Annotated in this window: 51 protein-coding genes and 2 pseudogenes (2 of these 53 cut by a window edge); 25 read left to right on the top strand and 28 right to left on the bottom strand. The window is 71.0% G+C overall.

The features are described 5' to 3' along the window. The 3 genes in view from narH to ET989_RS03260 are tightly spaced (at most 30 nt apart) and all read right to left on the bottom strand, a layout consistent with a single transcriptional unit that may run on beyond the window. Positions 1–1,235: the 5' portion of a nitrate reductase subunit beta gene (gene narH, locus ET989_RS03270; protein ID WP_131167131.1), read on the bottom strand. 487 nt of this gene lie to the left of the window's left edge; only the first 1,235 of its 1,722 coding nucleotides appear in the window; its start codon is at positions 1,233–1,235; the stop codon falls past the left edge of the window. A 30-nt stretch (positions 1,236–1,265) separates the two neighbouring features. After that, a complete protein-coding gene (locus ET989_RS03265; RefSeq protein WP_131167130.1) occupies positions 1,266–4,991 on the bottom strand; it encodes a nitrate reductase subunit alpha in 3,726 nt (1,241 codons plus the stop codon). Continuing rightward, entirely contained in the window at positions 4,988–5,755 is a 768-nt protein-coding gene (locus tag ET989_RS03260; RefSeq protein ID WP_131167129.1) for a helix-turn-helix transcriptional regulator, read from the bottom strand. Before ET989_RS03260 ends, ET989_RS03265 begins: the two co-directional genes overlap by 4 nt. 226 nt (positions 5,756–5,981) lie before the next feature. On the opposite strand from ET989_RS03260, the gene ET989_RS03255 reads away from it, so the two are divergent. The 3 genes from ET989_RS03255 to ET989_RS03245 all read left to right on the top strand — a co-directional run bounded on the left by ET989_RS03255 (position 5,982) and on the right by ET989_RS03245 (position 11,038). After that, on the top strand, positions 5,982–7,343 hold the full coding sequence (locus tag ET989_RS03255; protein ID WP_131167128.1) for an MFS transporter: 1,362 nt from the start codon (positions 5,982–5,984) through the stop codon (positions 7,341–7,343). Beyond that, on the top strand, positions 7,340–8,743 hold the full coding sequence (locus ET989_RS03250; RefSeq protein ID WP_131167127.1) for an MFS transporter: 1,404 nt from the start codon (positions 7,340–7,342) through the stop codon (positions 8,741–8,743). The genes ET989_RS03255 and ET989_RS03250 overlap by 4 nt, the downstream gene beginning before the upstream one ends. A 486-nt stretch (positions 8,744–9,229) precedes the next feature. After that, positions 9,230–11,038, top strand: coding sequence for an ABC-F family ATP-binding cassette domain-containing protein (locus tag ET989_RS03245; RefSeq protein ID WP_131167126.1), 1,809 nt, complete (start codon positions 9,230–9,232; stop codon positions 11,036–11,038). A gap of 78 nt (positions 11,039–11,116) precedes the next feature. On the opposite strand, the gene ET989_RS03240 is transcribed toward ET989_RS03245, so the two are convergent. From ET989_RS03240 to ET989_RS03215, 6 genes are all read right to left on the bottom strand, one after another. Then, complete coding sequence (locus ET989_RS03240) at positions 11,117–11,881, bottom strand: DUF4191 domain-containing protein (protein ID WP_131167125.1); 765 nt, start codon at positions 11,879–11,881, stop codon at positions 11,117–11,119. A gap of 3 nt (positions 11,882–11,884) precedes the next feature. After that, positions 11,885–12,832 (bottom strand): lipoyl synthase, encoded by a 948-nt coding sequence (gene lipA / locus ET989_RS03235; RefSeq protein WP_131167124.1) that lies wholly within the window; start codon positions 12,830–12,832, stop codon positions 11,885–11,887. Between the two features lie 9 nt (positions 12,833–12,841). Beyond that, positions 12,842–15,049, bottom strand: a complete 2,208-nt coding sequence (locus ET989_RS03230; protein ID WP_131167123.1) for a 6-phosphofructokinase — start codon at positions 15,047–15,049, stop codon at positions 12,842–12,844. Positions 15,050–15,067: 18 nt separating this feature from the next. After that, complete coding sequence (lipB, locus tag ET989_RS03225) at positions 15,068–15,760, bottom strand: lipoyl(octanoyl) transferase LipB (protein ID WP_241656183.1); 693 nt, start codon at positions 15,758–15,760, stop codon at positions 15,068–15,070. A gap of 92 nt (positions 15,761–15,852) precedes the next feature. After that, complete coding sequence (sucB, locus tag ET989_RS03220) at positions 15,853–17,673, bottom strand: 2-oxoglutarate dehydrogenase, E2 component, dihydrolipoamide succinyltransferase (RefSeq protein WP_131167121.1); 1,821 nt, start codon at positions 17,671–17,673, stop codon at positions 15,853–15,855. A 95-nt stretch (positions 17,674–17,768) separates the two neighbouring features. Continuing rightward, positions 17,769–19,352, bottom strand: coding sequence for a leucyl aminopeptidase (locus tag ET989_RS03215; protein ID WP_131167120.1), 1,584 nt, complete (start codon positions 19,350–19,352; stop codon positions 17,769–17,771). Between ET989_RS03215 and gcvT the strand changes: the two genes are divergently transcribed. Beyond that, positions 19,351–20,448, top strand: coding sequence for a glycine cleavage system aminomethyltransferase GcvT (gene gcvT / locus ET989_RS03210; protein ID WP_131167119.1), 1,098 nt, complete (start codon positions 19,351–19,353; stop codon positions 20,446–20,448). The genes ET989_RS03215 and gcvT overlap by 2 nt on opposite strands. Beyond that, the gene (locus ET989_RS03205) at positions 20,445–20,762 is read left to right on the top strand and encodes a hypothetical protein (protein ID WP_131167118.1); all 318 of its coding nucleotides are present in this window, start codon (positions 20,445–20,447) and stop codon (positions 20,760–20,762) included. The genes gcvT and ET989_RS03205 overlap by 4 nt, the downstream gene beginning before the upstream one ends. Here the strand turns inward: ET989_RS03205 and ET989_RS03200 are convergent. Both ET989_RS03200 and ET989_RS03195 read right to left on the bottom strand, forming a co-directional pair. Beyond that, complete coding sequence (locus ET989_RS03200) at positions 20,707–20,907, bottom strand: hypothetical protein (protein WP_131167117.1); 201 nt, start codon at positions 20,905–20,907, stop codon at positions 20,707–20,709. The genes ET989_RS03205 and ET989_RS03200 overlap by 56 nt on opposite strands. After that, positions 20,907–21,458 (bottom strand): DUF3043 domain-containing protein, encoded by a 552-nt coding sequence (locus ET989_RS03195; protein ID WP_165490003.1) that lies wholly within the window; start codon positions 21,456–21,458, stop codon positions 20,907–20,909. Before ET989_RS03195 ends, ET989_RS03200 begins: the two co-directional genes overlap by 1 nt. A gap of 163 nt (positions 21,459–21,621) precedes the next feature. Between ET989_RS03195 and ET989_RS03190 the strand changes: the two genes are divergently transcribed. From ET989_RS03190 to ET989_RS03160, 7 genes are all read left to right on the top strand, one after another. Further along, positions 21,622–22,452: a PspA/IM30 family protein gene (locus tag ET989_RS03190; protein ID WP_131167115.1), complete on the top strand. Its 831-nt coding sequence runs from the start codon at positions 21,622–21,624 to the stop codon at positions 22,450–22,452. Positions 22,453–22,458: 6 nt separating this feature from the next. Continuing rightward, positions 22,459–22,746 carry a PspA-associated protein PspAA gene (gene pspAA, locus ET989_RS03185; RefSeq protein ID WP_131167114.1) on the top strand — a complete coding sequence of 96 codons (288 nt, stop codon included), beginning with the start codon at positions 22,459–22,461 and terminating at the stop codon, positions 22,744–22,746. After that, entirely contained in the window at positions 22,746–23,771 is a 1,026-nt protein-coding gene (locus ET989_RS03180; RefSeq protein ID WP_165490002.1) for a glycerate kinase, read from the top strand. The genes pspAA and ET989_RS03180 overlap by 1 nt, the downstream gene beginning before the upstream one ends. Before the next feature lie 112 nt (positions 23,772–23,883). Next, the gene (locus ET989_RS03175; RefSeq protein ID WP_131167112.1) at positions 23,884–24,240 is read left to right on the top strand and encodes a HesB/IscA family protein; all 357 of its coding nucleotides are present in this window, start codon (positions 23,884–23,886) and stop codon (positions 24,238–24,240) included. Positions 24,241–24,422: 182 nt separating this feature from the next. After that, positions 24,423–25,271 (top strand): aa3-type cytochrome oxidase subunit II, encoded by an 849-nt coding sequence (gene ctaC, locus ET989_RS03170; protein WP_277751338.1) that lies wholly within the window; start codon positions 24,423–24,425, stop codon positions 25,269–25,271. Between the two features lie 4 nt (positions 25,272–25,275). After that, positions 25,276–26,997, top strand: coding sequence for an aa3-type cytochrome oxidase subunit I (gene ctaD / locus ET989_RS03165; RefSeq protein WP_131167111.1), 1,722 nt, complete (start codon positions 25,276–25,278; stop codon positions 26,995–26,997). Continuing rightward, a complete protein-coding gene (locus tag ET989_RS03160) occupies positions 26,994–27,410 on the top strand; it encodes a cytochrome c oxidase subunit 4 (protein WP_131167110.1) in 417 nt (138 codons plus the stop codon). Before ctaD ends, ET989_RS03160 begins: the two co-directional genes overlap by 4 nt. A gap of 244 nt (positions 27,411–27,654) precedes the next feature. On the opposite strand, the gene ET989_RS03155 is transcribed toward ET989_RS03160, so the two are convergent. The 5 genes from ET989_RS03155 to ctaE all read right to left on the bottom strand — a co-directional run bounded on the left by ET989_RS03155 (position 27,655) and on the right by ctaE (position 33,501). Next, positions 27,655–29,112, bottom strand: coding sequence for a GuaB1 family IMP dehydrogenase-related protein (locus ET989_RS03155; RefSeq protein ID WP_131167109.1), 1,458 nt, complete (start codon positions 29,110–29,112; stop codon positions 27,655–27,657). A gap of 71 nt (positions 29,113–29,183) precedes the next feature. Beyond that, a complete protein-coding gene (gene qcrB / locus ET989_RS03150; RefSeq protein ID WP_131167108.1) occupies positions 29,184–30,863 on the bottom strand; it encodes a cytochrome bc1 complex cytochrome b subunit in 1,680 nt (559 codons plus the stop codon). Beyond that, positions 30,863–31,936, bottom strand: a complete 1,074-nt coding sequence (qcrA, locus tag ET989_RS03145) for a cytochrome bc1 complex Rieske iron-sulfur subunit (RefSeq protein ID WP_131167107.1) — start codon at positions 31,934–31,936, stop codon at positions 30,863–30,865. The genes qcrB and qcrA overlap by 1 nt, the downstream gene beginning before the upstream one ends. After that, the gene (gene qcrC / locus ET989_RS03140) at positions 31,933–32,733 is read right to left on the bottom strand and encodes a cytochrome bc1 complex diheme cytochrome c subunit (protein ID WP_131167106.1); all 801 of its coding nucleotides are present in this window, start codon (positions 32,731–32,733) and stop codon (positions 31,933–31,935) included. Before qcrC ends, qcrA begins: the two co-directional genes overlap by 4 nt. Before the next feature lie 30 nt (positions 32,734–32,763). After that, positions 32,764–33,501, bottom strand: coding sequence for an aa3-type cytochrome oxidase subunit III (gene ctaE / locus ET989_RS03135; RefSeq protein ID WP_180320752.1), 738 nt, complete (start codon positions 33,499–33,501; stop codon positions 32,764–32,766). A gap of 173 nt (positions 33,502–33,674) precedes the next feature. Here ctaE and ET989_RS03130 point away from each other — a divergent pair, with 173 nt between their 5' ends. Then, a complete protein-coding gene (locus ET989_RS03130) occupies positions 33,675–34,100 on the top strand; it encodes a DNA-binding transcriptional response regulator (RefSeq protein WP_131167105.1) in 426 nt (141 codons plus the stop codon). Further along, positions 34,097–35,143: an anthranilate phosphoribosyltransferase gene (gene trpD / locus ET989_RS03125; protein ID WP_131167104.1), complete on the top strand. Its 1,047-nt coding sequence runs from the start codon at positions 34,097–34,099 to the stop codon at positions 35,141–35,143. The genes ET989_RS03130 and trpD overlap by 4 nt, the downstream gene beginning before the upstream one ends. Here the strand turns inward: trpD and ET989_RS03120 are convergent. From ET989_RS03120 to ET989_RS16090, 3 genes and pseudogenes are all read right to left on the bottom strand, one after another. Further along, positions 35,121–35,813, bottom strand: a complete 693-nt coding sequence (locus ET989_RS03120; protein ID WP_131167103.1) for a prepilin peptidase — start codon at positions 35,811–35,813, stop codon at positions 35,121–35,123. The two genes, trpD and ET989_RS03120, sit on opposite strands and share 23 nt — an antisense overlap. Before the next feature lie 9 nt (positions 35,814–35,822). Then, positions 35,823–36,299, bottom strand: a complete 477-nt coding sequence (locus ET989_RS03115) for a hypothetical protein (protein WP_131167102.1) — start codon at positions 36,297–36,299, stop codon at positions 35,823–35,825. A 266-nt stretch (positions 36,300–36,565) separates the two neighbouring features. Further along, a pseudogene (locus ET989_RS16090) lies at positions 36,566–36,730 on the bottom strand (sunset domain-containing protein); the annotation flags it as partial. Between the two features lie 906 nt (positions 36,731–37,636). Between ET989_RS16090 and ET989_RS03105 the strand changes: the two are divergent. Further along, the gene (locus ET989_RS03105; RefSeq protein ID WP_131167100.1) at positions 37,637–38,155 is read left to right on the top strand and encodes a peptidylprolyl isomerase; all 519 of its coding nucleotides are present in this window, start codon (positions 37,637–37,639) and stop codon (positions 38,153–38,155) included. 114 nt (positions 38,156–38,269) lie between these two features. Here the strand turns inward: ET989_RS03105 and ET989_RS03100 are convergent, their stop codons facing one another. Together ET989_RS03100 and ET989_RS03095 are read right to left on the bottom strand one after the other, a co-directional pair. Beyond that, positions 38,270–38,545, bottom strand: coding sequence for an Lrp/AsnC family transcriptional regulator (locus ET989_RS03100; RefSeq protein WP_131167099.1), 276 nt, complete (start codon positions 38,543–38,545; stop codon positions 38,270–38,272). Beyond that, positions 38,542–40,254, bottom strand: a complete 1,713-nt coding sequence (locus ET989_RS03095) for a DEDD exonuclease domain-containing protein (RefSeq protein ID WP_131167098.1) — start codon at positions 40,252–40,254, stop codon at positions 38,542–38,544. The genes ET989_RS03100 and ET989_RS03095 overlap by 4 nt, the downstream gene beginning before the upstream one ends. A 102-nt stretch (positions 40,255–40,356) precedes the next feature. On the opposite strand from ET989_RS03095, the gene ET989_RS03090 reads away from it, so the two are divergent. Continuing rightward, a complete protein-coding gene (locus ET989_RS03090; RefSeq protein ID WP_338324510.1) occupies positions 40,357–40,593 on the top strand; it encodes a hypothetical protein in 237 nt (78 codons plus the stop codon). Here the strand turns inward: ET989_RS03090 and ET989_RS03085 are convergent. Beyond that, complete coding sequence (locus ET989_RS03085; RefSeq protein WP_131167097.1) at positions 40,590–41,345, bottom strand: alpha/beta hydrolase; 756 nt, start codon at positions 41,343–41,345, stop codon at positions 40,590–40,592. The two genes, ET989_RS03090 and ET989_RS03085, sit on opposite strands and share 4 nt — an antisense overlap. A gap of 54 nt (positions 41,346–41,399) precedes the next feature. Here ET989_RS03085 and ET989_RS03080 point away from each other — a divergent pair, with 54 nt between their 5' ends. The 3 genes from ET989_RS03080 to ET989_RS03070 all read left to right on the top strand — a co-directional run bounded on the left by ET989_RS03080 (position 41,400) and on the right by ET989_RS03070 (position 44,637). Beyond that, positions 41,400–42,158 (top strand): lysophospholipid acyltransferase family protein, encoded by a 759-nt coding sequence (locus ET989_RS03080; RefSeq protein WP_131167096.1) that lies wholly within the window; start codon positions 41,400–41,402, stop codon positions 42,156–42,158. 71 nt (positions 42,159–42,229) lie between these two features. Beyond that, the gene (locus ET989_RS03075; protein WP_131167095.1) at positions 42,230–43,621 is read left to right on the top strand and encodes a class II 3-deoxy-7-phosphoheptulonate synthase; all 1,392 of its coding nucleotides are present in this window, start codon (positions 42,230–42,232) and stop codon (positions 43,619–43,621) included. Then, the gene (locus tag ET989_RS03070) at positions 43,621–44,637 is read left to right on the top strand and encodes a threonine aldolase family protein (protein WP_131167094.1); all 1,017 of its coding nucleotides are present in this window, start codon (positions 43,621–43,623) and stop codon (positions 44,635–44,637) included. Before ET989_RS03075 ends, ET989_RS03070 begins: the two co-directional genes overlap by 1 nt. On the opposite strand, the gene ET989_RS03065 is transcribed toward ET989_RS03070, so the two are convergent. Then, positions 44,638–44,958: a thioredoxin family protein gene (locus ET989_RS03065; protein ID WP_131167093.1), complete on the bottom strand. Its 321-nt coding sequence runs from the start codon at positions 44,956–44,958 to the stop codon at positions 44,638–44,640. Positions 44,959–44,980: 22 nt separating this feature from the next. On the opposite strand from ET989_RS03065, the gene ET989_RS03060 reads away from it, so the two are divergent. Together ET989_RS03060 and argE are read left to right on the top strand one after the other, a co-directional pair. Further along, positions 44,981–45,628, top strand: coding sequence for an MBL fold metallo-hydrolase (locus tag ET989_RS03060; protein ID WP_131167092.1), 648 nt, complete (start codon positions 44,981–44,983; stop codon positions 45,626–45,628). Positions 45,629–45,754: 126 nt separating this feature from the next. Then, positions 45,755–46,927, top strand: coding sequence for an acetylornithine deacetylase (gene argE / locus ET989_RS03055; protein ID WP_131167091.1), 1,173 nt, complete (start codon positions 45,755–45,757; stop codon positions 46,925–46,927). A 130-nt stretch (positions 46,928–47,057) separates the two neighbouring features. Here argE and pknB read toward each other — a convergent pair whose 3' ends face one another. Further along, a complete protein-coding gene (gene pknB, locus ET989_RS03050; RefSeq protein WP_165490001.1) occupies positions 47,058–49,085 on the bottom strand; it encodes a Stk1 family PASTA domain-containing Ser/Thr kinase in 2,028 nt (675 codons plus the stop codon). A 141-nt stretch (positions 49,086–49,226) separates the two neighbouring features. Here pknB and ET989_RS03045 point away from each other — a divergent pair, with 141 nt between their 5' ends. Next, positions 49,227–49,967 carry a thiamine phosphate synthase gene (locus tag ET989_RS03045; RefSeq protein ID WP_165490000.1) on the top strand — a complete coding sequence of 247 codons (741 nt, stop codon included), beginning with the start codon at positions 49,227–49,229 and terminating at the stop codon, positions 49,965–49,967. A gap of 8 nt (positions 49,968–49,975) precedes the next feature. On the opposite strand, the gene ET989_RS03040 is transcribed toward ET989_RS03045, so the two are convergent. Further along, positions 49,976–51,091, bottom strand: coding sequence for a polyprenyl synthetase family protein (locus ET989_RS03040; RefSeq protein WP_131167088.1), 1,116 nt, complete (start codon positions 51,089–51,091; stop codon positions 49,976–49,978). Between the two features lie 51 nt (positions 51,092–51,142). Here ET989_RS03040 and ET989_RS03035 point away from each other — a divergent pair, with 51 nt between their 5' ends. Further along, positions 51,143–52,030, top strand: a complete 888-nt coding sequence (locus ET989_RS03035; RefSeq protein ID WP_131167087.1) for a methylenetetrahydrofolate reductase — start codon at positions 51,143–51,145, stop codon at positions 52,028–52,030. A gap of 40 nt (positions 52,031–52,070) precedes the next feature. On the opposite strand, the gene ET989_RS03030 is transcribed toward ET989_RS03035, so the two are convergent. The 3 genes and pseudogenes from ET989_RS03030 to ET989_RS03020 all read right to left on the bottom strand — a co-directional run bounded on the left by ET989_RS03030 (position 52,071) and on the right by ET989_RS03020 (position 55,878). Continuing rightward, entirely contained in the window at positions 52,071–54,266 is a 2,196-nt protein-coding gene (locus tag ET989_RS03030) for a HelD family protein (protein ID WP_131167086.1), read from the bottom strand. Between the two features lie 66 nt (positions 54,267–54,332). After that, positions 54,333–54,464: pseudogene (locus tag ET989_RS15930) on the bottom strand (carotenoid dehydrogenase); the annotation flags it as partial. 814 nt (positions 54,465–55,278) lie between these two features. Then, the gene (locus tag ET989_RS03020; protein WP_131167084.1) at positions 55,279–55,878 is read right to left on the bottom strand and encodes a DUF4126 domain-containing protein; all 600 of its coding nucleotides are present in this window, start codon (positions 55,876–55,878) and stop codon (positions 55,279–55,281) included. 77 nt (positions 55,879–55,955) lie between these two features. Between ET989_RS03020 and ET989_RS03015 the strand changes: the two genes are divergently transcribed. After that, positions 55,956–56,162 (top strand): hypothetical protein, encoded by a 207-nt coding sequence (locus ET989_RS03015; protein WP_131167083.1) that lies wholly within the window; start codon positions 55,956–55,958, stop codon positions 56,160–56,162. Continuing rightward, positions 56,159–56,569 carry the start of a polysaccharide deacetylase family protein gene (locus ET989_RS03010; RefSeq protein ID WP_131167082.1) on the top strand. Its footprint extends 1,014 nt past the window's final position, so 411 of the gene's 1,425 nt are visible here — the first part of the coding sequence; its start codon is at positions 56,159–56,161; the stop codon falls past the right edge of the window. The genes ET989_RS03015 and ET989_RS03010 overlap by 4 nt, the downstream gene beginning before the upstream one ends.

Below are 56,569 nucleotides of genomic sequence, written 5' to 3'. Positions count from 1 at the left end.
GCGGCCAGCTTGTCGAGCACCTGGCGGACCGGTTCGACGTCACCGGCGGTGAACAGGTTGGCCAGGTACTCCAGCGGGATCCGCAGGGCGTCGATGGCGCCGAACAGGTTGCCGGCCTCCTCGGCGTCGTGCCCGGTTTCGCGCACGGCGTCCACGATCGGGGACAGCGGGGGGATGTACCAGACCATCGGCATCGTGCGGTACTCGGGGTGCAGCGGCAGGGCGACCTTGTAGTCGTTGATCAGCCGCAGCACCGGCGACTTCTTCGCCGCGTCGATCCAGTCCAGTGGGATGCCCTGGCGCTCGGCCTCGCGGGCCACCGCCGGGTCGCGCGGGTCGAGGAAGACGCCCCGCTGCGCCTCGTAGAGGTCACGGTCGTCCTTCACCGAGGCCGCGGCCGTGACGGCCTCGGCGTCGTACAGCATGAGTCCGATGTAGCGCAGGCGACCCACGCAGGTCTCCGAACACACCGTCGGGATGCCCACCTCTATGCGCGGGTAGCAGAAGGTGCACTTCTCGGCCTTGCCGGTGGAGTGGTTGAAGTAGATCTTCTTGTACGGGCAGCCCGAGATGCACATGCGCCAGCCGCGGCAGCGGTTCTGATCGACGAGGACGATGCCGTCCTCCTCGCGCTTGTAGATCGCGCCCGAGGGGCACGACGCCGCGCAGGTGGGGTTGAGGCAGTGTTCGCAGATGCGCGGCAGGTAGAACATGAAGGACTTGTCGAACTCGAAGGTGACCTTCTCCTCGATGCCCTTCAGCATCGGGTCGTCGTGGCCGGTCTTGTAGGTGCCGCCCAGGTCGTCGTCCCAGTTGGCGCCCCACTGCGGGTTCATCGGGCGGCCGTCCAGCAGCGAGTGCGGGCGGGCGACCGGGAACGTCTTGGAGGCCGGCGCGTTCAGCAGGTTCTCGTAGTCGTACGTCCAGGGCTCGTAGTAGTCCTCGATCTCGGGCAGCTTGGGGTTGCTGAAGATCGTGGCGAGCTTGGCCAGGCGGCCGCCGCCCTTGAGCTTGAGCCGGCCGTTGCGGCCGAGCTCCCAGCCTCCCTTCCAGGTCTCCTGGTCCTCGTACCGCCGGGGGTAACCCAGGCCGGGCCGCGTCTCGACGTTGTTGAACCAGACGTACTCCAGGCCGGTGCGGTTGGTCCAGGCCTGCTTGCAGGTCACCGAGCACGTGTGGCACCCGATGCACTTGTCGAGGTTCATCACCATCGCCATCTGGGCCATGATGCGCATGTTCTTCGTCTCCTTGGCTCGTGGGATGGGTCAGTACTCGAGGGGGGCGGTGCGCTTGCGCAGCATCGTCACCTCGTCGCGGTTGTTGCCGGTGGGGCCGAGGTAATTGAAGGCGAACGCCAGCTGGGCGTAGCCGCCGATGATGTGGCTCGGCTTGATCAGGATGCGGGTCATCGAGTTGTGGATGCCGCCGCGGCGCCCGTTGGTCTCGGTGAGGGGCACATCGATGAGGCGGTCCTGGGAGTGGTACATGTACACCGTGCCCTCGGGCATGCGGTGCGACACGATCGCGCGGGCGGCGACGACGCCGTTGCGGTTGACCAGTTCGATCCAGTCGTTGTCGTCGATGCCCACCTTCTCGGCGTCCTGCACGCTCATCCACACCTGCTGCCCACCGCGGGACAGGTTCTGCATGAACCAGTTGTCCTGGTACTGGCTGTGGATCGCCCACTTGAAGTGCGGGGTCAGGTAGCGGACGGACACGCCCAGCTCGTTCTGCTCACCCAGCGGCGTCTCGCCGAAGAGTTGGGTCATGTTGAGCGGGCCGCGGTAGATGGGCAGCATCTCGCCCAGGGCGGCCATCCAGTCGTGGTCGAGGTAGAAGTGCTGGCGTCCCGTCAGGGTGTGCCAGGGCTTCAGCCGCTCCACGTTGATGGTGAACGGGGAGTAGCGGCGTCCGCCGGACTCGCTGCCCGACCACTCCGGCGACGTGATCACCGGCGTCGGCTGTCCGACGATCTCACTGAACGTGATGATCTTGCCCTCGTGCTCGGCGGCCAGGTCGTGGAGCAGTGTGCCAGTGCGCTTCTCCAGGGTCTTGAAGCCCTGCACGGCCAGGTGGCCGTTGGTGGTGCCGGCGAGCGCCATGATCGACTCGGCCACGTGGATGCCGTGGTCCAGCTTCGGACGCCCTGCGGCCACCCCGTCGCCCGTCCGGACGCCGTTCTTGCCCTTGAGGTAGGTGATCGCCGAGTTCACGTCGACCGTCACGGCCTTGGTGGTGGTACCGAGCTTGTCCAGCAGCGGGCCGATGGCGCCGTACTTCTCGCCGACCAGGGTGTAGTCGCGCTCGACCAGCACCAGCTTGGGCATCGTCACGCCGGGGATCGGTTCGACCTCGCCCGTCTTCCAGTCGGCCACGATGCCGTGCGGGGTCGCCATCGCGTCCGGCGAGTCGTGCAGCAGCGGGACGGCCACCACGTCGGTGCGCGTGCCCAGATGCGTCCGGGCCAGTTCGGAGAACTTGTCCGCGATCAGTCCGAAGCTGTCCCAGTCGGTCTTCGCCTGCCACGGCGGGTTGATCGCCGGGGTGAACGGGTGCACGAACGGGTGCATGTCGGTGGTGTTGATGTCGTGCTTCTCGTACCAGGTCGCCGCCGGCAGGATGACATCCGACATCAGCGTCGAACTCGTCATGCGGAAGTCCAGCGTCAGGACCAGGTCGAGCTTGCCCTGGGGCGCCTCCTCCCGCCACAGGATGTCCTTCGGGCGGAGGTGCTCGGGGCTCTCCTCTGCGCTGACCGCGTGATCGGTGCCGAGCAGGTGCTTGAGGAAGTATTCGTCTCCCTTGGCCGAGTTGCCGAACAGGTTGGCGCGCCACAACATCAGGACGCGCGGCCAGTTCTCCTCGGCATCCGGGTCCTCGACGGCGAACTTCAGCTCGCCCGACTTCAGCGCATCGACCACGTAGGGGCCGACCTCCCGGCCGGACGCCCTGACCGCGTCACCCAGCTCGAGCGGGTTCCGGTCGAACGTCGGGTAGGACGGCATCCAACCCGACCGCGCCGACTGCGCGTAGAGGTCCGCGGTGACCTTGCCCTTGAACAGCCCGTTGCCGGCCTCGCCCGCACCCAGCTCGTCCGCGGTGAACGTGTCGTAGCGCCACTGGTCGGTGTTGATGTACCAGTAACCGGTCTGGATCATCTGGCGCGGCGGACGGCTCCAGTCCAGCCCGAAGGCCATCTGGGCCCACCCGGTGATCGGGCGTGCCTTCTCCTGGCCGACGTAGTGCGCCCAGCCGCCACCGTTGCGGCCCTGGCAACCGGTGATGGTCGTGAGCATGAGCATCGTGCGGTAGATCAGGTCGGAGTGGTACCAGTGGTTGGTGCCCGCACCCATCAGGATCATCGAGCGGCCCTGGGTGTCCTCGGCGTTCTGCGCGAACTCGCGGGCGACGCGCTCGACCTGCGCGGCCGGCACGTTGGTGATCATCTCCTGCCAGGCAGGGGTGTAGGCCCCCGTCTCGTCGTCGTACCCGGCCGGCCACTGGCCGGGCAGGCCGGGACGCGCGACACCGTACTGGGCCAGCATGAGGTCGAACACCGTGGTGACCAGCCGGTCGCCGACCCGGCGCACCGGGACGCCGCGGCGCACGGTGGTGGGCCTGCCGTCGGGGGAGTCGAACAGGGGGAGCTCGACCTCGACGGCCTCCTCCCCGAGCAGGGTGAGCTCGGGGCGGAGGTCGCCGAGATCGAGGTTCCACTTGCCCTGGCCCTCATCACCGAAGCGGTGGCCCAAGGTGCCGTTGGGGATCGCCGGCGCGCCGGTCGCCGCGTCCCACAGCGCCGGCTTGAACATCGCGTTCTCGCTGCCGGACTCGTCGTTCTCGAAGTCGCCGGCGACGAGGTTCTTGCCCGGGCGGAAGACCACGGCCCCGTCGGGTCCGGTGGCCACGGCGTCGAGCGTCACCAGGAACGGCAGGTCGGTGTACGCGCGGGTGTAGTTCTCGAAGTAGGGAACCTGTCGGTCGACGAAGAACTCCTTGAGCACCACGTGGCCCATCGCCATGCCGAGCGCGGCGTCGGTGCCGGGGGCGACCGGCAGCCACTCGTCGGCGAATTTGACGTTCTCGGCGTAGTCGGGCGCCATCACCACGACCTTCTGGCCGCGGTAGCGGGCCTCGGTCATCCAATGGGCGTCCGGGGTGCGGGTCAGCGGGACGTTCGAGCCCCACATGATCAGGTAGCCCGCGTCCCACCAGTCGCCGGACTCGGGGACGTCGGTCTGGTCGCCGAACACCTGCGGGCTGGCGACCGGCAGGTCCGCGTACCAGTCGTAGAAGCTCAGCATCGAGCCGCCGATGAGGCTGGTGTACCGGGCGCCCGAGGCGTGGGAGACCATCGACATGGCGGGGATGGGGGAGAAGCCCGCGATGCGGTCCGGGCCCCAGCGCTTGATCGTGTAGACCTGCGCGGCGGCGATCAGTTCGACCGCCTCGTCCCAGCTGGCCCGCACCAGCCCGCCCTTGCCCCGGGCGCTCTTGTAGCGCTTGGCCTTGACCGGGTCCTGCACGATGGACGCCCACGCCACGACCGGGTCGCCGTGCTCGCGCTTGGCCTCGCGGAACATCTCCAGCAGCACGCCGCGCAGGTAGGGGTACCGGACGCGGGTGGGAGAGTAGGTGTACCAGGAGAACGCAGCGCCGCGCGGGCAGCCGCGGGGTTCGTACTCGGGCTTGTCCGGGCCGGCCGACGGGTAGTCGGTCTGCTGGGCCTCCCAAGTGATGATGCCGTCCTTGACGTACACCTTCCACGAGCACGACCCGGTGCAGTTCACGCCATGCGTCGAGCGGACGACCTTGTCGTAGGCCCAGCGGTCTCGGTAAAACCAGTCACCGCGCCCACCCTCCTTGAACACAGCGCGGTTGTCGGCGGTGACGGGGGCCTTGCTGAAGAAGCGTCCGGCGCCGATCAGGGCGTCGGCCAGGGGGCCGTCGAGGCCTGCGGGCTGGGCGGGCCGGGGCTGCGTGGCGGTCATCGGGTGGGCCTTTCGCTAGGGCTTCGGTCGGAGAAGGAGTTCGCGGTGGTCAGGCTGGCGACGCAGAGGTCGGGTCGGACGAAGGGGGCGAGGCGGACGGTGGCGCCGGACTCGCCGAGCGCCTCGAGGGTGCCCTCGATGACGCCCCGGTGGACGCCGCAGGCGACCGACGGCTGGTCGGCGGCGAGTTCGCGCAGCGGGCAGCGGTGGAGGCACAGGTCGGCGGTGCGCCCGGAGTCGGTCGTCGTGACGGTCGGCTCGTAGCCCCATGTGTCGAGCAGGTCGACCAGGGTGCCGATCTTCGACAGCCAGCGCCCGGGTGTGCGGGCGGGGTCGGTGGAGGCGTGCTCGCCGATGAGCTGGTGGGCGTTCCGCAGGGCCCAGCGGCGACCCGCCTCGGACGCGCTGGGCGCGTCCGAACTCAGGGCGTCGGCGAGCACCTTGGCCAGCAGCTTGTAGGCGCTGGGCGCTTTGACCTCGGTGAGGTGCCCCGGGTGGGCGGTGAAGCGGTGGCGCGGGCGTCCGACGCCGGTGCGCTCGCTGTGCGTCTGCACGAGGTCGGCGTGCACGAGGCGGTCGAGGTGGTGCCGGACGGTGGTGACGTGGAGATTGAGCCGCTCGGCCAGCTCGGCCGCGGTGAGCCCGGTGCTGCGGTTGGGGGCGTCCGCCGACGCGAGGGCGGGGAGGTTGGCCAGCGTGTCGAGGATGGTCCGGCGCACGGGGGAGCCCAGCGCGTCCAGCGGCTGGACCGGCACCTCGGTCATCTTCGTCCCTCGGGTTGGCGGCTTGCGGATAATTTGGAGGAAGGTGGTCCCGAGTGTAGCCACACGGAGAGTGTCGCGTACAATCTTGGGTGAATTCGCGTTCAAATGGTCACTGACTAGGCGTTTTGCGCAACTACGGGAAGTAGTTGACGGCGTCGGATCGCCTGTGGTTTGATCGCGGTGACTTCATTTAAAGGATCCAAGTCCAACTATCGGAGGAGCCCCCATGCCCGAGGGTCCGCAGCGCCACGAAGCGCCCGGTTCCGGTCGCGTCCTCGCGATGTCCACCATCGCCTTCACGATGATGTTCGCCGTCTGGTTGATGTTCGGCATCCTCGGCAAGCCCATCCAGGCGGAGTTCGGGCTGACCGACGTCGAGCTCAGCTGGATCAGCGCGGTGGCCGTCCTCAACGGCTCGATGTGGCGCCTGCCGGCCGGCATGCTGGCCGACCGCATCGGTGGCAAGAAGGTCATGCTGTTCCTGCTGGTGTCCGGGGCGGTGGCGTCGTTCGCGGTCTCGTTCGCCAACAGCTACCCCATGCTGCTCGTGCTGGCCTTCCTGGTCGGCTTCGTCGGCAACAGCTTCAGCGTCGGTGTCGCGTGGAACAACGCGTGGTTCACCGACCGCCGCAAGGGCTTCGCCCTGGGCCTGTTCGGCGCCGGCAACGTGGGTGCCTCGGTGACCAAGTTCATCGGCCCTGCGATCATCGCGGCCACCGCGGGGGCCACGTACGGCCTCGGTGTCGTGGGCGGCTGGCGACTCATCCCGGTCATCTACGGCGTGCTGCTGCTGGCCATCGCCGTCACCCTGTTCTTCGTCACCCCGCACGCCGACCGGATGCCCGGCGCGACCAAGAGCGTCGCGGCGATGCTGGAGCCCCTCAAGGACATCCGGGTCTGGCGGTTCTCGCTGTACTACGTCGTCGTGTTCGGCGCCTACGTCGCGCTGTCGGCGACCCTGCCGGCCTACTACGTCGACAACTTCGGGGTCGACCTCACGACCGCTGGCCTGCTCACGGCGACCTTCATCTTCCCGGCCTCCCTGCTGCGGCCGGTCGGTGGCTGGTTCAGCGACCGCTGGGGCGCCCGCAAGGCCATGTACGGCACCTTCTTCGTCATGCTCGCAGCCTCCGGCGTCCTGATGATGCCCAACGGGCACATCGTGCTCTACCAGCCCGACGGCGGCCGCAGCGAGGTCATGCACTACGCGATCAACCTGTGGCTCTTCGTGGCGCTGGTCTTCGTGATCGGCTGCGCGATGGGCATCGGCAAGGCCGCCGTCTACAAGCACATCCCGACGTACTTCCCCGAGAACGTCGGCTCGGTCGGCGGTCTGGTCGGCATGCTCGGCGGCCTGGGCGGCTTCTTCCTGCCGCCGATGTTCGCCTACTCCAAAGCCTTCACGGGCATGGCCAACTCCACGTTCGCGATCCTGTTCGCCGTCACGGCCGTCTCCCTGCTGTGGATGCACCTCACGATCCACCGCATGTTGCACACGCAGTCCCCGCATCTCGGCGATGATGTCGAGGTGCCCGCCACCATGGCCGACGCCCGGGCGTCCGGCACCCGAGAGGAGATCCACGCATGAGCAGTGCAACCGAACCGGTCCGGTCGGGTAGCGAGTGGTTGACGAACTGGGATCCGGAGAACGAGGCCACGTGGGACAAGTCCCTGGCCTGGCGCACCCTGTGGATCACCACGTTCTGCCTGACGATGTGCTTCGTCGCCTGGTTCCTCCCCAGCGCGATCATCCCGAAGCTGAACGCGATCGGGTACGACTTCACCAAGGAGCAGTTGTACTGGCTCGCGGCGACCCCTGGCCTGTCGGCCGGCCTCCTGCGCCTGGTCTGGATGGTGCTGCCCCCGATCATGGGCACCCGCAAGATGGTGGCGCTGACCACGCTGCTGCTGTTCTTCCCGGTGCTCGGCTGGGGCGTGCGCACCATGCTGCCGGGCACGGCGCCCTACTGGGAACTGCTTGTACTGGCCTTCCTCGCTGGCATCGGCGGCGGCGCGTTCTCGGGCTTCATGCCCTCGACGTCCTACTTCTTCCCCAAGCGCATGCAGGGCACCGCGCTGGGCCTGCAGGCCGGCATCGGCAACTTCGGTGTCTCGCTGGTGCAGCTGCTCACGCCGTGGATCATCGGCTTCGGCATGTTCTGGTGGATGGGCATCAGCCAGGAGATGAAGATCCCCGGCAAGGCCGCCCAGACCGTCTGGTACCAGGCCGCCTCGTTTGTATGGCTGCCGTTCATCCTCATCGGTGCCTACCTGGCGTGGACGTATCTCAGATCGGTGCCCATCAAGGCCAACATCAAGCAGCAGTTCGACATCTTCTCCAACCAGGACACCTGGTGGATGACGATCCTCTACATCATGACCTTCGGCACGTTCTCCGGCCTCTCGGCCCAGTTCGGCCTGCTCATGAACAACCTGTACGGCTCCGGCAACGCCGCCATCGTCGAGGGCGCCGGCGCCACCGCCCGCGTGCTCGTCGAGGGCTATGCGATACCCGACCCGGCCGCGTACGTGTTCCTCGGTCCGCTGGTCGGCGCCGGCGCACGGGTCCTGTTCAGCCCGCTGACCGACAAGATGGGCGGCGCCATCTGGACGCTCATCTCGGGCATCGGGCTCATCGGCTCCATCTGGTGGACCATCGGCGGTCTCACGCCCGACACCTCGTCGGCCGCGGCGCTGCAGGGCGGCTTCAACCAGTTCCTGTGGGGGATGCTGCTGATCTTCCTGTTCTCGGGCATCGGCAACGCGTCCACCTTCAAGCAGATGCCGATGATCTTCGAGCGCCGCCAAGCTGGCGGCGTCATCGGCTGGACGGCCGCCATCGCCGCCTTCGGCCCGTTCCTGTTCGGCATCGGCCTCACCACGCTCGGTGCGGTGCCGTTCTACTGGATCGGCGTCGCCTGGGCCGTCATGTGCGTCGCGATCACCTGGTGGCGCTACGCCCGCCCGGGAGCCCCGAAGCCCAGCTGACCTTTCGCCGAGGGCTTGCCTCCAATCCGCCGAGGGCTTGCCTCCAACCCGCCGAGGGCTTGGGTTCAACGCACCAGAGTGCGCTGGACCCAAGCCCTCGGCGGTCCCAACCCAAGCCCTCGGCGGTCCCAACCCAAGCCCTCGGCGGGGGCTGTTGCCGATGGTTGCACGCGCAGGCGGGCGTCCGGCTTGAGTTTTAGTCTCGATGACTATAAGTTGGGAGTGTCCTCGAGGGAGGGCGAAAAAGAGAAAGAAAGAGAAAGGAAGAAGATCATGAAGCTCAACGACATCGTGCAGATCTGGAACAACGTCTCCGAGGAGATGGCTCAGGCGCACCAGCTCTGACCCAATCCGGGGATTCGATCCCCCCGCTTCCCACTCCGGGCGAGCGAAACGACAACCCAAGCCTGGCACCACAAAGCGGTGGTGTCGGGCTTGAACCATGTTCGGGCCGCGGACGTTGCAACCCACTAGTCTGGCCGCGACATGGCACACCTTCTCGGGGCCGAAGGCCTCCACCTCGAATTCCCCACCAAGGTCGTCTTCGACTCCGTCACGCTCGGGGTCAACGAGGGCGACCGCATCGGCATCGTGGGACGCAACGGCGACGGCAAGTCGTCGCTGATGGCCATGCTGGCCGGACGCCTCGAGCCGATCGCAGGCAAGGTCACCACGCGCCGTGGGCTGCGCATCGGCGTCCTCGACCAGGCGGACACGCTCGACCCCACCCTGACTGTCGCGCGCGCCGTCGTGGGCGACGCGCCCGAGCACGAGTGGGCCGGCGACCCGAAGGTGCGCGACGTGATCGCGGGACTGCTCGCCGACGTCCCGTGGGACGGCGTCGTCGTTGACCTCTCGGGCGGCCAGCGCCGCCGCGTGTCACTGGCTGCGCTGCTGGCGGGGGAGTGGGACGTCCTCGCCCTGGACGAGCCCACCAACCACCTCGACGTCGAGGGGATCACGTGGCTCGCGGGCCACCTGAAGCAGCGCTGGGCCCCCAACGCCGGTGGGCTCATGGTCGTCACCCACGACCGGTGGTTCCTCGACGAGGTGTGCACCGCGACCTGGGAGGTGCACGACCGCATCGTCGAGCCCTTCGAGGGCGGGTACGCCGCCTACATCCTCCAGCGCGTCGAGCGCGACCGGCAGGCCGCGGCCATCGAGCAGCGCCGCCAGAATCTGGCCCGCAAGGAGCTCGCGTGGCTCCGCCGCGGCGCGCCCGCGCGTACGTCCAAGCCGAAGTTCCGTATCGACGCCGCCAACGCGCTCATCGCCGACGTGCCGCCGCTGCGCGACACCGTCGGCCTGCAGTCGCTGGCCGTCGCCCGCCTCGGCAAGGACGTCATCGACCTGCACGACGCCTGCGTCTCCTACGGCGACAACGAGGTGCTGCGCGGCGTCGAGTGGCGCCTCGCGCCGGGCGAGCGCACCGGCATCCTGGGCGTGAACGGGGCCGGCAAGTCGACCCTGCTCAAGCTCATCGACGGCTCCCTGGCCCCGACGTCGGGGCGCGTGAAGCGCGGCAAGACCGTCCAGGTCGCCACGCTGAGCCAACAGATGGGTGGGCTGGAGGAGCACCTCGACGAACCCGTCCGGGTGATGGTCGGACGCCTCCGCACCAGCTACACGTTCGGCGCCGGATCCAAGGCGCAGGAGATGACGCCGAGCATGCTGCTGGAGCGGCTGGGCTTCTCGAGCGCGCAGCTGAGCACGCCGATCCGCGACCTGTCCGGCGGGCAGCAGAGGCGCCTGCAGTTGCTGCTCATCCTGCTGGCCCAGCCGAACGTGCTGATCCTGGACGAGCCCACCAACGACCTCGACACGGACATGCTCGCGGCCCTGGAGGACCTGCTCGACTCCTGGCCTGGCACCCTGATCGTGGTCTCGCACGACCGGTACTTCCTGGAGCGTGTCACCGACCAGCAGTACGCGGTGATGGACGCCCACCTGCGCCACCTGCCCGGCGGCGTCGACGAGTACCTGCGCCTGCGGGCGTCCGGCGTCGGCTCGACGTCCGGGAAGCAGCCGGCGTCCGGCCCGGTCAAGGCCGCGCCCCCGGCGTCCGGCCTGGCGGGGGCCGAACTGCGCGCCGCCCAGAAGGAGCTGGCGTCGGTCGAGCGGCGCATCGCCAAGCTGACCGACCAGGTGAACGCGTCGAAGATGGCGCTGGCCGAGCACGACCACACCGACTACACGGGCCTGGCCACGAAGATGGCGGCCATCGGCGAGCTGGAGTCCGAGGTCGAGGAGCTCGAGCTGCGCTGGCTCGATCTGTCGGAGGCCCTCGAGGGCTGAGGGCGAGGCTCCCAACGCGGAAACTCCCTCGCAACGCGGATCGGATCGGCGTTGCGACGGAGTTTCGGCGTTACGAGGTCAGCGGCCCCGCATGGCGCGGTTGATGCCCTTCGGCGTGGGCATCGGGCCCTTGGGCATCGGGGCCTTGGGGCGCACCGCGTCCAGCGCGGCGAGACGGCGGCGCACCTCGGCGGCCTGGTGGGGCTGCAGCACGGTCGGCATCTTGGTGATGCGCTTCTCGAGGTCGCCGAGCTTCACCTGGCCGTCACCGTTGCCGAGGAACAGCTGGGTGACGGGCGTGCCGTAGGCGATCTGCTCGTGCTTGCGGGCCTCGCCCGACAGCAGCGGCTTCACGCGGCCGACGGTGCCCTCGCCGATCAGCACGACGCCGCCGGGGCCGACGACGCGGTGCACGAGGTCGAGCTGACGGGTGGCTGTGATGCCCATGTCGTAGGTGTACTTCTTCTTGTTCAGCAGCTGGAGGGCGACCTCGGCCGAGCCGGGCTGACCCTCGTAGCGCTTCACCATCGCGCCCTTGACGCGGCGGGTGAGGACGATCATCGCGCCGAGCAGGCCGGACACGACCGCCAAAGGCAGCCACGCCCACCAGGCGATGTTGGCGAGCAGGCCGATGATCGCGATGACCGCGACAATGCCGACGCCGACGCCGAGCATCCACCACGTGACCGCGGGGTCGATCTCCGCCGTCCGCTTGTAGGCCTCCCGGAGCTGTCGGACCTGCCCCCAGTCGCGGGGATCGTCGCTGTTCTTCTTGCGCAGCTTCTCGGCCTTGATGGCGGCCTTCTGCTTCGCGGCGAGTTCCTTCGCCTTCTCGCTAGCCATGCTTCACTCCACGTCCTGGTTCTGCGGGGCCTTCTTGCGGGCCTCGATGGCCTGCCGGTAGAGCCGCCCCGCGCGGTACGACGAGCGGACGAGCGGCCCCGAAAGCACTCCTGCATATCCTAGGGCCTTCGCCTCGATCTCCAGCTCACCGAACTCCTCGGGCGTGACCCAGCGGTCGATCGGGTGGTGCTTGGCCGAGGGGCGCAGGTACTGGGTGATGGTCACCAACTCGGTGCCGGCCGAGCGCAGGTCGACCAGCGCCTGACTGATCTCCTCGCGGGTCTCGCCCATGCCGAGGATCAGGTTCGACTTGGTCACCAGCCCGGCGTCGCGGGCCTGCCGCAGGACGCCGAGGGACCGGTCGTAGTCGAACGCCGGCCGGATGCGCTTGAAGATGCGCGGCACGGTCTCGACGTTGTGCGCGAAGACGTCCGGCGCCGCCTCGAACACCGCCTCCAACGCCTGGCGCTCGCCCTTGAAGTCGTCCACGAGCAGCTCCACGCCGCAGCCCGGGTTCAGCTCGCGGATCTGTCGGCAGGTCTCGGCGTACAGCCACGAGGCGCCGTCGGGCAGGTCGTCGCGGGCGACACCGGTCACCGTCGCGTAGCGCAGGCCCATCTCGCGCACCGACTCGGCCACCCGCCTCGGCTCGTCGCGGTCGTACCCGGAGGGGCGCCCCGTCGCGATCTGGCAGAAGTCGCAGCGGCGCGTGCACTGGTCGCCGCCGATGAGGAAGGTGGCCTCCCGGTCCTCCCAGCACTCGAAGATGTTGGGGCACCCGGCCTCCTGGCACACGGTGTGCAGGCCGCCGTCCTTCACGCGGTTCTGCATGTCCCGGTACTCCGGGCCCATGACGGCCTTCGTCTTGATCCACGAGGGCTTGCGTTCGATCGGCGTCTCGGCGTTGCGCGCCTCGATGCGCAGGAGCCGTCGCGGCTGGGTGTCGGTCACCCGGCCATCCTAGGTGTTGGCCACGTCGCTGCCGGGACGGTGTCCGAGCGCCGCCAGCACGGGCTTGAGCACCAGCCACCACTGCTCCAGCGGACGCCGGACCTCCCAGTCGACGAGGTCGTCCAGTTCCTTGACCGGCCGGATGCCGTCCGGGGTGGCGAAGGCCTGGATTCCCTCGCCGGTGGCGAGCTTCTCGTTCATCCAATCGGTCACGGCCGCCGCCAGCCGGACGCCGTTGATGCGGTCGAATGGCGAGGGCGTCCCGCCCTGCTGCACGTGGCCGAGCACCACGCCGCGCACGCTGTACAGCCCGTGACCCTCGGCCTCGAACATCCGGGTGAGCAGGTCAGTGGTGTAGAAGGCGGACGCCTCCTCGTTGCGGATCGCGAGCCAGAAGCTCTGGCCCCCGCTGAACGCTGCAACCATGGCGTCGATGTCGGCCGCGAGGGCGCCGATACTCAGGCCGTCCTCGTTGAGGTAGACGCGCTCGGCGCCGCCGGCCACGCCGGTGGCGAGGGCGAGGAAGCCGCAGTGGCGCCCCATCGTCTCCACGACGAATGCGCGCTTGGCCGCGCTGGCGGACAGCTTGATCCGGTCGACCGCCTGCACCGCCACGTTGAGTGCGGTGTCGGCGCCGATCGCCATCTGCAGGCCGGGCAGGTTGTTGTCGATGGAGGCCGGCAGCACCACGGTCGGGATGTTGAGCGACGGGTAGCGCTTCTTCTCCTCCTGCAGCAGCGTGAGCGCGCGGTAGGCGTTGAAGCCGCCGACGATGACGATGCCGTCGATGCCGAGGGTCTCCACGGAGCGGGCCAGGCCGTAGAGCTCCTCCTCGCCGGGGATCCAGCGGCGCGTGCCCAGGTTGGCCCCGCCCGTCGACGTCCAGCCCTCGACGTCGCCCCAGCGCAGCTCGCGGACGTCGCCGGCGATCAGGCCCGGGAAGCCGCCCTGGACGCCCAGCATCGTGAAGCCGTGGTCGACGCCCAGGCGCACCAGGGCCTTGGCTGCGGCGTTCATGCCGGGGGCGAGCCCGCCCACGTGCATGATGGCGACCCGCTTGTCGGGGTCGGGCGTCTCGACGGCGGTCCGGGCCTCCGACAGGCGCCGGAAGGCGGCGTGCATCTGCACGAACGAGTGCCCGCGCGCCGCCATGGCCTCGTCGAAGCGCTTCTCGGCGATCAAGGTGGCGATGTTCCGGGTGGCGGCCACGGCCTCCACCAACGGCTGCGCGTGCGGGCGGTTGGCGCGCACTCCGACCACTTGGGCCTCGCTGGCGTCGCCGAGCACCTGCTCGACGGCCGCGTGGCCGATCATGGACGCCATCCAGCGGTCGTAGGCGCTCGGCGTCCCGCCGCGCTGGACGTGGCCGAGGATCGTGACCCGGGCGTCCTCGCCCATCTCGTCGGACAGCACCGCGCGCACGTGCTCGGCGGTGATCGGGTTGCCGTCGGCGTCCGCTGCGCCCTCGGCCACGACGACGATCGAGGTGCGACGCCCGGCGTTGCGGGCCCTGCGCAGGACAGAGGCCATGTGGGCGTGCCAGTCGGCGGAGGGAGGCTGCTCGGGGATGAACACGTAGTCGGCGCCGCCCGCGATGGCGGCCATGAGGGCCAGGTAGCCGCAGTGGCGCCCCATGACCTCAACGACGAAGCTGCGCTGGTGGGATGCCGCGGTACTCGCAATGGCGTCGATGGCCTCCACGATGCGGTGCAGCGCCGAGTCGGTGCCGATCGTCATGTCGGTGCCGACCATGTCGTTGTCGATGGAGCCGACCAGTCCGGCGATGACGAGGCTGTGGTGCCGCTCGGCCTGCTCGGGCGTGATGGCACCGGAAGCCAGCAGGGCGGCCACGTGGTCGGGCCACTCGGCGCGCAGGGCGTCCGTACCGGTCAACGAGCCGTCGCCGCCGATGACGATCAGCCGGTCGATGCCCTTCTCGATCAGGTGGGCCACGGCCGTGCGGCGCCCCTCCGCGGTGCGGAACGCGGCGCAGCGGGCGGTGCCGATCACCGTGCCGCCGAGGGCGGTGATGCCGCTGACGTCGTCCCAGCCCAGGGGGCGGATGTAGTCGCCGCCGTCCACGGCGCCCTGCCAGCCCTCGAGGATGCCGTAGACCTCGGCGTCCGCGGCCAGGGCGGTGCGGACCACGGCCCGGACCGCGGCGTTCATGCCCTGGGCGTCCCCACCCGACGTCAACACACCGATGCGAACGGTCATGGGACCACTCTAGGGCGGTTAGGGCCGCGGGGTCAGGGCGAAGCCCAGGTGCTGGGCGAGCAGCGGCTCCAGCTGGGTGGCGATGTCGATGAGGGAGGGGGGCGGGCCGCCCATCTCGTCCTCGATGCTGGTCACGCCCGCGTCGTCGATCCCGCAGGGGACGATGTTGCCGAACGGCCCGCACGACGCCGAGGTCACGTTGAGGGCGAACCCGTGCATCGTGGTCATCCGGGCCACGCGGATGCCGATGGCGCAGATCTTGCGCTCGGGGCGTCCAGCGTCGGCGGGCAGCCAGACGCCGGTGCGCCCGTCCACCCTGGTGCCGTGCACGCCGAGGGGCTCCAGCACCTCGATCACCGCCTGCTCAAGGCGCCGGACGTATTCCAGAGGCCCGATCGCCCGCGTCAGCGTGACGATGGGGTACCCGACGAGTTGGCCGGGGCCGTGGTAGGTGATCTTGCCCCCGCGGTCGACGTCCACGACGGGCGTCCCGTCGAAGGGGCGCTCGGACTCCAGCGTGCGGCGTCCGGCCGTGTAGACGGGCGGGTGCTGCACGTACAGCACCTGCGGGCCGATCTCCTGGGCCACGACGCGGCCGTGCACGGCGCGCTGGAGGTCCCAGGTCTCCTGGTAGTCGCTCGGGGCCAGGTCGGCCCCGTCGTATCCGAGGTAGTCGAACGTGAATCCGTCGCGGTGGGAGGGAAACTGCACGCACGCGACCCTACCCCGGACACGGCACCCGGACGCCGACATGCCCGCCCCCGGGACCGGGGACGGGCAGCCGATTGGTCGTGCTGGGTGGCTCAGGCGCCGAACTCGGCGCCGAAGTCACCCTCCTCGAGGCGGGCCTTGACGAACGACAGGAAGCGGGCGGCGTCCGCACCGTCGACGAGGCGGTGGTCGTAGGACAGCGACAGGTACATCATGTCGCGGATCGCGATGACCTCGCCCAGCTCCGGGTCGTTCAGCACGACCGGGCGCTTCACCAGTGCGCCGGTGCCCAGAATGGCCACCTCCGGCTGGTTCACGATCGGCGTGTCGAACAGGGTGCCGGCCGAGCCGTAGTTCGTGATGGTGAACGTGCCGCCGGACAGCTCGTCCGGGCCCACCTTGTTGGTGCGGGTGCGGGCAGCGATGTCGGCGATCTTCTTGGCCAGGCCGGTGACGTTGAGGTCGCCGGCGTCCTTGACCACAGGAACCAGAAGGCCGCGCTCGGTATCCACGGCGATGCCGACGTGCTCAGCATCGCGGTAGTGGATCTCACCGGCCTCGCTGTCGATCTGCGCATTCAGCTTCGGGAACTGCTTGAGGCCCTCGATCGCCGCCTTCGCGATGAACGGCAGGTAGGACAGCGAGGCACCCTCGCGGGCCTTGAAGGCGTCCTTGACCTTGGCGCGGATCTTGCTGATGTTGGTCAGGTCGACCTCGACCGTGGCCGTGAGCTGCGCGGAGACCTGCAGCGACTCGACCATGCGCGAGGCGATGATCTTGCGCAGGCGCGACATCTTCTCGGTCGTGCCGCGCTTGGCCTCGGCGGCCGGGTCGGCCTTCGGGGCGGGTGCGGCGGCGGACGCCGCGGGCGCGGCGGGTGCGGCGGGTGCGGCCGCGGGGGCCTCCTGCTTCGGGGCCTTGGCGGCCTCGGCGGCGGCCAGGACGTCCTGCTTGCGGATGCGACGACCGACGCCGGTGCCCCTGACCGTGTTCAGGTCGACCCCGTGCTGGCCGGCGAGCTTGCGCACCAGCGGCGTGACGTAGCCGGTGTCGGGGGCCTCGGCGGCACGACGCGGGGCGGCCGCGGGGGCCTCCTGCTGGGCCTGCGGGGCGGCCTTCTCGGAGTTCTCCTCCTCGGCCTGGGAGGCGGCGCCCTCGGCGGGCACCGACGCAGCGGTGTCGTCCAGCTGCGCCTGCTCCTGCTTCGCCTCGTCCTCGGGCTGCTTGGCCTCCTCGGCGGGGGCGGCGGGGGCCTCGTCCGCGGCCGCGGCGTTGGCGTCACCCACGATGGCCAGGACGGCGCCGACCTCGGCGGTCTCGTCCTCGTTCACGCGGATCTCGAGCAGGGTGCCGGCCACGGGGGAGGGGATCTCGGTGTCGACCTTGTCGGTGGAGACCTCGACGAGCGCCTCGTCGGCCTCGACGGTGTCGCCGACCTCCTTGAGCCAGCGGCTGATGGTGCCCTCGGTGACGGACTCGCCCAGCGCGGGCAGGGTCACCTCCGTGCCCGAGGCGGCGCCGGACGGCGCGCCACCGGGGGCGGAGCCGGTCGAGGCGGGCTGCTCGCCTGCGCTCGGGTCGGCCGGGGCGGCCTGCTGCTCGGCGGCGGTCTCGGCCACCTCCTGCTTCTCTTCCGTGGGCGCGGCGGGGGCGTCGCCGCCACCGGCGGCCTCACCCGGCTCGCCGATCACGGCGAGGATGGCGCCGACCTCGGCGACGTCGTCCTCCTCGAACTTGATCTCCAGGACGGTGCCGGCCACGGGGGAGGGGATCTCGGTGTCGACCTTGTCGGTCGAGACCTCCACGAGCGCTTCGTCGGCCTCGACGGTGTCACCGACCGCCTTGAGCCAGCGGGAGATCGTGCCTTCCGTGACGCTTTCACCCAGTGCGGGAAGGGGGACATTCGTCGGCATGCTCACAGGCTCCTTCTTCGATGACCGGCCGTAACGGACTCCACATTAGCCCTCCGTCGGTCCAATCCACATCCTCGGTGTGCGGACGCGGACGCTCAGGTGCCAGAACGCTGCGCCAGCGAGCGCGCCAGCGACACCAGCGTGCGGACGCCCGCACCGGTGCCGCCCTTGGGCACGTAGTCGTAGGGCGCGCCTCCGTTCCAGGCGGGCCCCGCGATGTCCAGGTGCGCCCAGCGGACGCCGTCGGCGACGAACGCCTGCAGGAACGCCGCCGCGGTGAGCGCGCCGCCGTAGCGCGTCTTGCCGGAGGAGGCCAGGTCGGCCACCTCCGAGCTGAGGTTCGCGCGGACCTCGTCCGGGATCGGCAGCTGCCAGAACGCCTCGCCGGACGCCTCGGCGGCATCCAGCAGGTCGTCGGCGGTCTCGTCGTCGGACGCCATCAGGCCGGCGACGCGCTCGCCGAGGGCGACGAGGCAGGCGCCGGTCAGCGTGGCGATGTCGACGATCAGGTCAGGATCGTCCTCGCCGGCCCGCACGATGGCGTCGGCCATGACGAGGCGTCCCTCGGCGTCGCTGTTGGCGTTCTCGACGGTCTTGCCGCCGTACATGGTCAGGACGTCGCTGGGCCGGTAGGCCGTGCCCGAGGGCATGTTCTCCGCCATGGCGGCGTACGCGGTGACCTTGACCTTCAGCTTCAGGTCGGCGATGGCGCGGACGGCGGCGATCACGGCGGCGGCGCCGGCCATGTCGCACTTCATGGTGATCATGCCGTCGGCGGGCTTGAGGTTCAGGCCGCCGGTGTCGAACGTGATGCCCTTGCCGACCAGCGCCAGGTGCGTGGTGGCGCCGCGGGGCGCGTAGGAGATGCGGACCAGGCGCGGCGGGCGCTGCGAGCCGCCACCGACGCCGAGGATGCCGCCGTAGCCGCCGCGGGCCAGCGCCTTCTCATCGAGCACCTCGACGTCGAGGCGGGCGTCCCTGGCCAGCGCGCGCGCGGCCTCGGCGAAGCTCTCGGGGTAGAGGGCATTCGGCGGGGTGTTGACCCAGTCGCGGGCCCGGGCCACGGCGGTCGCGACGGTGGCGGCCTCGGCGACCTGCGCGCCGGCGTCCTTGGCCGCCGACAGCACGGTCAGCGAGCCGATCGGCCGCTTGGTGGCCTCGCGGGTCTCCTTGGCGTAGCCGTAGGCGCCCAGCAGCGCGCCCTCGGCAGCGCCACGCAGCACCTCGGGCTCAAGGGTCTCGAGGCTGAGGGCCACCGACAAGGTCCGGTCGCCGGCCACCTTGGCAGCGGCCCGCACCGCGTTGCCGGCCGCGCGGCGGACCTGCTCGGGCGTCACGTCCACGCCGCCCAGCCCGGTGACGACGACGCCCGGTGTGCTGGGCAGCACGACGGTGGTGCCCGGCTTCGCCGCCGCACCCATCGACTGGGCCGAGGCGAGCAGGGACGTGCCGTGGCGCTTGGCCCAGGCCTTCTCGACATCGTCGGGCACGCCGACCAGCACGGGGCCGTCGGAGGTGTCCGCCAGGCCCACGACCAGCAGGTCGGCGTTCCTGGGGAGGCTGGATGCGGCGGTGAGCGAGGGGAGCGCGGAGGTCGGCACGGGTTCGTTCTCCTTCGTCGGCTTCGTGGGCTGAGTCCGGGAACTCACCCTACCCACCTGCGGTAGGTTCTCCGACATGGCTGAGTTGTTGACTTCTCCACTGCACGACCGCCACGTCGCCCTCGGCGCGAAGTTCGCCGAGTTCGGCGGCTGGTCGATGCCGCTCCAGTACTCCTCCATCGTCGCCGAGCACAAGGCCGTGCGCGACGGCGTGGGTCTGTTCGACGTCAGCCACCTGGGCAAGGCGCAGGTCACCGGTCCGGGCGCGAAGGACTTCGTCAACCGCTGCTTCACCAACGACCTGGCCAAGATCGGCCCCGGCCAGGCGCAGTACACGATGTGCTGCAACGAGGCCGGAGGCGTGGTGGACGACCTCATCCAGTACCTGCGCTCCGACGACGACGTGTTCCTGATCCCCAACGCGGCCAACAACACCGAGGTCGTCGCGCTCCTGACCGCCGCGGCGCCCGATGGCATCACGGTCACCAACCAGCACGGCGACCACGCGGTGCTCGCCGTCCAGGGCCCGAAGTCGGACGAGGTGCTCGCCAAGCTCGGCGCGGAGGCCGACTTCGACTACATGCAGTTCCGCGAGGGCAGCGTGGACGGCCGCGCGCTCACGATCTGCCGCACCGGCTACACCGGCGAGCGCGGGTATGAACTGGTCTGCCGCGTCGAGGACGCCCCGGCCGTCTGGGACGCCGTCATGTCAGCCGGCGAGGAGTACGGCATCACCGCCTGCGGGCTGGGCGCCCGCGACACCCTGCGCACCGAGATGGGCTACGCCCTGCACGGCCATGAGCTGAGCCTCGACATCACCCCCGTGATGGCGCTGGCCGCCTGGGCGGTCGGCTGGGACAAGGACGAGTTCTGGGGCGCGGACGCCCTGCGTGCCCAGCGCGCCGAGGGCCCGGCCCGCCGGATCCGCGGCATCCGGTCGACGGGTCGAGCGATCCCGCGCCCCGGGATGGACTGCGTGGACGGCGAGGGCTCCGTGGTGGGCACCGTCACGTCCGGCACGTTCTCGCCGACGCTCGGCATCGGTATCGGCCTGGCGCTGCTCGACGACGAGTACAAGCCCGGCACCGAGGTCGGCGTCGTCGTGCGGAAGAGCACGGAGACCTTCGATGTCGTGAAGCCCCCGTTCGTCGAGACACAGGTGCGCGAGTCTTGAGCCGCCGATTCCTGGGCCACCTCGCGGTGGCCGTGATCGGCCTCGCCGTGGCGCTGTGGGCGATCGCGAACCTGCTCAACCCGTCCATCACCTGCCGCGGCGTACCGATGGCGCCCGGTGACACGTGCAGCAACGCTGCAGGCACCAAGATGCAGACCTACGAGGACCGCCTGGAGGCACTGGAGTTCTCCACGCCAGTGATGGTGGGCGCGGGCGTCCTCGTCGCCGCGTTCGGCGTCGGGCTCGGGGTGGCCGAGGTCAGGCGGACAGGCTCATCGGGCCGTACACGACCCGATCTCCCTCCAACAGTGTGACGCTGGCGGCGCCGGCGTCCAGCAGGTCCTCGAACGAGGCGGTCAGCCAGGCCTCGGCGTCCGCCTGGGTCGGGAACTCCTGGCCCAGCCCCGCGTCGGCCGCGGTGTCGGCGTCCAGCACCGGTTCGGTGCGCCAGCGGAACATCAGACGACCTCGCCGCGCTTGACGCGCGGGCTGGGACGCCGCCAGCGGCGGAACGTCATCTGCCGGTTGAAGCCGTACATCAGCAGGCCACGCAGCGGCGTGTTCGGGTGCGTGGCGGCGAGCTTCGCCTTGTAGCTGCGCCACATCAGGACCACGTCGAGCACCATCAGCGCGATGTAGGCCCACGAGGCGTACAGGAGGTACTGGATGTAGGGGAGCAGCGCCGGGATCAGCGTGGCGGCCATGATCGCCAGCAGGATCGGCATCGCGAACTCGGCCGGGTTGAAGCGCGCGTCAACGTGGTCGCGCATGAGGACGCGGGCCGGCGTGTTCTCCTGTTCGGCGAACTGGCGGTCACGGGCGGCCATCTGGGCCTGCCGGTCGCGCTGCTTGGCCTCCTTGGGCGACAGCGTGGGGTTCAGTCGCTCGCGGCGGGCGGCCTCGGCCTCGCGGCGGGTCGGCGTCGGCGCCGACTTCTTGCCCCCGGGCGTGTGCGTCGGCGTGAGCTGCGGCGTCGGCTCTGGCTCGGCGGACTTCTTGAACAGGGCCACGGTTCCTCGGATTCGGCTGGGTCGAGATGGGTCGCCGACCATTCTATTGCAGAGTCAGGGTCGGCTCCGGGGGACCACCCCCGGCGACGCCCTCCCGCCGCTCGGGAGGCGCGGCTAGGCTGGCGGGGCAACCCCCGTTCCCACGGAAGGACCCACGACCACCATGGCCGGTTTGTTCGAACGCCTCAAGCTTGTCCTCAACGCGAAGGCCGACAAGGCCATGGACAAGCTCGAGGATCCGCGCGAGACCCTCGACTACTCCTACCAGCGCCAGCTCGAGCTGCTGCAGAAGGTCCGCCGCGGCGTCGCCGACGTGGCCACCAGCCGCAAGCGCGTGGAGCTCCAGGCGAACCAGATGGACGCCGAGATGAAGAAGCTCACCCTGTCGGCGCAGCGCGCGCTCGAGGTCAACCGCGAGGACCTGGCCCGCGAGGCCCTGACCCGCAAGTCGGGCCTGCAGTCGCAGCTGGACGACCTGATGACGCAGCACGCGACCCTGCAGGGCGAGGAGGAAAAGCTCGTCCGCGCCAGCACCCGCCTGCAGGCCAAGGTCGACGCGTTCCGCACCCGCAAGGAGACCATCAAGGCCACCTACTCCGCCGCCGAGGCCCAGACCCGCATCAACGAGGCCTTCACCGGCATCTCGGAGGAAATGGGCGACGTCGGCCTCGCGATCCAGCGCGCTGAGGACAAGACGGCCCAGATGCAGGCCCGCGCCGGCGCCATCGACGAGCTGCTCGCCTCCGGCGCCCTGGAGGACCCGTCGGGCTCCTTCAAGGACGACATCACCCGCGAGCTCGACACGCTCGCGTCCTCCTCCCAGGTCGAGAACGAGCTGGCATCGCTCAAGGCGTCCATGGGGGCCATCACCTCCGGCGCAGCGCCGCAGGCGACCCCGCAGCTGTCCGCAGCCCCCGGCGAGCCGGTGGACGCCGACGTGACCGAGGTCACCGACGCCCCGGCCGAGGGCAGGCCGGCCGGCCAGGGGGAGTGAAGCCCCATGATCGTCCGCATCCTCGGTGAGGGTCAGTACCGGCTCGACGACGCCGAGCTCGATCTGCTCAACGCGCTGGACGACGACGTCGAGGCAGCCGCCCAGGCGGGCGACGCCGACTGGCTGAAGCGGGCGCTGGAGCGCCTGCTGGACGAGGTCCGCACCCAGGGCACGCTGCTGGACGACGACCTCCTCCTCGACTCCGACGTCATCCTCCCCGACGCCGAGGCGTCCGTGGAGCAGGTGCAGGACTGGATCGGCGAGGACTCCAGCTTCGAAGGGTTGATGCCCTAGTGCGTGTGGTCGTCTGCACCGACCGGATCGGGGCCCTCGCGTCAGCCGACGCGGGGGCCGCGCTCGGTCGTGCCTTCGTCGCGGCCCGGCCCGGCACTCAGGTTGCGGTCGTGCCGCTGGCCTCCGGCGGCCCCGACCTCGCCGAGGCGCTGGACGCGCTGGGCCACGACGCGGTCGTCGTCCGTGACCCGGACGCCGACCCCGGCCACCACGGGCACCACGACCACACCCACGGGGACGAGGAGCCCACGGGCGTCGACCCGGTCTCAACGTCGCTGGGAGTGGGCCGCGCGCTGGCCGAGGCGCTGGCCGGACGCCCCCGCCGCGTCGTCGTCGACCTCACCGGCCTGCTCACCCACGACGGCGGCGCCGGCCTCCTGCACGCGCTGGGCGCCGCGGCCGATGTGCCGCTGGACGCCGGCGCCGGCGGCCTGACGGGCATCACCACCGTCGACCTCGCCCCCGCCCGTGCCCTGGTGGGGGACACCGAGCTTGTCGCCGTCGTCGACCCCGCCGAGCTGCAGGACATGCTGCTCGGCCTGCGCGGCCTGACCTCGCGGCGCGGGCGCGCTGCCGGCACCGACCCGGCCCTCATGCTCTCCACCGACGCGGCGCTCGGCGCGCTGGCCGGGGCCCTCGGCGTCCCCGACGCCCCGGGCCTGGGTGCGGCCGGCGGCGCCGTGCTGGCCCTCGCTGCGCTCGGCGGCTGGGCCACCTCGGGGCCCTCGCTGTGCGCGGAGGTCGCCCAGCTCGAGCGCACGGCGTCCGTCGCCGACGTGCTGGTCACCGGCGCCGACCACGTCGACTTCGCCACCCGTGGCGGCCACGTCGTGCCCGAGGTGGCGGCGCTGGGGGAGCGCACCATGCGCCCCGTCGTGGTGGTGGCCCGCAAGGTCGACATCTCCGGTCGGGAACTGCGCACGTTCGGGGTCGAGGTCGCCTACGCGGTGGGGGGCGGGGCCGACCTCGGCTCGGCCGAGCTGACCCGCCGCGCGGCGGGCGTGGCGTCCAGCTGGACGTGGTGACTCTTCGCCTGTTCCGGCTCGTGACCTAAGCTGTTCCCAGCAGCGCGTCGGAATACGCCGCCCCAGCCGCAGCGTTGAAGCGGTACCAAGACTCACCCGGAGGAACCATCTCATGAGCGTTGACACCCAGACCGAGGCCCTGGCCGACGGCATCATCCTGACCGAGGTCGCGGCCAAGAAGGTCTCCGACCTCGCGGCCAGCGAGGGCGAGGAGGGCCTGGCCCTGCGCATCTCCGTAGCCCCCGGCGGCTGCTCCGGCCTGCGCTACCAGCTCGCGCTGGACGACCGCGACCTCGACGGCGACGTCACCAAGGAGTGGTACGGCGTCAAGGTCGTGACGGACCGCATGAGCGCCCCCTACCTGACGGGCGCCACGATCGACTTCGTCGACACGATCCAGCAGCAGGGTTTCACCATCGACAACCCGAACGCCGGCGGCTCCTGCGCCTGCGGCGACAGCTTCCACTGATCGGACGTCTGCCTCAGCCAGGTCACGATCGGGACACGTTCGTCCCACCACTCGACATCCCGGCGCCTCGCAAGAGGCGTCGGGATGCTTGTTTGGGTTAGTCTGATGCCGAGCATCGACTCCCACCGCAGGGCGCTGCCCCGACGCGGAGGGTGTGGACCTAAGAATCGGAAGGGTGTGACGTGGCTTCGAACAGAACCTCCCAGGCCGCACGACGCATCTGGGGAGCTGCAGCCGTCGGTATCGGCGCCGTGGCACTCAGTGGGTGTTCCCAGGCGACGGTCGAGCAGTGGGGTCGTTGGGGACTCCCGGAGGCAGCCAGTGACCGGGCGCCGTTCATCGGCGACCTGTGGAACGGCGCCTGGATCGCATCCATGGTCGTCGGCGTCATCGTGTGGGGCCTCATCGGCTGGGCGGTCTTCCGCTACCGCCGCCGCAGCGAGTCCGACGTGCCGCGCCAGGTCAAGTACAACCTCCCGATGGAGATCCTGTACACGCTGGTGCCGTTCCTGGTCATCGGCGTGCTGTTCTTCTTCACCGTGCAGGCCCAGAACGGCGTGCTGGCCAAGGAGAGCGACGACGCGGTCCACAAGATCGACGTGATCGGCCAGAAGTGGTCCTGGACCTTCAACTACATGGAGGCCGAGAACCCCGCCATCGGCGTCGACGCGCACACCGTCGGCACCGTGGAGGAGATCCCCACCTTGGTCCTGCCGCTCGACAAGCCGGTTCGGTTCAAGCTGAACTCGGCCGACGTGATCCACTCCTTCTGGATCCCCGACTTCTACTTCAAGCTCGACGTGATCCCCGGCCGCACGAACACCTTCGACGTGACCGCGACCAAGGAGGGCACCTTCCTCGGCAAGTGCGCCGAGCTGTGTGGCACCTACCACGCGGCGATGGTGTTCCACGTCGAGGTGGTCCCCGAGGCCGAGTACAACGAGTACGTCAAGCAGCTCGCCGCCGATGGCCAGACCGGCGCGCTGATCGTCCCCGAGTTCCCGTCCACCGGGCCGAAGCTGGAGGGCTGACCCCATGACCACCGCACGCATTGATGCCACCGCGGTCCGCCCGGCCCGCAAGGAGAACCTGGGCGCGATCTTCTGGTCGTGGATGACCACGACCGACCACAAGGTCATCGCGAAGCTGTACATCTGGACGGCGCTGGCGTTCTTCGCCTTCGGCGGCCTGCTCGCGCTGGCCATCCGCGCCGAGCTGGCGTTCCCGGGTCTGCAGTACCTGCACTACGAGACCTTCAACCAGTTCTTCACCATGCACGGCACGATCATGCTGCTGATGTTCGCGACGCCCATGGTCGCGGCGTTCGCCAACGCGCTCATGCCGCTGCACATCGGCGCCCCGGACGTGTCGTTCCCGCGCCTGAACATGTTCAGCTACTGGCTGTACCTGTTCGGCTCGCTGATCGCCTGCGCCGGCTTCCTCACCCCGGACGGCGCGGCCTCCTTCGGCTGGTTCGCCTACGTGCCGCTGTCGGACGCCGTGCACTCGCCCGGCGTGGGTGGCGACCTATGGATCGTCGGCCTCTACCTGCTGGGCCTGAGCTCCATCCTCGGCGCGGTGAACTTCATCACCACGATCGTGACGATGCGTGCCCCCGGCATGACGATGTTCCGCATGTCGATGTTCACCTGGAACATCCTGGTGACCTCGATCCTGATCCTCGTCGTGTTCCCCGTGCTGGCCGCCGGCCTGCTGGTACTCCTGAGCGACCGCGTGCTGGGCACCCACATCCTCGACGCCGCCACCGGTGGCGCGATGCTGTGGCAGCACCTGTTCTGGTTCTTCGGGCACCCCGAGGTCTACGTCCTCGCGCTGCCGTTCTTCGGCATCATCACCGAGATCATCCCGGTCTTCAGCCGCAAGCCGATCTTCGGCTACGTCGGCCTGGTCGGCGCGACGCTGGCGATCGGCGCCCTGTCGATCTCGGTGTGGGCCCACCACATGTTCGTCACGGGCGCGGTGAACCTGCCGTTCTTCTCGTTCATGACGTTCATGATCGCCGTGCCCACGGGCGTGAAGTTCTTCAACTGGATCGGCACGATGTGGAACGGCTCGGTCAGGCTCGACAGCCCCATGCTGTGGGCAATCGGCTTCCTGACGACCTTCCTCTTCGGTGGCCTGACCGGCGTCATCCTCGCCAGCCCGCCGCTCGACTTCCAGGTGTCCGACACGTACTTCGTCGTCGCCCACTTCCACTACGTGCTGTTCGGCACCGTCGTGTTCTCGATGTTCGCCGGCTTCTACTTCTGGTGGCCCAAGTGGTACGGCTACATGCTGGACGAGAAGCTCGCCAAGCTGCACTTCTGGCTGGTGTTCGCCGGCTTCCACCTGACCTTCCTCGTCCAGCACTGGCTGGGTGTCGAGGGCATGCAGCGCCGCATCGCGGACTACCTGCCCGGTGAGGACTTCACCTTCCTCAACCAGGTCTCCACGGTCGGCTCGTTCCTGCTGGGCATCTCGATGCTGCCGTTCCTGTGGAACGTCTACAAGAGCCACAAGACCGCCCCGCGCGTGACCGTGGACGACCCGTGGGGCTGGGGCCGCTCCCTGGAGTGGGCCACCTCCTGCCCGCCGCCGCGCCACAACTTCACCAAGCTGCCGCGCATCCGCAGTGAGGCCCCCGCCTTCGACCTGCACCACCCGGAGATCTCGGGCATCGGCCCGCACCCGGTGAACCCGCTCCAGGAGGCCATCGTGGCCGAGGAGTCCGACGCGGCAGAGGAGACCGCCAAGTGAAGACCGAGGCCAAGCTCTTCCTGTTCATGGTCGTGTTCTTCACGATCGTGACCCCCATCTACGTCTTCATGACGTGGGGTGACCACGGCAACTACCCCGAGCCCATCGGCACCACCGTCCTGATCCTGACGCTGCTGTTCTGCGCCATGATCTGGGGCCTGCTGGCGCTGACCGGTCGTTCGACCGGCCCGCGTCCGGAGGACCGCAAGGACGGCGAGATCATCGAGGGCGCCGGCGCGCTCGGCTTCTTCCCGCCGACCTCGATCATCCCCTTCTGGTCGACGATCGCGATCGCGATCATGCTGCTGGGAGCCGTGTTCGGCTGGTGGCTGACCCTCCTGGGTGCAGGCCTCGGCATCTACGCCGCGCTCGGCTGGGCCTACGAGTACTACGTGGGCGACTACCAGCACTGAGCGACAGACCCGAACGGGGACGGACCACACGGTCCGTCCCCGTTCTGCATGTCCCCGTCCGCCGAGAGCCCCGGCTTCCTGCGCCGAGAGCCCCGGCTTCGTGTGCCGAGAGCCCCGGCTTCGTGTGCCGAGAGCCCCGGCTTCGTGTGCCGAGAGCCCCAGGGGTCTGTGGGCGACGCGGATGTTGGGGGCAGGCAACTCGCCACGCAACCCCTCAGCGTCGCCCTGAGGGGCCCTGGAGGGCCTACCAGCTGCTGTGCAGCGGACGCCCCTCCTCGTAGCCCGAGCGGCTCTGGACGCCGATCGTGGCCCGCGCGTGGAAGTCGGACAGGGTGCGGGCGCCGGCGTACGTGCACGACGACCGGACGCCGGAGGTGATGAAGTCCATCAGGTCCTCCACGCCGGGGCGTGCCGGGTCGAGGTACATCCGCGAGGACGAGATGCCCTCCTCGAACAGCCCGGCCCGGGCGCGCTCGAAGAAGGTCTGCTGCTGCGTGCGGGCGCGCACGGCCCGCGCGGACGCCATGCCGAACGACTCCTTGTAGGCGCGGCCGTCTGCGTCGTGCATGAGCGTGCCGGTGGACTCGTGCGTCCCGGCGAACCAGGAGCCGATCATCACAGCGCCGGCACCGGCCGCCAGCGCCAGGGCGACGTCGCGGGGGTGCCGGACGCCGCCGTCGGCCCAGATGGCCTTGCCAACGTCCGCGGCGGCCGCGGCGCAGTCCAGCACCGCGGAGAACTGCGGGCGTCCGACCCCGGTCTGCATGCGGGTGGTGCACATAGCGCCCGGGCCCACGCCGACCTTCACGATGTCGGCGCCGGCCTCGATGAGGTCGAGTGTGCCCTCGGCGGTCACGACGTTGCCGCCCACCAGCGGCACGCGGACGCCCCCGCTGCGGGCGTGCTCGTCGCGCACGGCGCGGACGGCCACCAGCGTCTCGAGCATGCGGTCTTGGTGCCCGTGGGCGGTGTCCATCACCAGTACGTCGGCGCCGGCCGCCAGCAGCGCACGAGCGCGGTCGGCGGCCTCGCCGGAGATGCCCACGGCTGCGCCGATGCGGAGGCGACCCGCGGCGTCCACGCTGGGGGAGTAGATGGCCGAACGCATGGCGCCCTTGGTGGTGAGGACGCCGACCAGGTCGCCCGCCTCGTCCACGGCAATCGCGATCTTGCGCCGGCTGTCGGTGAGGGTCTCGAAGACCTCGCCGGCCGTGCTGTCGGACGGGACGAGCGTCAGGTCCGTGGTCATCACCTCGTGGACGGGCACGAAGCGGTCCACGCCCGCGGCGTCCGCCGCCGACACCAGTCCGACGGGACGCCGCCCCTCCAGCACGACGGCGACCCCGTGGGCGCGCTTGGGGATCAGGGGGAGTGCGTCGGCAACGATCGTGTCGGGGGTGACATGGATCGGGGTGTCGAAGACCGTGTGGGCCCGCTTGACGCGCTCGATGGCGGTCCCGGCGGCCTGCAGCGAGAGGTCCTGGGGGATGATCGACACAGCCCCGCGCCGGGCCACGGTCTCGGCCATGCGGCGTCCGGAGATCGCGGTCATGTTTGCCACCACCAGCGGGGTCGAGAGGCCCAGCCCGTCGGTCGACGAGAGGTCGACGTCCATGCGGGACCGCACCGAGGAGCGGGTCGGCGACATGAAGACGTCGTCATAGGTCAGGTCGAACTCGGGCTTGCCCGTCGTGAAGCGCACCCGCCCAGCCTACCGCCGGGGACAGAACGGGCCCCCTCCCGTCTGGGAGGGGGCCCGATCGGCCCGGCCACTCAGTGGAGCTGCTTGGGCTCGTCGTCGTGGTGGTGGGAGTCCGCGATCTCCTCGCGGGTCGGCTTGGCGATGTCGTCGCCGGTGAACCAGGCCGACAGGCGGGCGTGGAGGCCGCTGACGGAACCGGGGCCGGACTGCTTGACGCCGTGCTCGTCGTGCGAGGGTGTCTCCTCCAGCGGCGCGTACTGCGGGTGCTGGGTGAGCGTGAACGCCTCGTCGTTGGAGATCGGGGCGTGCGGCTCGTGGTACCCGCCGGCGGGGGAGCGGACGATGATGCCCGACTCGGACCCGTGCAGGACGCGCTCGCGGTCGGCGCGCTGCAGCGAGAGGCACAGGCGCTTGGTGACGATGAACGCGATGACCGGGCCGACGAAGACCGCGATGCGGAGGAACCAGGTCACGGCGTTCAGCGAGACGTTGAACTGCGTCGCGATGATGTCGTTGCCACCGCCGACCCAGAAGAGGCCGTACCAGACCATGCCGGCCACGCCGAGCGCCGTGCGGGTCGGGGCGTTGCGCGGGCGGTCGAGGATGTTGTGGTGCGACTTGTCGCCGGTCAGCCACGCCTCGACGAAGGGCCACACGGCGAGGCCGGTGTACAGAATGCCCATGAGGATGGCGAACGGGATGAAGACGTTCCACGACCACGTCGTCGAACCCCACGAGGACTCCCAGCCCGGCATGATGCGGATGGCGCCCTCGACCCAGCCCATGTACCAGTCCGGCTGCGAGCCGGCGGTGACCTGCGCGGGGTTGTACGGGCCGTAGAGCCAGACCTGGTTGATCGACAACGTCGCACCCATGAGGATCAGGGCGCCGAAGACGATGAAGAAGAAGCCCCCGGCCTTGGCCATGTAGACGGGGAACAGCGGGTAGCCCACGACGTTGTTCTCGGTGCGGCCGGGGCCGGGGAACTGCGTGTGCTTGTGGTACACCAGCAGCGCCATGTGCGCGGCGATGAGGCCGAGCAAGATGGCCGGCAGCAGCAGGATGTGCGCCATGTAGAAGCGGGCGATGATCATGTCGCCGGGGTATTCGCCACCGAAGACGAAGAACTCGATCCAGGTGCCCACCAGCGGGATGGAGCGGATGGCGCCGTCGGTGAACCGGAGGCCCGTGCCGGACAGCAGGTCGTCGGGCAGCGAGTAGCCGGTCATGCCGGCGATCATGCCGAGGCTCAGCAGGCCCACGCCGATGAGCCAGTTGATTTCACGGGGCTTGCGGAACGCGCCGGTGAAGAACACGCGCAGCATGTGCGCGGTCATCGCGGCCATGAACAGCAGGGCGGCCCAGTGGTGGATCTGGCGGACCAGCATGCCACCGCGGACGTCGAAGCTGATCGCCAGCGTCGACTCGAACGCCTGGCTCATCTGCAGGCCGCGCATCAGCTCGTAGCTGCCCTGGTACTCGACCTCGGCCATCGACGGCTTGAACCAGATGGTGAGGAAGATGCCGGTGAGCAGCAGGACGATGAAGCTGTACAGGGCGATCTCGCCCAGCAGGAACGACCAGTGGTCGGGGAAGACCTTCCGCAGGCCCGCCTTGCCCAGCTTGGCGATGCCGACGCGCTCGTCGAGCCACACGGCAGGGCCGGGCAGGGACTTCACTGCCCCACCCTCGGCCGGCCTACGGGTCTCGAGGATGTCGCCCTCGGGAGCGATGCCAACAGGCTTGGCCATCACCGATCACCGTCCTTGTAGTCGTTGCGGGAGTCGCGCTCGAAGTAGCTCGGGCCGATCGGCACCGTGAAGTCGCTCTGCGCGACCAGGTAGCCGTCGGCGTTCACCTTGAGGGGGAGCTGCGGCAGGGATCGGGCGGCGGGGCCGAACACGACGACGCCGGAGTTGCCCAGGTCGAACGTCGACTGGTGGCAGGGGCACAGCAGGTGGTGAGTCTGCTGCTCCCACAGCGAGATCGGGCAGCCCACGTGGGTGCAGATCTTGCTGTAGGCCAGGATGCCTCCGACGTGCCAGGCGGAGCGGGACTCGGGGATCTTGATCGAGTTCGGGTCCATGCGCACGACGACCAAGGGGCTCTTGGCCTTCATGTTCATGTACTCCTTGCCGTGGAGGTCCCACAGGGTTTCCGGCTCGGCGTTGACCAGCTGGCCGATCTCGATGTCGGAAGGCTTGAGCGGCAGGCGGTTGACGTCGTTGACGACGCGGACGCCGTCGGCCCAGATCGTCTTCTCGATGGTCTCGCGACGCACCGCGGCGGTCGGGTACGGGCCGATGTCAGCCAGCGTCACCAGCGCGGGGACCGCGACGATGCCCAGAGCGCCACCGAGGGAGGCAACGATCATCTTGCGGCGCGACACGCCCGCGTCAGCGATGCCGGCGTTCAGGGTGTCGACGAAGCCGGCGCGCTCCTCCTCGGTCGAGGCGGGCGAGTGCCGCTCCTCGGCGATCTCGGTGTCGTTCATCAGCTGGCGCGCCCAGTGAATGGCTCCGACCCCGATGAGCAGCACGGCCAGGCCGCCGGTGAGGCCGAGCAGCGTGGTGTGCACGTGCCAGTTGACACCGAGGATGTTCGCCGTCGCGTGGCGGGGGACGGCGAAGTAGATCACCACGAAGGCGATGGCGAACAGGGGAACGAGGCCGAAGAGCGTCACGACCTGGCGGTAGGCGCGGTTGGCCGCTGCGCTGTCGACGTCCGACCAGCGCTCGACGTGCTCCTCGATGCCCGGGTTGGGCACGGGGTTGCGGTGCGGGTCGTCCTGAGTGACCAGGGCGGTGGAGTGGTCGTGGCTCATTTCGCGCGTGCTCCTCGGGAGGCGATCCAGGTGGCGACGAGGGCGAGGCCGCCGATGCCGAGAACCCAGGCCGCAAAGCCTTCGGTCACGGGGCCGAGGCCACCGAGGGAGAAGCCGGCCGACGGCTGCTCCTCCATGCCCTTCAGGTAGCCGATGATGGAGGCCACGTCCTCGTCGGGGATGGCCCCGGCGGAGAAGACGGGCATCTGCTGGGGGCCGGTGCGGATGGCCTCGTAGATGTGCAGCGGCTCGACGCCCTGCAGGGCGGGGGCGTACTTGCCGTTCGGCAGCGCACCGCCGTTGCCCGCGGCCTGGTGGCAGGCGGAGCAGTTGGTCCGGAACAACTCGCCGCCGCGGGCGATGTCGTCATCGGACAGGCCTGAGTAGTCGTACTGCTCCGACTTGGGGATGGCCGGGCCGGGGCCGAGGGTCTGCACGTACTCGGCGATGTTGTTGATCTCCTGCGCCGTGTACTGCACCACCTTGCGGGGGGCCTGCGCGCCGGGCTTGGCCATCGGCATGCGGTTGGTGGCCATCTGGAACTCGACCGCCGCCGCCCCCACGCCGACCAGGGACGGGCCCTGGGAGGTGCCTTCGCCGTTGAGGCCGTGGCACGAGGAGCACGTCACCTGGAAGAGTGCCTTGCCCTCGGCGACCTGGGCGGACATGCCCGTGTCAGCGGCCACCTGGGTGGCCGGGGAGAGGGCTGCGTAGAGCGCGCCCATGAGGACGAGTGCGAAAGCGAGCGCGAGGGGACGTGCCGCCCTGTGCCGCCTTCTGGAGGTTCCGGATCGCATCGATGCGCCTTTCGAAGTCGGGTTGGAGGGTCAGCGGATGAGGTAGATCACCGCGAACAGAATGATCCAGACGATGTCGACGAAGTGCCAGTAGTACGACGTGACGATCGCATGGACCCTCTGCTCATGGGTGAACGTCCGCGCCACGTAGGTGCGGCCGATCATGAGCAGGAAGGCGATGAGACCGCCCAGCACGTGGAGGCCGTGGAAGCCGGTGGCGAGGAAGAAGGCCGAGGTGTAGGCGTTGGTCTGGAGGACGAAGCCCTCCGAGACGAGCAGGAAGTACTCGTACGCCTGGCCGCCGATGAAGACCGAGCCCATGAGGACCGTGAGGATGTACCACTCACGCATGCCCCAGGAGCCGACGTTGAAGATGCTGCCGGTGCGGGAGACGTAGCCCTTCTCCGCACGGAAGACACCGATCTGGCAGGTGATCGAGCTCAGCACCAGGATCGTGGTGTTGATGATCGAGAACCACGGCAGCTGGATGCCGAACCAGTCCTGCATGAAGTGGGACGTGCCCCACTCCCACATGGTGGGCTCACCCGGGGCCGCCATGGCCGTCGTGTGGTTGCGCAGATTGAAGTAGGCGGCGAAGAGGGCCGCGAAGAACATCAGCTCACTGGCGAGCCAGATCACCGTGCCCACCGCCACCATGTCCGGCTTTCCCTTGATGCCGTGCAGGCGTGCCGGGGCAATCGGGTGGATGGCTCCGTGAGGGATGACCGGGACCGCGCTCGACTTCGATGTATTCGCCACGGGCGCCATTATTACCGGGGAACCGATCCCGGGTCACGTCGGCCCGAGCCACAGTGGACAAATGCCGCTGCTTCGTTACCTGTCCGTGACTGTTCGGGCGTGGGCGGGCGCGTCGTGCGCGCGTCCGGCGGCGGGGCTACGATGACCACGAGCCCGACTCCATTCCCAGAAGTGAGGACGCGATGAGCGAAGAGGCAGCTGCCGCGAAGGCGACCATCCTGGTCTACTCCGATGACCGGGGCACCCGGGACCAGGTGCGCTTCGCGTTGGGCCGCAAGGTGGCTGCGGACCTCCCCGAGGTCGAGATCGTTGAGTGCGCCACGCACCAGGCCGTCAGTCGCACTCTGGACGCCGGGGGAATCGACCTCGTCGTCATGGACGGGGAGTCGACGCCCGCCGGCGGCATGGGGCTGTGCCGCCAGGTCAAGGATGAGGTCGTGAATTGTCCGCCCGTCGTACTGCTCGTGGCCCGCGTCGCCGACGCCTGGCTCGCGACGTGGTCGCGCGCCGAGGCCGTCGTCCCGTACCCGATCGACCCGGTCCGCCTCCCCGCCTCCGTCGCGGAGGTCCTCCGCGCGCGACTGGCCAGCGAGGCGCAGGCCCGGTGACCCCTACCTGGGCTGACCTGCTGACCTCCCTCGTCAACCGCCAGGACCTCGACCGCGAGAACACCTCGTGGGCGATGAACGAGATCCTCGCCGGCGCAGCCACGCCCGTGCAGGTGGCCGGCTTCATGGTCGCGCTGCAGGCCAAGGGAGCGACCCCGGACGAACTGAACGGCCTCGTGACCGCGATGCTCGACAACGCGCGCCCGATCTCGCTGCCCACGCGTGAGGCCGTCGACATCGTCGGCACCGGCGGGGACCGCGCCAACACGGTCAACATCTCCACGATGGCCGCGATGGTCGCCACGGCCGCCGGCGCGAAGGTGGTCAAGCACGGCAACCGCGCGGCTTCCAGCAAGAGCGGCACCGCCGACTGCCTCGAGGCGCTCGGGGTGGTGCTCGACCTCGACCCGGGCGTCCAGGGCCGGGTGTTCGACGAGGCCGGCATCGTCTTCCTGTTCGCGTCGCACTACCACCCCTCGCTGCGCCACGCGGCCGTGCCGCGGCGCGAGCTGGGCATCCGGACGACCTTCAACTTCCTCGGCCCGCTGGCCAACCCCGCCCGCCCCAACGCCCAGGCGATCGGCGTCGCCGACCGCCTGGTCGCCGCGCTGGTGGCCGACGTCGTCGCGCACCGCGGCAACCGCGGGCTGGTCTTCCACGGCGGTGACGGGCTGGACGAGCTCACCACCACGACGACCTCCGACGTCTGGGTGATCAGCGACGGCCGGGTCGTCCCAACGACCTTCGACCCCGCGGACCTCGGCATCGCCAAGGCGTCCAAGGAGGACCTCGTCGGCGGCGAGCCGGCCCACAACGCCCAGGTCGTCCGCGACACCTTCGCGGGGCGCCCCGGGCCCGTGCGCGACATCGTGCTGCTGAACGCGGCCGCGGCGATCCTCGCCTACGACGGCCCCGATCCGGACGCCGACCTGACCGAGCAGTTCGCCGAGCCACTGGCCCGCGCGCGCCGCGCGGTCGACTCGGGGGCGGCGACCGAGCTTCTCGAGCGCTGGGTCAGCCTCACCCAGTCACTGGCCAGCTGAGACCGCCCTGCGCTGCGCGGAGCGCCAGCGCCAGGAACGGGCCAGCCAGCAGGCCCGGGCCGTAGGGGAAGGTACCCCGCCCGCCGGCGGCCCGGTGCACGATGCCCCACACGGCCCCGGCCAGCGTGCCGAGCAGCAGCGCCCACACCACCAGCCCGACCGAGTCGAGCGCCGTCACCGCCCCGATCGTGGCGGCCAGGCGGACATCGCCGTACCCGAACGCCCCCGTGGTGCGCCACAGCAGGTGGAACAGCAGGCCCAGCGCCAGCGCGCCGAGCGCGGCCGCGGCCAGGGGCGTCCACGAGCCGGACGCCCACGCCACCACCCCGGCGCCGACCGCGGCCACCGCCCAGCCGGCACGCGCCAGGGGGAGGGGGAGCCACGTGGTCCGCGCGTCGACGGCGCAGGCGAGGACGTTCACCGACGCCAGCGCCAGCCACGCCGGCCAGTGAGCCGGGGGCACGGTGAGTGTGACGAGCAGGGTGGCGGCCAGGCAGGCGAGCCCGACGCCGGCGACGACGGTGTGTGAGGCCAGCGAGGCGTACGGCGGCTTGCCGTCGGGGTCTGCGGGCTCGGGCAGCGTGCGCAGGACGGCGGGGGTGAGGGCGGCGGTCGCCGTAGCCACGAGCGCGGCGAGGACGACGGCCAGGGCGGGGGTGGGCCAGGGCACGGGGCCACCCTAGGCCGCGCCGAGGGCGTCCAGCGTGCGATCCCGGTTGGCGGCCTCCACGGCCACGAGTGCGCGCAGTGCCGTGACGGCGGGCACCGTCGCGGGCGTCCCGTCCGCCAACGCTGCGACGAGGGCCTGCGTGCAGGCCAGCCGGTCGGCCAGTTCTGCGAGTGGGACCCCCAGACCCACGAGGTCGGCGACGCGGGCGCACGTGGGCGAGGCAGCGACCCAGGTGGTGCGCAGGCGCTGCAGTTCTTCCGGCGTCACCGACCACAGCTGTTGGGCGACGGTGCGGGGGATGCGGCGCAGGCGCGGGCGGGGGCGCCCGCCCACCAGGCGCGCCGCGGCGCGCTGGGACACCCCGGCGTAGGCCGCGACGACCTGCCACGGCAGGCCCGTGCCGGCGCAGAGGCGCTCGAGGTGGGCGGCGAACGGGGCGGCGTCGACCCACGCTGCGGGGTCGATGATGCGGACGATGCGGGTCATGGGGCCTCCTGGGGAACGTTCCAACCAGGAAGGCCTCCGGGACAGGCCGATTGTGAGTGGCTGCTGAGAAGAAGTTCGCCGAGGGCTTGGCCCCAAGCCCTCGGCGTGGGGAAGGCAAGCCCTCGGCGGAGGGAACCCAAGCCCTCGGCGGAGGGAAGGCAAGCCCTCGGCGGAGGGAACCCAAGCCCTCGGCGGAGGGGGCACGCCAAAGGGCGGGGCGCGACCGTGGTGGTCGCGCCCCGCCCCGCAGGTGGTGCGTCAGTGCGTCAGCGCTGGGCCTTGGTGAACCCGGCCGCTTCGGCGGCCTCCTCGCTGGCGAACCAGACATCGGCGATGGTGCGCTCGTAGCCGCCGTTGCCCTGGACGTGGTACTTCATCGAACGCTCGTTGCCCTTGATCGAGAAGCCCTCCGGCGGCTCGGCACCCACGTAGGCGCCGTCCCCGTAAGGGCTAGGGACGAAAGGGTCAGCATCGGCCTCCGCGTCGGCGGCGGCCTCGGGAGCCTCGTCGGTCAGCGGCTCGTCGCCGGGCAGCACCTCGCCGCCGTCCTCCAGCCACTGGTCGGCCGCGTCCACCGGGCCGTCGGCGTCAGCCGTGGCCAGGTCGTCCACGATCTTCTGCGGCGTGGTGGGCACGTAGGGCTGGCTCGGCTCGTGCGCCTGCCACCCGGAGTCGTCGGGCGCCAGGAACTTCTTGATCGCGAAGGCGACCACGGCGAGCAGGCCGCCGGCCAGGATGACCTGACCGAGGGTGCCCCACACGGAGTTCTTCTTCTTCGGGGCCGGAACCTGGGGGATTTCCACCTTGGCGATGTCGTCGGCGGCGTTGTGCAGCAGGTCGCTCAGCGCGGGCAGGAACCCGTACTGGACCTTGCTGCGGGCGTCGTCGACGGCCGGGGCGATGCGGGCGTAGGCGTTGTCGAGGGCCGGGGACACGCGGTCCAGGGCCTCGTCGAGCTTCGGACGGGCGGCATCCACGGCCGAGGCCGCGAACTGGGCGCCGCGCTTCTTGGCGTCCTTGGCGTAGGGGCTGATGTAGTCGCTCGCCTGGTGGATCGCATCCTGGGCGCGCGGGGCCAGGTAGTCCTGGGCCTGCTGCAGGTATGCCTGGGCCTGGGCAAGGGCGTCCTTGCCGAGGTCCGCCGCGGCGTGGGTGGTGTCACCGACGGCGCGTTCGAACTTCTTCCGGTTCACGGGTTTCCTCCGTTGCGGTTGTGTGGTTCGCGTGATCGCGTGCGTCCACCGTACCCAAGCGCCCACCCGCGCAACAGAGCGCGTGGGTAACGTTGGGTGCGCACGTGCGCCGTCAGGCGCGTCATCCACCCGAAAGGATCCACCGTGGCCCAGCAGGCGACGCTCCACACCAACCACGGGGACATCGTCCTCACCCTGTTCGCTGAGCAGGCCCCCAACACCGTCGAGAACTTCGTCGGCCTCGCGACCGGCACCAAGGAGTACCGCGACGCCGAGACGGGAGCCGCCACCACCGGCAACTTCTACGACGGTCTGGTGTTCCACCGCATCATCGACGGGTTCATGATCCAGGGCGGCTGCCCCAGCGGCACCGGCACCGGCGGACCGGGCTACCGCTTCGGCGACGAGTTCCACCCCGACCTGGCCTTCAACAAGCCCTACCTGCTCGCCATGGCGAACGCGGGCCCCGGCACCAACGGCTCGCAGTTCTTCATCACGGTCACCCAGACCCCGCACCTGAACTTCCGCCACACGATCTTCGGTGAGGTGGCCGACCAGGCCAGCCGCGACGTCGTGGACGCCATCGCCAAGGTGCGCACCGGCCGCGGCGACCGCCCGGTCGAGCCCGTGGTCATCGAGTCGGTCGAGGTCACCGAGGCCTGAGCCGACCCACCGACGCAGGACGCCCCCGCCCTCGCGGCGGGGGCGTTCTGTGCGTCAGCCCGCTCGAGGCGCGCTCCACCTGCACCTCGGGGACACCCGCACCTCGGGGACCGCTCACTCGCCGAGCGAGAACGCAGCCTCCAGGTCGTGCGAGGAGTAGGCGCGGAACGCCAGGTGGGTCTGCGTGCCCGTGACGCCGGCGACCTTGTTGATCTGGCCCGTCACGACGTCGGCGATTGTCTCGACGTCGCGGGTGCGCACCATCGCGACGAGGTCGATATCGCCGGTGACGGAGTAGACCTCGGTGACGCCGTCCAGTGCGGCGACCTCCTCGGCAACCCCGGTGACGCGATCGACCGCGGTGGTGATGAAGACGATGGCGGTGTTCATGGGGCCACACTATCCAGCGCGTGGCGCGGGAGGTCGGCCAACGCTATCGACCCGTGCAAAGGCCACGCCCAGTCGCCCTCGATCTCGATGATGCGGGACCGCTCCAGCCAGGCGGCGACCCGCTCGACCTCCTCGACCGTCGCCGCGGGCATGCCCGGCAGGGGGGCGGGCACGTGCTCGGCCGCACGCACGGCGTCCCGGGCCACGGCCTGTACCACCTCCCCCGGGCGGGCCAGCGCGGCCGCGGCCAGCCGCCCGTGGCGGATGACGTGCACCTCCCAGCCCTCCTCGGACCGGCTCGCGGCGACAACCTGGGCACAGCCCGCCAGCGCCTCGAGGCGGCGGGCCCGGGTCGACGCCCGCACGAACGCCTCCAGCCGGGCGGTGAGCCGCCCCGCCTCCTCGAAGCGCTCGGCCTCGATGAGCTTGCCGAGCTTCGACCGGGGCGCGGTCAGGATGCCCCGCACGTCGGTGGTCAGGCTGGCGCGCACGGCGTCCGTCACGGCGACGTAGTCGGCGCGCGAGGTGGTTCCGTCGCACGGCGCCAGGCACTTGCCGAGGTCGCCGAGCGCGCACCGGCCGGTCAGCCTCCGCTCGCTCAGGCGTTCGGTGCACTGGCGGATGGGGAACGCCTCGTAGACGGCCAGCGCCGCTTGCTCCGCGGCCTCGCGCCGCCCGAACGGGCCGAAGTAGCAGGCGCCGTCGTCCGCGACCTTCCGCACCAGCGACAGCCGCGGGAAGGGCTCGTCGGTGAGCTTGAGCCACAGCTGGCGCTCGGGGAACTTCGAGCGCCGGTTGTACCGCGGTGCGTGGGCGGCGATGAGGCGCAGTTCGAGCACCTCGGCCTCCAGCGGTGTGCGGCACACCGTCGCCTCAACGCCCGTGCTGATGCGCACCATCTCCTCCATGCGGGGGCGCTTCTCGGCGGCGGTGAAGTAGCTGCGGACGCGGGCGCGCAGGTTCACGCTCTTGCCCACGTACAGCACCTGCCGCCGGATCACGCCGTCGCGATCGGGCAGGTCGGCCACGAACTGGTAGACCCCCGGCGCGACGGGCACGTCGGACGCCCACGTGCGCTTGGCGCGCCGCTCGGGGGAGACCCCGCGGGTGAACTCCAGCAGGTCCTCCAGCGTCGAGACTCCGAGGTTGCCGACCCGCTCCAGGAGGCCGTGCAGCACATGGACCGTGGCCCGGGCGTCCGTCAGCGCGCGGTGGTTGGGGGCCTCGGGGGCCCGGAAGTGGTGGGCGAGCGTGGCCAGCTTCACGTTCGGCACCTCGTCGCGCATGAGGACGCCCCGCGCCAGCGTCACGGTGTCGACCACGCCGAAGCCCGGCCACGGGAGCTGCTGGGCGGCGCAGGCGCGCTTGAGGAACCCCACGTCGAAGCCTGCGTTGTGGGCCACCAGCACCGCCCCGCGGGCGAACTCCAGGAAGGGCGGGATCACCTGGTCGACGCGCGGGGCGTCCGCCACCATCGCGTCCGTGATGCCGGTGAGCACCGAGATCAGCGGCGGGATGTGGGCGTTCGGGTTCACCATCGTCTGGAACTCGCCGACGACCTCGCCGCCCTCCACCCGCACGGCGCCCACCTCGGTGATGGACGCGTCCGCCCCCGCCCCGGTCGTCTCGAGGTCGACCACCACGAAGGGGGTGGTGGCCAGGTGGCGGCCCAGGTCCTCGAAGGTGGGTTGGAGCGCGGACGTCGTCATGTCCGCAGACGCTAGGGGGCGGGTCCGACAATCCATGGCACGCTGCCCGGTCCATCCGGGACCGCGCGCGTATTGTCGGAGGCGCCTGACAGCGTGTGCGCCATGGACACGATGCTGGTCGATTGCAACGCCTGTGCCGCCCGCGGGCCGGCCTGTGGCGAGTGCGTGGTCTCGGTGCTGCTCGGCATGCCCGGGGCCGCGGAGGGGGGCGGACTGGCCCCCGACGAGAGGGCGGCTCTGGACGCCCTCGCGGGCGGCGGCCTCCTGCCGCCGCTGCGGCTGGTGCAGGCCGTCGGCCCGGTCCCAAAGGAGCAGTGGCCGCTGACCCGCCGCGCCTAGGCGACCGGCGCGGCGGCCACCCGCTCCACGAACTGCAGCGACTGGTCGACGATGGTGTTGGCGTCGTGGTCGAGCGTGGCGACGTGGTAGCTGTTCGGCAGGTGCACCTCGGTGATGTCGGCCGACGACACCAGCCGCAGGATGGTGTCGGACGACGTGCCGGGCACGACGTGGTCGACGGTCGAGCGGAACAGGATGAGCGGGCAGGTGACGAGGTCGAGCACGGACTTCACGTCGGTCCACAGCTTGAAGAGCTCGTGCACCCCGTACACCGGCGTCATGTCGTAGGCGCCCTCGTCGACGCCCTCCAGGGCGATGTCGTTGCCGATCGACGGGGTGGCCGGCACCAGGTACTTGAGCACGCCGGCGAAGCGGGCCATGGGGTCGACGGCGCCCAGGGCCGGGTTGACCAGCATCAGGCCGGCCACGTCGGTGTGCTGCTCGGCCAGTCGCAGCGCGAGCGACCCGCCCATCGACAGGCCGGCGACGAAGACCTGGTCGCAGCGCTCCTGCAGTCCCCGGTACTCGGCGTCCACGCGGTCGTACCAGTCGCGCCAGCTGGTGACGTTCAACTCCTGCCAGACGGTGCCGTGGCCCGGCAGCCGGGGGAGCGAGACGGTGTGGCCGGCCTCGGCCGCCTGCTCGGCCCAGCCGCGCAGGGAGGCGGGGGATCCGGTGAAGCCGTGGCAGAAGAGGATGCCGACGGGGCCGCCGTCGGCATGAAACGGGGCCATGTGGTCCGGGTTCGCCATGGCGCCATCGTAGGGGCCCGGCCACTAGGCTGGCCCGCCAGGAGGTTTCGACACATGAGTTGGTACGGGTTCTTCAAGGTGCCGTTCCGTCAGTTCGTGAAGCACGGCTACAAGGCGACCATCACCGGCGCGGAGAACATCCCGCGCACCGGTGGCGTGATCCTGGCCAGCAACCACGTCTCGTCCGCGGACACCTTCCTGACCCCCGCGCTGATCGACCGCCAGGTGACCCTGCCGGTCAAGGCCGAGGCCTTCCGCCGCGACCAGGGCCTGGTGTGGGGCGTCATCGGCTGGTTCCTCAAGGCGGTCGGCATGGTGCCGCTCGACCGCACCGGCGGCCGCGCCGCCCTGGACGGGCTGGGCCCGGTCATCGAGGCGCTGAAGGAGGGCCGGGTCGTCGGCATCTACCCCGAGGGCACCCGCTCGCCCGACGGCCGCCTGTACCAGGGCAGGACGGGCGTGGCCCGCCTGGCGCTGTCCACCGGTGCCCCCGTCGTGCCCGTCGGAATCCTCGACGCGAAGATCACCGGTAAGAAGCTCGGCATCCCGTGGGTCGAACGCCCGCGCATCGTCGTCGGGAAGCCGCTCGACTTCTCCGCGTGGAAGGGCATGGAGGAAGACCGCGCCGTGGGGCGTTGGGTCACCGACGAGGTGATGGCGGCCATCCAGCAGCTCACCGGCCAGACCTACGTGCAGGCCTACGCGTCCTCGGTGAAGTCCGGCTCGATGGACGCCGCAGAGGCGGACCGCCGCGTCCGCGAGCGCCCGGGCGGTGGGCCGGCGCCCCAGGCGCCACCCACGGCGTCCGCCTGAACCGGTGGCGTGGCGGTACCGGGTCGCGGTACCCGTCGGGGCATGCGGCCGGGCCCGACTATCCTGACCCGGTGTCCACGACGATTCCTTCCCTGACCGACCTGCACGCGCGCGGAGCGGCCCAGCAGCCGACCTATCCCGACGCCGCCGCGTTGGCGTCCGTGGTCGGCGAGCTCCGGGAGCGTCCCCCGCTGGTGTTCGCCGGTGAGGCCGACGACCTGAAGGAGCGCATCGCCGACGTCGCTGCGGGCCGGGCGTTCATGCTGCAGGCGGGCGACTGCGCCGAGACCTTCGGCAACGTGACCGCCGTCAACATCCGCAACGCGCTGCGCGTGCAACTGTCGATGGCGGTCGTGCTCCAGTACGCCGCGCAGGTGCCCGTGGTCAAGGTGGGCCGCATCGCCGGCCAGTACGCCAAGCCGCGCAGCAGCAACGACGAGACGCGCGACGGCCTGACCCTGCCGTCCTACCGCGGGGACGCCGTGAACGGGCTCGACTTCAACGCCGAGTCCCGCGTGCCCGACCCGCGCCGCCTGCTGGACGTCTACAACTCCTCGGCGGCGACGCTGAACCTCGTCCGCGCGTTCGTCAACGGCGGCTTCGCCGACCTGCGCACCGTGCACAGCTGGAACACCGACTTCGTGCGCAACTCGCGCGTCGAGGCCAAGTACGAGGCGCTGTCGGACGAGATCGAGCGCGCGATGGCGTTCATGATCGCCTGCGGCGTGAGCGACGACGCGTTCCGGACGGTCAACTACTGGGCCTCCCACGAGGCGCTGCTCATGGAGTACGAGCACGCGCTCACCCGCATCGACTCCCGCACGGGCACCCCGTACGGCACGTCCGGCCACCTGCTGTGGATCGGCGAGCGCACCCGCCAGATCGACGGCGCCCACGTCGAGCTGCTGAGCCGCCTGCGCAACCCCGTCGGCGTCAAGCTCGGCCCCACCACCACGCCCGAGGTCGCGCGCGAGCTGGTCGAGCGCCTCGACCCCGACAACGAGCCGGGCCGCCTCACGATCATCACGCGGATGGGCGCCGGCAAGGTCCGCGACGCCCTGCCCGCGATCATCGAGGCCGTGGAGGCCACCGGCCGCAAGGTCGCGTGGGTGTGCGACCCGATGCATGGCAACACCTATTCGACGGAGAAGGGCTTCAAGACGCGCGCCTTCCCGGTCATCTGGGACGAGGTCGACGGCTTCTTCGACGTGCACGCCGAGCTGGGGACCTGGCCCGGCGGCGTCCACATCGAGCTGACCGGCAACGACGTCACCGAATGCGTCGGTGGCGTCGACGAGCTCGACGAGGACGCGCTGGCCGACCGCTACGAGACGGCCTGCGACCCGCGCCTGAACCGCAACCAGGGCATCGAGCTGGCGTTCTACCTGGCCGAGCGGCTGCGCAACGACATCCTGCGGCGCGGGACGAACCCCATTCAGGAGTTCACCCCGCGGGAGATGTGATGATCGATCTGCGCTCCGACACGGTCACCCGGCCGACGGACGCGATGCGCGCGGCCATGGCCGCCGCACCCGTCGGAGACGATGTCTACGCCGAGGACCCGACCATCGGCGAGCTCGAGGCGCGCGTCGCCGCGCTGCTGGGCCACGAGGCGGGCCTGTTCTGCGCCACCGGCTCGCTGGCCAACGTGCTCGGCGTCGCCCAGCACGTCGCGCCCGGCCAGGAGGTGCTCTGCGACTCCGGGGCCCACATCGCCCGGGCGGAGATGGGCGCCCACGGCGCCCTGACCGGCGTCACGATGCGCACGTGGGTGACCCCCGACGGTCGCGTCGATCCAGCCGGCGTCGAGGCGCTGTTCTCGCCGGACGCCGGCCCCTACCTCGTCTCGACAGCCTGCGTCGAGGTCGAGAACACCCACAACTTCGGGGGCGGCACGATTCAGCCGCTGGCCGCGCTGGAGTCGCTCGCGGCGCTGTGCCGTGACGCGGGCGTCCGCATGCACCTGGACGGCGCACGCCTGTGGAACGCCCATGTGGCGACCGGCGTACCGCTGGCCACCTACGGCGGGCTGTTCGACACCGTCAGCGTCTGCTTCTCCAAGGGACTGGGGGCGCCGGTGGGGTCGGTGCTGGTCGGCCCGGCCGAGGCCATGTCGTCCGCCCGGGTCCTGCGCAAGCGGCTCGGCGGCGGCTGGCGCCAGGCGGGGCTGCTCGCCGCGGCCTGCCTGCATGCGCTGGACCACCACGTCGAGCGGCTGGCCGACGACCACGCGGGTGCGCGGGCGTTCGCGGACGCCGTGCGCGCGGCCGGGGTCGCGGTGACCGAGCCCGAGACCAACATCGTCGTCGTGCCGACCGGCGCGCACCCGGCCGCCGAAGTCGTGGCGCGGGCGTCCGAGCGGGGCGTGCGGATCTCGGCCGTGGGCGCGCGCGTCGTGCGTGCGGTCACCCACCTCGACGTCACGACCGCCCGGTGCGCGGACGCCGGGGCCGTGCTGGGGGAGATCCTCGGCGCGTGATCAGGCGTCGAGGGCGGCGATGGCCTCCTCGACCGCCTCGCGGCTGCCCGGGCGGACGACCCGGGAGACCTCTTCGCCGTCACGCAGGAAGACCAGCGTCGGCCAGAGCTTGACACGGAACGAACGACCCAGGGGGCGGCCCTTGCCGTCCTCGGCGCGGATGCGGGTGATGTCCGGCCGGTCGGACAGGGCCGGCTCGACGAACCGGGAGGCGGCACGGCAGTAGCCGCACCAGTCGGTGCCGAACTCGACGACGACCCGGCCGGCCATGGCGTCGACCTCGTCGCGGTTGGGTTGGTTCACGAGGTAGCCAGCGTTCATCCCCCGAGCTTAGGTTGGGGTCATGCAGATCACGCACCTGGGCCACGCGGCCGTCCTGCTGGAGGTGGCCGACCGCCGGATCCTGTTCGATCCGGGCAACTTCTCCGACGGCTGGCACGGCACTACCGACCTGGACGCGATCGTCGTCACCCACCTGCACCCCGACCACATCGACCCCGACCACATCGGCGGCCTGCTGGCCGACAACCCGGGCGCGCAGGTCTGGGTCGAGCCGGGCGTGCTGTCGCAGTACGACCTGCCCCCGGGCGTCCAGGGCATCGCCGAGGACGAGTCGGTCGAGCTGGGCGGCGTCCGCATCGAGGCGGTCGGCGGGCTGCACGCGGTCATCCACCGGGACATCCCGCGCATCGGCAACGTGGGGCTCGTCGTGAGCGCCGAGGGGGAGCCGACGTTCTTTCACCCGGGCGACTCGCTCGACACCGCGCCCGCGGGCGTCGATGTCATCGCGATCCCGATGATGGGGCCGTGGGCGGCGATGAAGGAGCACATCGACTTCCTGCGTGAGGTCGGCGCCCCGCAGGGCTTCGGCATCCACGACGGGCTGCTGTCGGACCGGGGCTGGAAGCTGTCACACGGTCGCTACAACGAGATGACCCCCACGACGGTCCACGACCTCCGCGACCGCATGCCCTGGACTCCCGCGGGCTGACGTCCCCCTGCGCCGAGGGCCCCGGCTTCTGGCGTCGAGAGCCCCGGCTTCTGGCGTCGAGAGCCCCGCCCTCTGGCGTCGAGAGCCCTGCCCGGGCCGTTGCCGCGTCGTGATAGGAAGGAGATCATGACGTCCCCCTCGCCTGGCGTGCTCGACTGGCTCGCGCGCCTGATCGCCCTCGACACCACCAGCCGCGACTCGAACCTGCCGCTGGTCGACCTGGTCGCTGAGCACGCGCGCTCTCTGGGCCTCGACCCGCACGTCTTCCCGAACGAGGACGGGACGAAGGCGAACCTCGTCGTCACGGTGCCCGACGCCGACGGCAAGACCGCCGGGGGCGTCATGCTGAGCGGGCACTCCGACGTCGTCCCCGTGGACGGCCAGGCGTGGGCGTCCAACCCTTTCACCCTGACCGAGCGGGACGGACTGCTCTACGGCCGCGGCACCGCCGACATGAAGGGCTTCAACGCGATCATCGTGGACGCCCTCGCCGAACTCGTCGCCCAGCCGCTGCGTGAGCCGGTGCACATCGCGCTGTCCCATGACGAGGAGGTCGGGTGCATCGGAGCCCAGCCCCTCGTGGACGGGATGCGCTCGGTCGGGCTCGCGCCGCGGGTCTGCTTCGTGGGTGAGCCGACGTCGATGCGGATGATCCGCGGGCACAAGTCCATCAACCTGGTCACGATCACGCTGCACGGGCTCGCCGCGCACAGCTCGCTGACCGCCCAGGGCGTGAACGCCATCGAGCACGCGGCGTCCGTGGTGCGGTACTGGCGCGAGCGGGCGGACGCCTGGCGCACCACCGGCCCGTTCGACGAGGCGTACCCGATCGCCCACACGACCGGGTCGGTCAACCAGATCGCTGGCGGCAACGGGGTCAACATCATCCCGGCGGAATGCTCGGTGACGCTCGAGTTCCGTTCGATCGGGACGGCCGCCGACGACCAGGCCGAGATCGACGCGCTCGTGGCGTACTGCCGTGAGATCGAGCGTGCCATGCGGGCGGAGGACGCCTCGGCCTCGGTCGAGATCGACGTGCGCGCGCAGACGCCCGGGCTGGACACGCCCACCGACAGCGACGCCGTGCGGCTGGGGGAGCAACTCGGGCTCGAGGTGCAGGACGACAAGGTCACCTACGGCACGGAGGCGGGCATCTACGCCAACGCGGGCATCTCGACCGTCGTGGTCGGCCCCGGCGACATCGCGCAGGCGCACAAGCCGGACGAGTTCATCGACCCCGACCAGCTCGCGCAGTGCCAGGCGTTCATCGGACGCCTGATCGATCACGTGCGCGTGTAGGGGCTCTCGACGCAGAACACCGGGGCTGTCGGCGCAGAACACCGGGGCTGTCGGCGCAGAACACCGGGGCTGTCGGCGCAGAACACCGGGGCTGTCGGCGCAGAAGACCGGGGCTGTCGGCGGAGGGGCGTCAGACGAGGTTCAGGGTGACCCGGGAGCCCTTGGGGACCGAGGCGCCCTCGGCGGGCTCGACGCTCAGGACCATGCCGAAGCCGCCGTTGACCAGGCGCTTGAAGACCGGCTCCAGGCCCGCGGCGCGGACCTTGGCGGCGGCCTGGTCGGCGCCCATGCCGCGCAGCCCGGTGGGGATCGTCACCATGACGGGGCCCTTGGAGACCGTCGCCGACAGCGCACCGCCGCGCAGCAGCCGGCCCTCGCGCGGGTCCTGGCTGATGACGGCTCCCTTGGGCACGGTGTCGTGGTTGGCCTCGCCGAGGGTGACCTTGATGGCGTTCTCCTTGGCCCAGGCCTGCAGCTCGGCCACTGGCTTGCCGGCGAAGTCCGTCACGGCCACGGGGGCAGGGCCCTTCGAGACCACGATGTCGATCGGGGTGTTTCGCTTGACGGGCGTGCCCGGCTCGGTGCCCTGGGAAATCACGATGCCGCTGGCGACGGTGTCGTGGTACTGCTCGACCACCTCGCCCACCGACAGTGACATGCCGGTGATGAGCTGCTCGGCGTCCGCGCGGGGCTCCTCGACGACCGACGGGACGTCGAACCGCTCGGGACCGCGCGACATCCAGGCCGTGATCGTCCCGTCGCGCAGCACGCGGTCGCCCTCGGCCGGCTCGGTGCGGATGACCTTGCCGGCCTCCACGTCCTCGGAGAACTCCTGCTGGAAGACGACCTGCACGTCGGAGCCGACCGCGAGGGCGACGGCCTCGTCCTGCGTCAGCGTGGCCAACGCGGGCGCGGTCGTCCAGCGGCCCTCGAACAGGTACCAGCCGCCCCAGCCCGCACAGCCCAGCACCGCGAGCACGGCCAGCAGCGACACGAGGCGCTTCCAGCGCGGGGCGGACGCCGTGGGCCGCGCCACCCGCGGGGGCGGCACGGGCGACTGCGGACCGGTGAGATCGGGCAGCGCCCGCGTGTGCGGGGAGTGCGGGGAGTAGGGCAGCGGCCCGTCGCTGTAGAACGGCGCCCCGTCGACCGAGACGTCGAACGTCGGTGACACGGGCGTGACCGGGGTGAACCGGCGCTCGGCGCCCATCCGCGGGGGCATGGTCGGCACGGGCGTGGTCGCGCCATCGGTGGGCTCGGGCTCGGTGCGCCGCATGCGCGCCACGAGGGCCGGGTCGTCGACGACGCCGCGGGCCAGGGCGTCCTTGGCGGCGCGGAGGTGCCCGAGCAGCACGCCGGCGTCCATCGGCCGGTTCGCACGGTCGCGGTTGGCAGCGGTCGTGACCAGGGCGTCGACGTACGGCGGGATGCCGCCACGGCCGTCGCGCCACGTCGTGGAGACCTCCATCGACGGGGCCGAGATCTGGTTGTGCACGTGGCTGTACGCGACCTGGATCGGCGTCTCGCCCTGGTGCGGCTTGCGGCCGGTCAGCATCTCGTACAGCACGATGCCGAGCGAGTACACGTCGGAGCGGGCGTCAGCGCGGCCGCGGGTCACCAGCTCGGGCGCGATGTAGCTGACGGTGCCGATGACCAGCCCGGTCGTGGCCGCGTTGGACTGCGCGGTCACCGCGCGGGCGAGGCCGAAGTCGGCGACCTTGACCTGGCCGCGATCGGAGATGAGCACGTTCTCGGGCTTGATGTCGCGGTGGATCAGCCCGGCGCCGTGGGCGGCCGCCAGGGCGGACGCCACGGGCTCGAGCAGTTCGATGGCGCGTTGGGGGTCCATCGGTGCCTCGCGGGTGATGAGCTGGCGCAGCGTGAAGCCCTGCACGTACTCCATGACGATGTAGGGGCGTCCGGCGTCCGTGCCCTGGTCGAACACGCTGACGACGTTGGCGTGCGACAGGTGGGCGGCCGCGCGGGCCTCGGTGTCGAAGCGCGCGGCGAAGTCGTCGGAGTCGCCCAGCCCGTCGTTCATGACCTTGATGGCGACCGTGCGCGATAGGCGGAGGTCGTTGGCGACGTAGACGGTGGCCATGCCCCCGCGCGCAAGCTTCTTGACGACCTCGTAACGGTCGTCGAGCACGTGACCCACGAGGCCACTGTTGCGGTCTGTCGTCAACACGAATCTCCGGCATGGATCGGGGAAGGGAGGCATGCCAGGCCCGAGTTGAGTGTAGGCAGACGCGCCATGGCGGCCTGCGCCGACCCGCCGGTGTTGTGGCAGGCTTGCCCTGTGACCGCATTGATGGGGATTGCCGCCCGGCTGAAGCTCGCCCGCCTGATCCACATCCTGCCCGACGAGCCGGACGCAGCAGGCCCCTTGGCCCGTGCCAGCTACGCCGGCGGAGCCGACGCCGTGATGCTGGACGAGGACCTCGCCGAGGTCATCGCCGACGACACCGCCGCGCTCGGGCTCGACGCCATCACCGAGGCGGCCCGCGCCACCCAGGGGCTGACCGCGTACCTCGGGCGCCCCGTCCGCGCGGCGTCGTTGTCACCCGACCTCTTCGTGCTCGCCGACGACGAGGCCGATCCCGCCCGCACCCGCAAGGTCGTGGGGGAGTGGACGATGATCGGACGCCGCTGCAACAGCACCGCCGAGACCGAGGCGGCCCTGGCCCACCCCGACGTCGATTTCCTGGTGGTGGGCCCCGGCCTGCCGCTGATCCGGCACGCCGCCGAGCACGCGCCGCAGCATGACCCGAAGTCCAAGCCGTGGTTCGCGGTGGGCGGCATCACGATCGAGTCGCTCCCGGCCGTCATCCGCGGCGGCGCGATGCGCGCGGCTGTCGGCGGGGCCATCACCCGGGCGTCCAACCCCGAGGCGGCAGCGATGCAGCTGAAGGACATCCTGCGCGAGGCTTGGAACGCCGACGAGCGCATGGAGGCCGTCAGCGCGTCGGCGTTCGGCACGTCGCCGCAGCTGACGTTCGACACGAAGCTGGTCCCGCCCGCGGACGGGCGGCACCTGTAGGGCCCGGCTCAGAAGTCGCGGCGCACCGCGAGCCGGGCCAACGCGGTCAGGCCCGCGCGGCCGTCGTCGCTGAGATCGGACCCCGCCAGGGCGGCCATCGCCCGGTCGAACTCGCGGTCGATCTCCTCCTCCACTGCCCCCGTGGCGCCCGAGGAGTCGATGATCGCGCGCGCGCGGGCCACGCCCGCGGCGTCCAGCCCCGGGTCGCCGAACAGGCCGGCCAGCTCGGCGGCGTCCGCCTCGGACGCCCGGCCGAACGCCTCGGCGACCAGCAGGGTGAGCTTGCCGACGCGGAGGTCCTCGCCGGAATCCTTGCCGGTGAGCGCCTCGTCGCCGTAGATGCCCAGCACGTCGTCGCGGTACTGGAACGCGCGGCCCAGCGGCTGGGCGAACGCGGTCAGCGCGTCGAGCTGGTCGTCGGACCCGCCGGCCAGCGCCGCGCCCAGCAGGAGCGGACGGCGGATCGTGTAGGAGGCCGACTTCCACGTCACGACGGTGCGGGTCAGCTCGGTCAGGTGCCGGCGGCCCTCGGGGGTGCGGCTCAGCGCGTGCGGGTCGCGGGCCTGCGCGAGCACGTCCAGGTACTGGCCGGCGGTCACCTCGGTGCGCACCGCCTCCAGGTGCGGACGCCCGCGCCCGAGTTCCACGGTGCCGAGGCCGGAGCGGCGGTACATCTCCTCCGACCAGACGAGCAGCAGGTCGCCGAGCAGGATCGCGCCGGCGCGCCCGAACTGCTCGGGGTCGCCGCGCCACGCCGCGGAGCGGTGGTCGGCCTCGAACTGGCGATGGGCGGCCGGGACGCCGCGGCGGTAGTCGGAGGCGTCCATCACGTCGTCGTGCATGAGCGCCGACACGTGCAGCACGTCCAGCGACGCGGCGGCCCGCACCACGGCGTCCGGCAGGTCCTCGGAGCCGGCGACCGCGGCGTACGCCCACGCGCAGAACGCGGGGCGCAGGCGCTTGCCGCCGTCGGTGAAGACGCGGGCGCGTTCGAGCAGGGGAGCGGTGGCGGGGTGGATGGACGCCAGGGTCTCGGCCTGGCCGTCGAGGAACGCCGTGATCGCGCCCGACACCGCGGCGCGGAAGTCGGCGGAGACGGGGTTGGCGGGAACGAGGCTGACCACGCTGCGAGCCTACCGGGAGCCCTCGGGGGCGCCTGAACTAGGGTAGCCCGCATGCCCGAGACGATCGTCGACCGACTGCGCGCCAGCGATGGTCCGACATTCAGCGTGGAGTTCTTCCCGCCCTCGGACGACGCGGGCGTCCAGCAGCTCATCGGCACCGTGGACGCTCTCGGCGGGCTGCGGCCGGACTGGCTGTCGGTGACCTACGGCGCCACCGGCGCGAGCCGCTACAAGACCTTCTCCGCGGTCGGTGCGATCCGCGGCACGACCGACACCCCGCTGATCGGCCACCTGACCGTGGCTGGGCAGCCGCTGGGCGAGATCCGCCGGGCGCTGGACGCCTACGCGCGGCTCGGCGTGACGCACGTCCTGGCGCTGCGGGGCGACCCTCCCGGCGGCGGTGCGTTCGTGCCGCACCCGGACGGCTTCATCAACGCCACCGAGCTGGTGCGCTTCATCAAGGGCTACGGCGACTTCACCGTCGGCGTGGCGGCCTTCGCGAACGCGCACCCCGAGGGCTCGGCCGAACTCGACGCGCGGATCCTGCTGGACAAGCAGGAGGCCGGAGCCGAGTTCGCCGTCTCGCAGATGTTCTTCGACCCGCAGGCCTACGTGTCGATGCTGGGGCGCTTCCGGTCGCTCGGCGGCACCATGCCCGTGGTCGCCGGCATCATGCCGATCACGGTCCCCTCCCAGATCGAGCGGTTCGGGGCGATGTCCGGGGCCGAGCTGCCGCGCGACGTCGTCGGGCCGCTGCTGGCGGTGGCCGACTCGAAGGAGAAGTTCCGCGAGGTGGGCGTCGACCTCATCACCCAGCTGTGCCGCGACGTGCTGGACGCCGGCGCGCCGGGTCTGCAGTTCTTCACGCTGAACCGTTCGACGGCGACCGTCGAGATCCTGGGGCGGTTGCGCGACCCCGGGGTGGCGCGGGCGTCGTAGGGGCTGTCGGCGGTCAAGGCCGGGGTGTCGGTGCGGCGGATCAGGGGGCGGGACGCCAGGCCCCGGGACCGTCGACGTCGAGGGTGACCAGCCGCTGGGTGGGCCTGGTCAGGGCCACGTAGAGCACCCGGACGCCGCCGGGGGACTCGGCGACGATCTCGTCCGGCGCGACGACCACGACGGCGTCGTACTCCAGGCCCTTGGCCTCCAGTGGCGTCACGAACAGGACGCGGTCGAGGTTGGCCGTGTTCATCCGGGTGCCCAGGCGCGGGGGCAGGAGGCGCTTCAGCGCGTCCAGGCGCGAGGGCGGCGCGATGATGCCCACGGTGCCGCCCACGGCGTCGGTGAGGCGGTCGACGATGCGGACCAGGTCGCTCACCAGCGCCGACGACGAGGTCTCCAACAGCTCCGGGTCGAAGCCCGTCGACCGGACGGCGCGCGGCAGGTCGGCCCGCGGGTAGGAGACCTGCACCACCTTCGAGGCCAGGTCGAACACCTCGGCGGGCGAGCGGTAGTTCACCGACAGGCGGAACTCGCGGTGCGGCGCGGTGCCGACCAGGTCTCGGACGGCTCGGCCGACCTCGTCCAGGTCCGGCCAGGACGACTGCGCGATGTCGCCCACGATGGTCCACGACGCCTGCGAGCCGCGGCGGCGCAGCATCCGCCACTGCATCGGCGTGATGTCCTGGCTCTCGTCGACCAGCACGTGCGCGTACGTCTCATGGCGGTCGTCGGTGAGGTCGTTCTCGATGGTGCGGCGCAGCCGGTCGGCGGTGGTTACGAACTCGCTGACGTTCTCGCCGCCCTCGATGAAGAGGTTGGGGCCGTGGTCCTCGATCGGCTCGGGGCCGAGCACGGAGACCAGCTCGTCGAGCAGCGCCATGTCGGCGACCGTCCAGTCGTGGCCCTCGGCGTACGAGGCCGCGAGCAGGGCCTGCTCGTCGGCGTCCAGGATGCCGTCGGCGACCTTGGCGGTGACCCGCGGGTCGCCCAGGCGCCGCAGCACGTCGGGGGCCGACAGCGGGGGCCACCACGCGTCCACGAAGTCGCGGTAGGCCGCCGAGTCGGTGATCAGCTCGGGGACCGCATCGGGGTCCACGTCGGCGTCCTCGGGCACCTGGGTCGCCAGGGCGTTCACCAGCGCCTTCTCGGCCGACTCGCGGGCGAGGTTCACCCGCTGGTGCGACAACACGCCCGACCGGATGCGGGAGAGCTGCGCGTCGTTCAGCTTGAGAACGTTGCCCTTGACCGTGACGACGAGCGACAGGCCGTCCGAACCCGGGTCGACCAGCGGCAGGTTCACGAGATTCTTCAGCAGGCCCACCATGCGGAGGCTGCCCTTGACGGCCGCGGTGCCCGCGTCGTCGACCTGTTCGGCCGACAGACCGCCCAGGACGTCGCCGGCGACCTGACCGATGGCGCGCAGCACCACCGAGTCCTCGCCGAGGGAGGGCAGCACGCGCTCGATGTAGTTCATGAACACCGGGCCGGGGCCGACGACGAGGATGCCGCCGCGCTCGAACCGGCGCCGGTTGGAGTAGAGGAGGTAGGCGGCGCGGTGCAGCGCCACGACGGTCTTCCCGGTGCCGGGGCCACCGCTGATGATCGTGACGCCGGCGTGGTCGGCGCGGATCGCCAGGTCCTGCTCGGCCTGGATCGTGGCGACGATGTCCTTCATCCGCGTGCCGCGCGAGCGCGACAGTGACGCCATCAGGGCGCCCTCCCCGATGATCGGCAGGTCGTCGGTATTGGACTCGGCGTCCAACAGGTCGTCCTCGATGCCGACGACCTGGTCGTTGCGGCAGCGCAGGACGCGGCGGCGCACGACGTCCATCGGCTGCTGCGGGGTGGCGCGGTAGAACGGCTCGGCGGCGCGGGCGCGCCAGTCGATCACGAGCGGCTCGTAGTCCTCGTCGCGGACGCCGATGCGGCCGATGTAGCGCACCTCGCGCTCCTCGGGCTCCTCCAGGTCGAGGCGGCCGAAGACCAGGCCCTCGTGCTCGGCGTCCAGCACCGCCAGCCGCTTGGCGGCCTGGAAGGTGAAGGCGTCGCGCTCGAAGAGGGCGGTGCCGTCCTCCTCGCGCATCCACGTCTGGCGGTCCGACTGGAAGATCTGCCGGCCAGTCTGGGCCGCGTCGCGGGCCGACCGGGTCGCCTCATCGAGGCGTGCGTAGACGGCATCCACGTGGGCCTGTTCATGGGCCAGTTCGTGGGCGAGAAGTTCAGAGTCGTTCAAGGCGGAGGGTCCCTGTCCTGTCTGGTTTCGGCCAGAGGCCTACCTTACCCCCTCGCCTCAACGCGCGAGCGCCTTGTTCGTCGGGCGGATGTCCTCGCCCGTCAGGAACGCGTGCGCGGCGTAGGTGGCCAGGGCCCCCGAGAGCAGCTGGGCCCACGGCTCGTCGCCCCCCGGGCTGGACGCCGACGCGTGGAACACGTCCGGACGACGCGGGTCGCGCAGCGCGGGGCGCGCCAGCAGCTGGGCGGTGAACGTGTCGCGGCGCCCGAAGCGGGGCGGGCGGCGCCACCGGACGCCCGGGTCCCGGGTGTCGATCGTGGCGTCGGCGTCCTGTCCGGCGGTCTCCACCACCCGGACGCCGCGCTCGACGAGCCGATCGTCGAGGACGTCGGCCAGCGCGGACGCGGGCCGAGGCGTCCCGTCGGCGTCCTGCAGCCGCCAACGGCCGAAGGTGCGCTCCACGGCGAGCCGGGCCGTCCACCAGGCGGGGACGTCGGCGGGGTCGAGCCCGCGCGCGGACGCGAGGCGGCGGACGCGCTCGGCCAGGGCGGGGTGAGGGAGCCCGGCCGCCTCGTGGGCGAGGCTGCGGCGCGGGTGCAGGCCGGCGCGCTCGACGGCCTCGGGGGTCAGCTCGGACTCCAGGCCGAGGGGGCGCAGGGCCTGCCAGGTGTCGTCGGCGGCGTCCACGTAGTCGCGCCATGCGCGGGCGGCGGGCTCCCCGAGCGTGTCCACGTCGGCGTACCAGACGTCGCCGCGGTCGGTGGGGGCGCCGTCGGGATCGGGCACCAGGTCGAGCCCGTGCAGGCCGAGCGCGCCGGTGGCGGGCCGTCCGGACTTCTTGAACAGGTCGCGCCACGGCGCGGGGAAGCCGAGCGTGTCGCCGAGGGCGCGGCGCAGGGCGTCCGCCTCTCCTGGGGACTCCACGAGCGTGACGTCGTGGCCGACGCGGGCGAGCCGGACGGCGGCGGCCACCCCGGCGAACGTGCGGCCGAGGACGGTGACGCGCGCCACGTCAGGCGGCGGTGGGCGTCTGGCCGCGGGTGCGCCAGCGCTGGAGCGCGGCCCAGCCCCGGCGGATGCGGCTCGCGATGGCCCACAGCGCGATCAGGCCCAGCACCAGCAGCACCGCCACGACGACGGCGGCGGCGACGGGCGCCAGCGCCACCAGCGTCGCGACGCCGGTGACCGCGACGTCGCCGGCGGCCGAGGCGGCCACGTTGGTGAAGGGTTCGGGCGAGGTGTTCACCGCCAGCCGCAGCCCCGCCTTGGTGAGGTGGCTGACCAGCGCGGTGATGCCGCCGACGGACGCCAGCGTGACGGTGGCCAGGTCGCCGGTCGCGCCGGCGTAGATGGCGCCGATCGCGGCACCGGCGATGGGCCGGATGACGGTCGAGACGGTGTCCCACGCGCTGTCGATGTAGGGGATCTTGTCCGCGACCAGCTCGATCGCGCACAGGATCCCGACGATGACGAGGACGTCGGTGCGCTGGAAGCCGGCGGGGATCCCCTCGATGCCGGCGAACCGGCCCAGGACGCCGAGGACGAGCACCGTCGCCCACGCGTTGATCCCGCTGGCCCAACCGGACGCGAACGCGGCGGGAAGCATCTCCATGGGGGTCAGGGTAGTACCGACTAGGGTGGTGACCGTGTTCCGACCCCGGCACGCCCCGCACCCTCAGGAGAGTTCCGATGAGCGATGCACTCGAGTTCCTCAAGGGCGTTGACAAGCTCCACGCCTTCTACACCGAGCACGTGCGCATGCTGGCGCACGCTTACCACCTGACCGACCAGGAGGCGGCGCACATCCTCGACACCCATGACTTCCGCAACGTCGCCCGTTCCATCCTGCGCCCGCCGCGGGTGGACGTCATGGACGACACCTTCCGCGCTCAGTGACCCGGCGCCCGGCCGGGGTGGTCCTGGGCGTGTTGGCGCTCGCCCTGACGGGCTGCGCCGTCACGCCCCCGGGCCCCACGGCCGGGCCGACCGCTCCCGCGACGTCCCCGAGCGTGTCGGCCACGGCCGCCCCCTCGCCGTCGGCGATCGCGGTGGAGGTGCCCCGCTGGACGGTCGAGACCCTCTCCCGTAACGACCCGACCCGGCCCGTCCACGTGCAGTGGCCGGTGGTCCCGGGCGCCACGACGCTGACCGCCCTGATCGCCGAGGAGTCGGCCGCGAGCGAGGCCGCGTTCCTCGCCAACACGACCCCCTCCGACGTGGCCCCGCCCGAGCTCCGGGGCACGTGGGAGACGGTGTTGGACGGGCCCGCGTGGGTCGGCGTCCGGCTGTCGCTGTACGAGTTC

This window comes from Propioniciclava sinopodophylli, assembly GCF_004324755.1.
Classification (GTDB): Bacteria; Actinomycetota; Actinomycetes; order Propionibacteriales; family Propionibacteriaceae; genus Propioniciclava; species Propioniciclava sinopodophylli.
The sequence above is the reverse complement of the archived record's forward strand: the minus strand, read 5'-3'. Positions and strand labels throughout refer to the sequence as shown.

What these genes read in the sequence shown, in the direction of transcription:
- ET989_RS03265 (WP_131167130.1), bottom strand. Translation starts at nt 4,991, where the DNA reads ATGACCGCCACGCAGCCCCGGCCCGCCCAGCCCGCAGGCCTCGACGGC.
- ET989_RS03260 (WP_131167129.1), bottom strand. Translation starts at nt 5,755, where the DNA reads ATGACCGAGGTGCCGGTCCAGCCGCTGGACGCGCTGGGCTCCCCCGTG.
- ET989_RS03255 (WP_131167128.1), top strand. Translation starts at nt 5,982, where the DNA reads ATGCCCGAGGGTCCGCAGCGCCACGAAGCGCCCGGTTCCGGTCGCGTC.
- ET989_RS03250 (WP_131167127.1), top strand. Translation starts at nt 7,340, where the DNA reads ATGAGCAGTGCAACCGAACCGGTCCGGTCGGGTAGCGAGTGGTTGACG.
- ET989_RS03245 (WP_131167126.1), top strand. Translation starts at nt 9,230, where the DNA reads ATGGCACACCTTCTCGGGGCCGAAGGCCTCCACCTCGAATTCCCCACC.
- ET989_RS03240 (WP_131167125.1), bottom strand. Translation starts at nt 11,881, where the DNA reads ATGGCTAGCGAGAAGGCGAAGGAACTCGCCGCGAAGCAGAAGGCCGCC.
- ET989_RS03230 (WP_131167123.1), bottom strand. Translation starts at nt 15,049, where the DNA reads ATGACCGTTCGCATCGGTGTGTTGACGTCGGGTGGGGACGCCCAGGGC.
- sucB (WP_131167121.1), bottom strand. Translation starts at nt 17,673, where the DNA reads ATGCCGACGAATGTCCCCCTTCCCGCACTGGGTGAAAGCGTCACGGAA.
- gcvT (WP_131167119.1), top strand. Translation starts at nt 19,351, where the DNA reads ATGGCTGAGTTGTTGACTTCTCCACTGCACGACCGCCACGTCGCCCTC.
- ET989_RS03215 (WP_131167120.1), bottom strand. Translation starts at nt 19,352, where the DNA reads ATGTCGGAGAACCTACCGCAGGTGGGTAGGGTGAGTTCCCGGACTCAG.
- ET989_RS03200 (WP_131167117.1), bottom strand. Translation starts at nt 20,907, where the DNA reads ATGTTCCGCTGGCGCACCGAACCGGTGCTGGACGCCGACACCGCGGCC.
- ET989_RS03190 (WP_131167115.1), top strand. Translation starts at nt 21,622, where the DNA reads ATGGCCGGTTTGTTCGAACGCCTCAAGCTTGTCCTCAACGCGAAGGCC.
- pspAA (WP_131167114.1), top strand. Translation starts at nt 22,459, where the DNA reads ATGATCGTCCGCATCCTCGGTGAGGGTCAGTACCGGCTCGACGACGCC.
- ET989_RS03175 (WP_131167112.1), top strand. Translation starts at nt 23,884, where the DNA reads ATGAGCGTTGACACCCAGACCGAGGCCCTGGCCGACGGCATCATCCTG.
- ctaD (WP_131167111.1), top strand. Translation starts at nt 25,276, where the DNA reads ATGACCACCGCACGCATTGATGCCACCGCGGTCCGCCCGGCCCGCAAG.
- qcrB (WP_131167108.1), bottom strand. Translation starts at nt 30,863, where the DNA reads ATGGCCAAGCCTGTTGGCATCGCTCCCGAGGGCGACATCCTCGAGACC.
- qcrA (WP_131167107.1), bottom strand. Translation starts at nt 31,936, where the DNA reads ATGAGCCACGACCACTCCACCGCCCTGGTCACTCAGGACGACCCGCAC.
- qcrC (WP_131167106.1), bottom strand. Translation starts at nt 32,733, where the DNA reads ATGCGATCCGGAACCTCCAGAAGGCGGCACAGGGCGGCACGTCCCCTC.
- ctaE (WP_180320752.1), bottom strand. Translation starts at nt 33,501, where the DNA reads ATGGCGCCCGTGGCGAATACATCGAAGTCGAGCGCGGTCCCGGTCATC.
- ET989_RS03130 (WP_131167105.1), top strand. Translation starts at nt 33,675, where the DNA reads ATGAGCGAAGAGGCAGCTGCCGCGAAGGCGACCATCCTGGTCTACTCC.
- ET989_RS03115 (WP_131167102.1), bottom strand. Translation starts at nt 36,299, where the DNA reads ATGACCCGCATCGTCCGCATCATCGACCCCGCAGCGTGGGTCGACGCC.
- ET989_RS03100 (WP_131167099.1), bottom strand. Translation starts at nt 38,545, where the DNA reads ATGAACACCGCCATCGTCTTCATCACCACCGCGGTCGATCGCGTCACC.
- ET989_RS03095 (WP_131167098.1), bottom strand. Translation starts at nt 40,254, where the DNA reads ATGACGACGTCCGCGCTCCAACCCACCTTCGAGGACCTGGGCCGCCAC.
- ET989_RS03090 (WP_338324510.1), top strand. Translation starts at nt 40,357, where the DNA reads ATGGACACGATGCTGGTCGATTGCAACGCCTGTGCCGCCCGCGGGCCG.
- ET989_RS03085 (WP_131167097.1), bottom strand. Translation starts at nt 41,345, where the DNA reads ATGGCGAACCCGGACCACATGGCCCCGTTTCATGCCGACGGCGGCCCC.
- ET989_RS03080 (WP_131167096.1), top strand. Translation starts at nt 41,400, where the DNA reads ATGAGTTGGTACGGGTTCTTCAAGGTGCCGTTCCGTCAGTTCGTGAAG.
- ET989_RS03070 (WP_131167094.1), top strand. Translation starts at nt 43,621, where the DNA reads ATGATCGATCTGCGCTCCGACACGGTCACCCGGCCGACGGACGCGATG.
- ET989_RS03065 (WP_131167093.1), bottom strand. Translation starts at nt 44,958, where the DNA reads ATGAACGCTGGCTACCTCGTGAACCAACCCAACCGCGACGAGGTCGAC.
- ET989_RS03060 (WP_131167092.1), top strand. Translation starts at nt 44,981, where the DNA reads ATGCAGATCACGCACCTGGGCCACGCGGCCGTCCTGCTGGAGGTGGCC.
- argE (WP_131167091.1), top strand. Translation starts at nt 45,755, where the DNA reads ATGACGTCCCCCTCGCCTGGCGTGCTCGACTGGCTCGCGCGCCTGATC.
- ET989_RS03035 (WP_131167087.1), top strand. Translation starts at nt 51,143, where the DNA reads ATGCCCGAGACGATCGTCGACCGACTGCGCGCCAGCGATGGTCCGACA.
- ET989_RS03020 (WP_131167084.1), bottom strand. Translation starts at nt 55,878, where the DNA reads ATGGAGATGCTTCCCGCCGCGTTCGCGTCCGGTTGGGCCAGCGGGATC.
- ET989_RS03015 (WP_131167083.1), top strand. Translation starts at nt 55,956, where the DNA reads ATGAGCGATGCACTCGAGTTCCTCAAGGGCGTTGACAAGCTCCACGCC.